The 57671-nt window shown below is 30.8% G+C and carries 62 protein-coding genes, 1 other RNA gene and 1 other annotated feature (1 of these 64 running past the window's edge); of the genes, 16 read left to right on the forward strand and 47 right to left on the reverse strand.

What is annotated here, in order from left to right; genetic code table 11:
* Nucleotides 1-179: 179 nt before the first annotated feature.
* From L988_RS02810 to ptsP, 13 genes are all read right to left on the reverse strand, one after another.
* Nucleotides 180-611: a hypothetical protein gene (locus L988_RS02810; protein ID WP_047381377.1), complete on the reverse strand. Its 432-nt coding sequence runs from the start codon at nucleotides 609-611 to the stop codon at nucleotides 180-182.
* A gap of 17 nt (nucleotides 612-628) precedes the next feature.
* Nucleotides 629-1264 (reverse strand): L-threonylcarbamoyladenylate synthase, encoded by a 636-nt coding sequence (locus tag L988_RS02815; RefSeq protein WP_047381379.1) that lies wholly within the window; start codon nucleotides 1262-1264, stop codon nucleotides 629-631.
* A 95-nt stretch (nucleotides 1265-1359) separates the two neighbouring features.
* Entirely contained in the window at nucleotides 1360-2310 is a 951-nt protein-coding gene (locus tag L988_RS02820; protein ID WP_047381381.1) for a ribose-phosphate pyrophosphokinase, read from the reverse strand.
* A gap of 5 nt (nucleotides 2311-2315) precedes the next feature.
* The gene (gene glmU / locus L988_RS02825) at nucleotides 2316-3662 is read right to left on the reverse strand and encodes a bifunctional UDP-N-acetylglucosamine diphosphorylase/glucosamine-1-phosphate N-acetyltransferase GlmU (RefSeq protein ID WP_047381382.1); all 1347 of its coding nucleotides are present in this window, start codon (nucleotides 3660-3662) and stop codon (nucleotides 2316-2318) included.
* A gap of 74 nt (nucleotides 3663-3736) precedes the next feature.
* Entirely contained in the window at nucleotides 3737-4258 is a 522-nt protein-coding gene (locus L988_RS14085) for a J domain-containing protein (protein WP_293720974.1), read from the reverse strand.
* Between the two features lie 63 nt (nucleotides 4259-4321).
* Entirely contained in the window at nucleotides 4322-4885 is a 564-nt protein-coding gene (locus tag L988_RS02835; protein WP_047381387.1) for a tetratricopeptide repeat protein, read from the reverse strand.
* Nucleotides 4886-5011: 126 nt separating this feature from the next.
* Complete coding sequence (gene rplT / locus L988_RS02840) at nucleotides 5012-5362, reverse strand: 50S ribosomal protein L20 (protein ID WP_023050246.1); 351 nt, start codon at nucleotides 5360-5362, stop codon at nucleotides 5012-5014.
* 52 nt (nucleotides 5363-5414) lie between these two features.
* Nucleotides 5415-5621 carry a 50S ribosomal protein L35 gene (rpmI, locus tag L988_RS02845; RefSeq protein ID WP_047381390.1) on the reverse strand — a complete coding sequence of 69 codons (207 nt, stop codon included), beginning with the start codon at nucleotides 5619-5621 and terminating at the stop codon, nucleotides 5415-5417.
* Between the two features lie 27 nt (nucleotides 5622-5648).
* On the reverse strand, nucleotides 5649-6161 hold the full coding sequence (infC, locus tag L988_RS02850; RefSeq protein ID WP_047381392.1) for a translation initiation factor IF-3: 513 nt from the start codon (nucleotides 6159-6161) through the stop codon (nucleotides 5649-5651).
* A 12-nt stretch (nucleotides 6162-6173) separates the two neighbouring features.
* Nucleotides 6174-6310: a sequence feature (ribosomal protein L20 leader region), on the reverse strand.
* A gap of 106 nt (nucleotides 6311-6416) precedes the next feature.
* Complete coding sequence (locus L988_RS02855) at nucleotides 6417-8039, reverse strand: S1 RNA-binding domain-containing protein (RefSeq protein WP_047381394.1); 1623 nt, start codon at nucleotides 8037-8039, stop codon at nucleotides 6417-6419.
* Nucleotides 8032-8898 (reverse strand): 4-hydroxy-3-methylbut-2-enyl diphosphate reductase, encoded by an 867-nt coding sequence (ispH, locus tag L988_RS13790; protein WP_047381397.1) that lies wholly within the window; start codon nucleotides 8896-8898, stop codon nucleotides 8032-8034. The genes L988_RS02855 and ispH overlap by 8 nt, the downstream gene beginning before the upstream one ends.
* Before the next feature lie 5 nt (nucleotides 8899-8903).
* On the reverse strand, nucleotides 8904-9173 hold the full coding sequence (locus tag L988_RS02865) for an HPr family phosphocarrier protein (protein WP_047381399.1): 270 nt from the start codon (nucleotides 9171-9173) through the stop codon (nucleotides 8904-8906).
* Entirely contained in the window at nucleotides 9170-10927 is a 1758-nt protein-coding gene (gene ptsP, locus L988_RS02870) for a phosphoenolpyruvate--protein phosphotransferase (protein WP_047381401.1), read from the reverse strand. The genes L988_RS02865 and ptsP overlap by 4 nt, the downstream gene beginning before the upstream one ends.
* 216 nt (nucleotides 10928-11143) lie before the next feature.
* On the opposite strand from ptsP, the gene hrcA reads away from it, so the two are divergent.
* The 10 genes from hrcA to smpB all read left to right on the forward strand — a co-directional run bounded on the left by hrcA (nucleotide 11144) and on the right by smpB (nucleotide 20989).
* Nucleotides 11144-12139 (forward strand): heat-inducible transcriptional repressor HrcA, encoded by a 996-nt coding sequence (gene hrcA, locus L988_RS02875; protein ID WP_047381403.1) that lies wholly within the window; start codon nucleotides 11144-11146, stop codon nucleotides 12137-12139.
* Nucleotides 12129-12662, forward strand: a complete 534-nt coding sequence (gene grpE / locus L988_RS02880) for a nucleotide exchange factor GrpE (RefSeq protein WP_047381405.1) — start codon at nucleotides 12129-12131, stop codon at nucleotides 12660-12662. The genes hrcA and grpE overlap by 11 nt, the downstream gene beginning before the upstream one ends.
* A 45-nt stretch (nucleotides 12663-12707) precedes the next feature.
* The gene (gene dnaK, locus L988_RS02885; RefSeq protein ID WP_047381406.1) at nucleotides 12708-14519 is read left to right on the forward strand and encodes a molecular chaperone DnaK; all 1812 of its coding nucleotides are present in this window, start codon (nucleotides 12708-12710) and stop codon (nucleotides 14517-14519) included.
* 79 nt (nucleotides 14520-14598) lie between these two features.
* A complete protein-coding gene (gene dnaJ / locus L988_RS02890; protein ID WP_047381409.1) occupies nucleotides 14599-15762 on the forward strand; it encodes a molecular chaperone DnaJ in 1164 nt (387 codons plus the stop codon).
* A 70-nt stretch (nucleotides 15763-15832) separates the two neighbouring features.
* Nucleotides 15833-16105, forward strand: coding sequence for a preprotein translocase subunit YajC (gene yajC / locus L988_RS02895; protein ID WP_047381412.1), 273 nt, complete (start codon nucleotides 15833-15835; stop codon nucleotides 16103-16105).
* A gap of 72 nt (nucleotides 16106-16177) precedes the next feature.
* Nucleotides 16178-17209, forward strand: a complete 1032-nt coding sequence (locus L988_RS02900) for an N-acetylmuramoyl-L-alanine amidase (protein WP_047381415.1) — start codon at nucleotides 16178-16180, stop codon at nucleotides 17207-17209.
* Nucleotides 17210-17218: 9 nt separating this feature from the next.
* A complete protein-coding gene (locus L988_RS02905) occupies nucleotides 17219-17758 on the forward strand; it encodes a GerMN domain-containing protein (protein ID WP_047381417.1) in 540 nt (179 codons plus the stop codon).
* Nucleotides 17759-17814: 56 nt separating this feature from the next.
* Nucleotides 17815-18378, forward strand: a complete 564-nt coding sequence (gene yqeK / locus L988_RS02910) for a bis(5'-nucleosyl)-tetraphosphatase (symmetrical) YqeK (RefSeq protein ID WP_047381419.1) — start codon at nucleotides 17815-17817, stop codon at nucleotides 18376-18378.
* A 17-nt stretch (nucleotides 18379-18395) separates the two neighbouring features.
* On the forward strand, nucleotides 18396-20543 hold the full coding sequence (gene rnr, locus L988_RS02915) for a ribonuclease R (protein WP_047381422.1): 2148 nt from the start codon (nucleotides 18396-18398) through the stop codon (nucleotides 20541-20543).
* A gap of 2 nt (nucleotides 20544-20545) precedes the next feature.
* Complete coding sequence (gene smpB / locus L988_RS02920; RefSeq protein ID WP_047381423.1) at nucleotides 20546-20989, forward strand: SsrA-binding protein SmpB; 444 nt, start codon at nucleotides 20546-20548, stop codon at nucleotides 20987-20989.
* 40 nt (nucleotides 20990-21029) lie between these two features.
* Here the strand turns inward: smpB and L988_RS02925 are convergent, their stop codons facing one another.
* The 26 genes from L988_RS02925 to L988_RS03050 form a co-directional block, all read right to left on the reverse strand.
* Complete coding sequence (locus L988_RS02925) at nucleotides 21030-22331, reverse strand: OmpP1/FadL family transporter (protein WP_047381425.1); 1302 nt, start codon at nucleotides 22329-22331, stop codon at nucleotides 21030-21032.
* Entirely contained in the window at nucleotides 22328-22912 is a 585-nt protein-coding gene (locus tag L988_RS13195; RefSeq protein ID WP_052191655.1) for a TetR/AcrR family transcriptional regulator, read from the reverse strand. Before L988_RS13195 ends, L988_RS02925 begins: the two co-directional genes overlap by 4 nt.
* 213 nt (nucleotides 22913-23125) lie before the next feature.
* A complete protein-coding gene (locus L988_RS02935; protein ID WP_047381427.1) occupies nucleotides 23126-24442 on the reverse strand; it encodes an amidohydrolase in 1317 nt (438 codons plus the stop codon).
* 44 nt (nucleotides 24443-24486) lie between these two features.
* Nucleotides 24487-24954 carry a hypothetical protein gene (locus tag L988_RS02940; protein WP_047381429.1) on the reverse strand — a complete coding sequence of 156 codons (468 nt, stop codon included), beginning with the start codon at nucleotides 24952-24954 and terminating at the stop codon, nucleotides 24487-24489.
* Nucleotides 24947-25756 carry a DUF3100 domain-containing protein gene (locus L988_RS02945; RefSeq protein WP_047381431.1) on the reverse strand — a complete coding sequence of 270 codons (810 nt, stop codon included), beginning with the start codon at nucleotides 25754-25756 and terminating at the stop codon, nucleotides 24947-24949. The genes L988_RS02940 and L988_RS02945 overlap by 8 nt, the downstream gene beginning before the upstream one ends.
* Before the next feature lie 244 nt (nucleotides 25757-26000).
* On the reverse strand, nucleotides 26001-27287 hold the full coding sequence (locus L988_RS02950) for a hypothetical protein (protein ID WP_047381433.1): 1287 nt from the start codon (nucleotides 27285-27287) through the stop codon (nucleotides 26001-26003).
* A 25-nt stretch (nucleotides 27288-27312) separates the two neighbouring features.
* Entirely contained in the window at nucleotides 27313-27732 is a 420-nt protein-coding gene (locus L988_RS02955; RefSeq protein ID WP_047381434.1) for a YchJ family protein, read from the reverse strand.
* Nucleotides 27722-28114: a hypothetical protein gene (locus tag L988_RS02960; protein WP_047381436.1), complete on the reverse strand. Its 393-nt coding sequence runs from the start codon at nucleotides 28112-28114 to the stop codon at nucleotides 27722-27724. The genes L988_RS02955 and L988_RS02960 overlap by 11 nt, the downstream gene beginning before the upstream one ends.
* Before the next feature lie 17 nt (nucleotides 28115-28131).
* The gene (locus L988_RS02965) at nucleotides 28132-28956 is read right to left on the reverse strand and encodes an NAD+ synthase (protein WP_047381438.1); all 825 of its coding nucleotides are present in this window, start codon (nucleotides 28954-28956) and stop codon (nucleotides 28132-28134) included.
* A gap of 9 nt (nucleotides 28957-28965) precedes the next feature.
* Nucleotides 28966-29862 (reverse strand): ribosome biogenesis GTPase YlqF, encoded by an 897-nt coding sequence (ylqF, locus tag L988_RS02970; protein ID WP_047381440.1) that lies wholly within the window; start codon nucleotides 29860-29862, stop codon nucleotides 28966-28968.
* Between the two features lie 12 nt (nucleotides 29863-29874).
* Entirely contained in the window at nucleotides 29875-30540 is a 666-nt protein-coding gene (gene rsmI, locus L988_RS02975; RefSeq protein ID WP_047381443.1) for a 16S rRNA (cytidine(1402)-2'-O)-methyltransferase, read from the reverse strand.
* A gap of 18 nt (nucleotides 30541-30558) precedes the next feature.
* Nucleotides 30559-31833, reverse strand: a complete 1275-nt coding sequence (locus tag L988_RS02980) for a S41 family peptidase (protein WP_047381445.1) — start codon at nucleotides 31831-31833, stop codon at nucleotides 30559-30561.
* Nucleotides 31830-32636, reverse strand: a complete 807-nt coding sequence (locus L988_RS02985; protein WP_047381447.1) for a TlyA family RNA methyltransferase — start codon at nucleotides 32634-32636, stop codon at nucleotides 31830-31832. Before L988_RS02985 ends, L988_RS02980 begins: the two co-directional genes overlap by 4 nt.
* Complete coding sequence (locus L988_RS02990; RefSeq protein WP_047381450.1) at nucleotides 32636-33466, reverse strand: HD domain-containing protein; 831 nt, start codon at nucleotides 33464-33466, stop codon at nucleotides 32636-32638. Before L988_RS02990 ends, L988_RS02985 begins: the two co-directional genes overlap by 1 nt.
* Nucleotides 33453-35276 carry a 1-deoxy-D-xylulose-5-phosphate synthase gene (dxs, locus tag L988_RS02995; protein ID WP_047381452.1) on the reverse strand — a complete coding sequence of 608 codons (1824 nt, stop codon included), beginning with the start codon at nucleotides 35274-35276 and terminating at the stop codon, nucleotides 33453-33455. Before dxs ends, L988_RS02990 begins: the two co-directional genes overlap by 14 nt.
* Before the next feature lie 11 nt (nucleotides 35277-35287).
* On the reverse strand, nucleotides 35288-35749 hold the full coding sequence (locus L988_RS03000; RefSeq protein WP_047381454.1) for a divergent PAP2 family protein: 462 nt from the start codon (nucleotides 35747-35749) through the stop codon (nucleotides 35288-35290).
* A 22-nt stretch (nucleotides 35750-35771) separates the two neighbouring features.
* Nucleotides 35772-36080, reverse strand: coding sequence for a ribosome assembly RNA-binding protein YhbY (gene yhbY, locus L988_RS03005; RefSeq protein ID WP_047381456.1), 309 nt, complete (start codon nucleotides 36078-36080; stop codon nucleotides 35772-35774).
* A 37-nt stretch (nucleotides 36081-36117) separates the two neighbouring features.
* Nucleotides 36118-38064, reverse strand: a complete 1947-nt coding sequence (locus L988_RS03010; protein WP_047381458.1) for a ribonuclease J — start codon at nucleotides 38062-38064, stop codon at nucleotides 36118-36120.
* 1 nt (nucleotide 38065) lies between these two features.
* The gene (gene mrdA, locus L988_RS03015) at nucleotides 38066-39856 is read right to left on the reverse strand and encodes a penicillin-binding protein 2 (RefSeq protein ID WP_047381460.1); all 1791 of its coding nucleotides are present in this window, start codon (nucleotides 39854-39856) and stop codon (nucleotides 38066-38068) included.
* Nucleotides 39853-40248: a hypothetical protein gene (locus L988_RS03020; RefSeq protein ID WP_047381462.1), complete on the reverse strand. Its 396-nt coding sequence runs from the start codon at nucleotides 40246-40248 to the stop codon at nucleotides 39853-39855. The genes mrdA and L988_RS03020 overlap by 4 nt, the downstream gene beginning before the upstream one ends.
* A gap of 18 nt (nucleotides 40249-40266) precedes the next feature.
* The gene (locus L988_RS03025; RefSeq protein WP_047381464.1) at nucleotides 40267-41268 is read right to left on the reverse strand and encodes a hypothetical protein; all 1002 of its coding nucleotides are present in this window, start codon (nucleotides 41266-41268) and stop codon (nucleotides 40267-40269) included.
* Nucleotides 41246-42565 (reverse strand): tRNA (N(6)-L-threonylcarbamoyladenosine(37)-C(2))-methylthiotransferase MtaB, encoded by a 1320-nt coding sequence (gene mtaB / locus L988_RS03030; RefSeq protein ID WP_047381466.1) that lies wholly within the window; start codon nucleotides 42563-42565, stop codon nucleotides 41246-41248. Before mtaB ends, L988_RS03025 begins: the two co-directional genes overlap by 23 nt.
* The gene (locus L988_RS03035; RefSeq protein ID WP_047381468.1) at nucleotides 42555-43265 is read right to left on the reverse strand and encodes a 16S rRNA (uracil(1498)-N(3))-methyltransferase; all 711 of its coding nucleotides are present in this window, start codon (nucleotides 43263-43265) and stop codon (nucleotides 42555-42557) included. Before L988_RS03035 ends, mtaB begins: the two co-directional genes overlap by 11 nt.
* Nucleotides 43266-43274: 9 nt before the next feature.
* A complete protein-coding gene (locus L988_RS03040; protein ID WP_047381470.1) occupies nucleotides 43275-43700 on the reverse strand; it encodes an Rrf2 family transcriptional regulator in 426 nt (141 codons plus the stop codon).
* Nucleotides 43701-43705: 5 nt separating this feature from the next.
* Complete coding sequence (ruvB, locus tag L988_RS03045) at nucleotides 43706-44695, reverse strand: Holliday junction branch migration DNA helicase RuvB (protein WP_047381472.1); 990 nt, start codon at nucleotides 44693-44695, stop codon at nucleotides 43706-43708.
* Nucleotides 44696-44704: 9 nt separating this feature from the next.
* A complete protein-coding gene (locus tag L988_RS03050) occupies nucleotides 44705-45307 on the reverse strand; it encodes a DUF445 domain-containing protein (protein WP_047381473.1) in 603 nt (200 codons plus the stop codon).
* A 393-nt stretch (nucleotides 45308-45700) separates the two neighbouring features.
* Between L988_RS03050 and L988_RS03055 the strand changes: the two genes are divergently transcribed.
* Nucleotides 45701-47041, forward strand: a complete 1341-nt coding sequence (locus L988_RS03055; RefSeq protein WP_047381474.1) for a sodium:alanine symporter family protein — start codon at nucleotides 45701-45703, stop codon at nucleotides 47039-47041.
* 27 nt (nucleotides 47042-47068) lie between these two features.
* Here L988_RS03055 and L988_RS03060 read toward each other — a convergent pair whose 3' ends face one another.
* The 7 genes from L988_RS03060 to obgE all read right to left on the reverse strand — a co-directional run bounded on the left by L988_RS03060 (nucleotide 47069) and on the right by obgE (nucleotide 53417).
* A complete protein-coding gene (locus tag L988_RS03060) occupies nucleotides 47069-48274 on the reverse strand; it encodes a diguanylate cyclase (RefSeq protein WP_047381476.1) in 1206 nt (401 codons plus the stop codon).
* A gap of 59 nt (nucleotides 48275-48333) precedes the next feature.
* Nucleotides 48334-49899 carry a ribonuclease Y gene (rny, locus tag L988_RS03065; protein WP_047381478.1) on the reverse strand — a complete coding sequence of 522 codons (1566 nt, stop codon included), beginning with the start codon at nucleotides 49897-49899 and terminating at the stop codon, nucleotides 48334-48336.
* A gap of 24 nt (nucleotides 49900-49923) precedes the next feature.
* Complete coding sequence (locus tag L988_RS03070; RefSeq protein WP_047381480.1) at nucleotides 49924-50271, reverse strand: STAS domain-containing protein; 348 nt, start codon at nucleotides 50269-50271, stop codon at nucleotides 49924-49926.
* A gap of 1 nt (nucleotide 50272) precedes the next feature.
* On the reverse strand, nucleotides 50273-50665 hold the full coding sequence (locus L988_RS03075) for an ATP-binding protein (RefSeq protein ID WP_047381482.1): 393 nt from the start codon (nucleotides 50663-50665) through the stop codon (nucleotides 50273-50275).
* Between the two features lie 4 nt (nucleotides 50666-50669).
* Entirely contained in the window at nucleotides 50670-51056 is a 387-nt protein-coding gene (locus tag L988_RS03080; protein WP_047381483.1) for a hypothetical protein, read from the reverse strand.
* A 107-nt stretch (nucleotides 51057-51163) separates the two neighbouring features.
* Nucleotides 51164-52060: a tRNA (adenosine(37)-N6)-dimethylallyltransferase MiaA gene (gene miaA, locus L988_RS03085; protein WP_197053932.1), complete on the reverse strand. Its 897-nt coding sequence runs from the start codon at nucleotides 52058-52060 to the stop codon at nucleotides 51164-51166.
* A 70-nt stretch (nucleotides 52061-52130) separates the two neighbouring features.
* Nucleotides 52131-53417, reverse strand: coding sequence for a GTPase ObgE (gene obgE, locus L988_RS03090; RefSeq protein ID WP_047381487.1), 1287 nt, complete (start codon nucleotides 53415-53417; stop codon nucleotides 52131-52133).
* A gap of 187 nt (nucleotides 53418-53604) precedes the next feature.
* Between obgE and L988_RS03095 the strand changes: the two genes are divergently transcribed.
* The 5 genes from L988_RS03095 to ssrA all read left to right on the forward strand — a co-directional run bounded on the left by L988_RS03095 (nucleotide 53605) and on the right by ssrA (nucleotide 57504).
* Nucleotides 53605-54597, forward strand: a complete 993-nt coding sequence (locus tag L988_RS03095; RefSeq protein ID WP_047381489.1) for a chorismate synthase — start codon at nucleotides 53605-53607, stop codon at nucleotides 54595-54597.
* A gap of 22 nt (nucleotides 54598-54619) precedes the next feature.
* Entirely contained in the window at nucleotides 54620-55111 is a 492-nt protein-coding gene (locus tag L988_RS03100) for a cytidine/deoxycytidylate deaminase family protein (RefSeq protein WP_047381491.1), read from the forward strand.
* An 11-nt stretch (nucleotides 55112-55122) separates the two neighbouring features.
* A complete protein-coding gene (locus L988_RS03105; RefSeq protein ID WP_047381493.1) occupies nucleotides 55123-55752 on the forward strand; it encodes a hemolysin III family protein in 630 nt (209 codons plus the stop codon).
* A 21-nt stretch (nucleotides 55753-55773) separates the two neighbouring features.
* Nucleotides 55774-57111: an MATE family efflux transporter gene (locus tag L988_RS03110; RefSeq protein WP_047381494.1), complete on the forward strand. Its 1338-nt coding sequence runs from the start codon at nucleotides 55774-55776 to the stop codon at nucleotides 57109-57111.
* Nucleotides 57112-57156: 45 nt separating this feature from the next.
* Nucleotides 57157-57504: a transfer-messenger RNA gene (ssrA, locus tag L988_RS13385) on the forward strand.
* 78 nt (nucleotides 57505-57582) lie between these two features.
* On the opposite strand, the gene L988_RS13200 is transcribed toward ssrA, so the two are convergent.
* Nucleotides 57583-57671: the end of a hypothetical protein gene (locus L988_RS13200; protein ID WP_052191657.1), read on the reverse strand. The gene runs 454 nt beyond the window's last position; only the last 89 of its 543 coding nucleotides appear in the window; its start codon lies beyond the right edge, outside the window — the gene reads right to left on this strand; it ends in the stop codon at nucleotides 57583-57585.

A 57671-nucleotide genomic window follows, 5' to 3' on the forward strand; every position in this document is an offset into this window, starting at 1 on the left:
AGTCGAACCAATTACCTACTGATTACAAGTCAGTTGCTCTACCAGGTGAGCTAAAGCGGCATCCCTTAGACATTTATAATTATACCCTATGATATATAAAAAGTCAACATTTTTTTTAAAAAAAAGAAGTAGAATATTTCTCTACTTCTGACTTCCTTTGATTTTACTAGGTTTTTCAATTATTTTTTTAATTGAATTAATAACTCTCTATATTGTTTTATCATAACTTTCGTCATTGACTTCTTTATTAATTGATACCATTTAAATTGAACTGACTCCATTCCTCTAACAGCATCTGCAACCATTCTTGTTAGAAACTCTTGCTCTTCATATGAAAGTTTTAGCTCCATTCTATCTTTAGAATCTGCTATAGATTTTACATAATCTAAAAATTGTCCTACATTTTGCATTCCACTATTTACATCAAACTGCTTTTTTATTTCTTCTATAAATTTAGATAAGAATTTTTTTGTACCTTTATCTAAAGTTACAGAATATTTTCTCTTTCCTTTTCCAATTTTTTGAATTGAATTCATCATTCCCATCATAGATGACATTGAATTCATTTGCATAGGATTCATGTTATTTGGGTTTAATTTTTGTGCCTTCATCAGTTTCCTCCAAAATTTTATATTTTTCCAATAAGTTTCTCTATTGCTTCTTTTTTTATAGCTCCCTCTCGAAGTATTTTGGGAACATCTTTTGTTAAATCTATTATTGTTGACTCTACACCTAAAGGAGATTTTCCTCCATCTATAATTATATCTACTCTTTCCTTAAAGATTTCATTTAACTCTTCATAACTTCTAGGAGTAGACTCTCCAGATATATTTGCACTTGTTGTTGGAAGAACTCCACCTACAGACTCTATTATATCCTGTGCTAATTTTAAAGCTGGTATTCTTACTCCAACAGTTTGTCCTCCTGAAACCATTATATCTGGTACACTATTTCTTTTATTTAAAATTATTGTCAATGCTCCTGGCCAAAATTTTTCTGCCAACTTTACGACAATCTCTTTTTTCTCTTCATCTACTATTGCTACTTTTTCTACATACTCAACTTTACTTAAAAGTGCTATCAATGGTGAATTAAAGGCTCGTTCTTTAGCCTTATAAATTTTTTCAATTCCTTCTAGTGATTTCAAACTTGCCCCAACACCATAAACAGTATCTGTTGGATATATTATTATTCCATTTTCATCTAAGATTTTTTTTATAAATTTTAAATCAATGTTGTCTTCTTTATATACAATTCTTTTCATAATAAATCCTTTTCCTTAATATTTATTTATTATAAAATAATTCTAACATATAAAAATAAAAAAAGCTAGTATAATACTAGCTTTTCTATATGCTTTTACTTTTCAAATAACTCAGATACAGATTCGTTATTAACGATTCTTCTAACTGCCTCTGCAAGAATTTCATCTACAGATACAACTTTTATCTTATCTATTTTCTTAGATTCTGGAAGTGCTATTGAATCTGTTATAATAACCTCTTTTAAACAAGAAGCTTGTAATCTTTCAATAGCTGGATCAGAAAATACTCCATGAGTACAACAAGCATAAGCTTCTACAGCGCCTCTTGCCATTATAGCTTCAGCTCCATTTGTTATTGTTCCTGCAGTATCAATCATATCATCAATAAATATTGCAACCTTACCTTCAACCTCTCCAATTAAGTTCATTACTTCTGACATATTTGGTTTTGGTCTTCTCTTATCAATAATTGCTATTTTACAATCTAGCCATTCTGCTAATTTTCTAGCTCTTTTTACTCCACCGATATCTGGAGATACTACTACCACTTTTTCTCCTGATAATCCTCTAGCTATAAATGACTTAGCTAGTAAAGGTAATGCTTGCATATGATCCACTGGAATATCGAAGAATCCTTGGATTTGATCAGCATGTAAATCCATAGTTACGATTCTTGTCGCTCCTGCTGTTGTTAATAAATTTGCCACTAATTTAGACGTGATCGGCTCTCTAGGTCTTGATTTTCTATCTTGTCTAGCGTATCCGTAGTAAGGAATGATAACGTTTATCGATTTAGCTGATGCTCTTTTTAAAGCATCAATAAATATTAATAACTCCATTATATTCTCGTTTACTGGCTCAGATGTAGATTGAACAACAAATATATCTCTACCTCTTACCGTTTCTCCTACACAAACATAAACCTCTCCATCTTTAAATCTAACAATCTCAACATCTCCTACTGAAGTCCCATATTTCTCAGCTATTTTTTTAGCTAACTCCACGTTTGATGTTCCGGCAAAAATTTTTACCCCAGGTCTTTCCATTTTTTCTATTTCCTCCAATCAAATTTTATAACTTGTTTACTTCTTGATACCGCTAACGCATTTTCTGGAACATCTTTTGTTATTACAGAACCTGCTCCAACCAACGCATTTTCTCCTATATTTAAAGGAGCCACCAACATGGTATCACTTCCTATAAAAGCATTTTTTCCAATTGTGGTTTTGAATTTATTTTTACCATCATAGTTACAAGTTATTGTACCTGCACCTATATTAGTTTTTTCTCCGACTGTAGCATCTCCAAGATATGTTAAATGTCCTGCTTTAACACCCTTTTCTAATACTGATTTTTTTATTTCTACGAAGTTTCCAATATGAACTTCCTCTTTCAGATGTGATTTAGGTCTCAAGTGTGCAAAAGGACCTATTGTCACTCTATCCTCTACAACACTTTCTTCTAACACTGAACTTTCAACTCTTACATTATTTCCAATGTTACAGTCAATCACTCTTGTATTCCCTAAGATCTCACAATTTTGACCTATTACTGTATCACCTTGCAATAAAGCTCCTGGATAAATTATTGTATCTTGACCTATTTCAACACTTTCCTCTATGTAAACACTATTTTTGTCAATGAATATTACTCCATTTTCCATATGTTTTTCATTTATTCTATTTTTCATTATACAGTTTGCTTTTTCTAACTCTATTTTAGAATTTATACCTAAAATTTCATCATTATCCTCTAATAAAAAGGCCTCTACTTTTTTTCCATCCCTAACATTTATTGCAATTACATCTGTTAAGTAGTATTCTCCTTTTTCATTTTTATTATCAATTCTATCTAAAGCTGATAATAAGTCTTTTGATTCAAAACAGTAAACACCCGCATTTACCTCTTTTATAGCTCTAATCTCTTCAGATGCTTCTTTTTCTTCAACAATTCCTATAACCGTTTCATTTTCTTTAACAATTCTACCATATCCAAATGGATTTTCATATATAGAAGTTAATATAGTTGTTATAGCTCCTGTTTGTTTATGATAGTTATATAACTCTTTTAAAGTTTCCTCTCTTAACAAAGGAGTGTCTCCACAAAGTATCATTACTGTCCCATCAAAATCTTTCAACTTATCTTTAGCTTGAATCACTGCATGGCCTGTTCCTAATTGCTCCTCTTGAACTACATACTGCATATTTGGAAGTACTTTCAATACCTCTTCTTTTTTATGCCCCAATATAAGTATATTTTCAATAGAACCAATTTTACTGCATGTATTAACGATTTTTTGTACCATCGGTACTCCACAAACTTTATGTAAAACTTTTGGCAGCTCAGATTTCATTCTTGTTCCTTTTCCTGCTGCTAAAATCAGTGTCTTTAAACTCATCATACCCTCCATTTTATTCAACTTTTACATTGTACCACAAGATTTAACATTTTTGCAAAAAAAAATATTTATAATTATTGAAGTTTTTCATAAGCTTCATTTATCTCTTTAAATTTTCTTTCGTGCATCTCTCTAATTTCGGCATCTGCATTTGCATATCTATCTGGATGATGTTTTTTTGCTAACTCTCTATACGCTTTTTTTATCTCTTCAGGTGTAGACCCTTCCTTTACTCCAAGAATCGCATAGTATTTACTTTTGTCTTCAAATGTTCCAAACGGATTGTTTTGGTAACCACCTTGATAACTTCCACCATACTGATTTCCTTGATTTCTAAACATATCCTCGAAATCTTTTTGAGTATAAGATTGATAATAAAAAGTTTTTTTTCTTGGATTTTTTTTATTTATAAAATATCTAATAATTAAAAACACAAGAATTATTGGGAAAAATTGAATTACTATAAATCCAAAAAAAGAAATTAGTAACATTATAAAAAATAGTGCTGGCAATGCTGAGATTGCTCTATTCATCCCAAACAATATTGCTATTACTAAAAAAATAGCCGCTGTTAAAACTAATGCTATTGATATCATTATTTTCTCCTTGATTTTTTACTATATTATAAAATAAGGGAATAGATTTTCTATCCCCTATTTTTATTTACCCTTAATTTTATCTTTTAAATACTCTATCTTTTCTTTAATCTCTTTATCTCTTGGGTCAATTTCATAGGCTGCAATATATTCATTTAAAGCCTTTTTATATCTTCCTAAAAACTCATACTCTTTAGCAAAATCAAGATGTGCACTATAAATATCTAAATCTAAAAATATTGCAAAATCATAACTATTTATAGCCTCTATTATTTTTCCTGCTCTAGAATACGCATTACCTAATAAGAAGTATACAAAAGCATCCCCAGGCTTTTTATCTAAAAATATATTAAAATATTTTATACTTCTTGTATAGTTCCCCAACTCATAATTTAAATATCCAATAAACCCAATTGTTTCGCTATCTTTTTTTCCTAAAGCTCTTAATTTTTCATAGATTTCTAAAGCTCCATCACAATCTCTTTTATAAAAAAGAATTGTTCCTAACTTTTCTAAGTTTTCAATATCATTAGGTTTTGTTAAAAGCTCAAATCTAATCTCTTGTTCCTGATCTAATAACTCTTCTTTACTTATATCTATTCTCTTTAGTATTTTTTTTCTTAGCATTTTAATCCCCCTTAGGTTTTTTAAAACTACTCTCCTGAAAAATTATATCATATTTTTGCTTTTTATTTAAGAGATTTTAAAATAGTTTTAAATAAAAAAAAGAGCCTAAGCTCTTTTTTAACTATCTTATAATGCTGCTTTTGCAGTTTCTGCTAATTTAGCGAACTCAGCTGCATTGTTTAAAGCGATATCTGCTAATACTTTTCTATCTAACTCGATTCCTGCTCTCTTTAATCCGTTCATTAAAGTTGAGTAAGTTAATCCGTTGATTCTTGCAGCAGCGTTGATTCTGATGATCCATAATTGTCTCATCTTTCTCTTTCTAACTTTTCTATCTCTTGTAGAGAAAGCTTCCGCTCTCATTACTGCTTGTTTAGCTTGCTTGAAAACGTCACCTGACGCTCCTCTAAATCCTTTAGCAGCTTTTAAAACTTTTTTATGTCTTCTTCTTCTAACTATTCCAGTCTTAACTCTCATTTACTTATCCTCCTAAAATTGGTTCTTTAACAATAATATTCCTAAAGAATTATTATCTTCCTACTCCGTATGGTAATAATCCTTTTAAGTGTTTCTCTAATGTAGAAGTGATTACTGTATCCTTCTTTAATCTGTTCTTTCTTTTTCTTGTTTTCTTAGTTAAGATATGGCTCTTTCCTGGCTTCTTAACAACGAACTTTCCTGTTCCAGTTACTTTAATTCTCTTTCTAGCACCTCTATGAGTTTTCATTTTTGGCATTGTAATGTTCCTCCTCTCAAATCTTCACTATTTTTTTGGTGATAAGATCAAATATTTTTGCTTATCATTATATTTTTTATCAACATCTGCGATTTCAACGAATCTTTCAGATATTTGATCTAACATTTCAATTCCTTGATCAGCGTACATTCTTTCTCTTCCGTACTGAACAAGAGTTATTTTAACCTTGTTGTCCTTCTCTAAGAACTTTGTAACATGAGCTATTTTTGTATCCATATCGTGCTGATCTATTCTAGCTCTAAACTTAACCTCTTTAACAATAACTTGCTTTTGGTTTTTCTTAGCTTCTTTAGCTTTTCTAGTTTGCTCGTATTTATACTTTCCATAATCCATTATTTTACATACTGGTGGCGCAGCATTTGGAGATATTTCAACTAGATCTAATTCCTTTTGCATTGCTAATTCTAAAGCTTCTACAGCCGACATGATTCCTAATTGTTCACCAGTTTCAGAGATAATTCTTAACTCTCTACCTCTTATTTTTTCGTTGATTCTAACTTTGTCCGAAATAATAGACACCTCCTATTAACTATCAAATAAAAAAAACAGGATATAAAATTCCTGTTAAACTCAAATAATTATTAAGGCTAGCCCTAAACAAAAATTTAAATACCTTTATGTAGGTCATGCCCCACAAGGTGAGAAACAGGAAGTTTCTTCTTGATAAATCTTATTAATTGTCTTTAATAATTATAACACAATTATACAAAAAGTCAACTTTATTTTTTATTGATTTTATTGAGGTCCTCTTTATTTTGAGGACCTCTAATTATATTACTCTTCGCTTGAAGAAGTTCCATACTTTTCTATAAGTTCTTTATTCTCATTTTTTTCTTTTTCTAATTGTACTTTTTTTATAGAAAGTTTTATTCTTTTCTTTTCAGAGTCAATCTCAACTATTTCAGCTAAAACATTATCTCCTACATTGAATACATCTTTTAAATTTTTGATGAAATCTCTAGATGCTAACTGAGTTGGAATAAATCCATCTACTCCCTCTCCTAATTTAACAAACATTCCGAAGTCCTGAATATTTTTTATCTCTTTTTCTATTCTATCTCCAACTTTATAATTTTCTAAAGCAGTTTCCCAAGGATTTTTTGTTAAATCTTTGATGCTTCCTTTTATTTTTTGTCCTTCTAAATTTAATTCAGTTACTTTAAACTCAACTTTATCTCCTTTAGAATATCTTTTATTTCCTGACCATGCAAAATCAGAGTTATGAATAAATCCATCTACTCCTTCTTCAACTTCAACAAAAATACCAAATGGCTTTACTTCCACTACAGTTCCTGTTAAAGTAGATCCTACTGCATACTTTTCAGCTGCATCTTTCCATGGATTTGCACTTAATTGCTTTATTCCTAATTTTAACTTTCTTTCAGTTGGATTTAATTCAGTTATAACAACTTTTACTTCATCTCCAACCTTAACAAAAGCATTAACGTTTACTTTTTTATTTGCCCAAGAAAAATCAGATGTGTGGATTAGCCCTTCTACACCTGGTAGCAGCTCAACAAAAGCACCATAATTAACTACTCTCGTTACTTTTCCTAAAACTTCAGAACCAACAGTATTTTTTTCTGTTAGTATGTCCCATGGATTTCTCTTCAATGCCTTTAGTGATAATCTTACATTTCTTTTTTCTTTTTCAATTTCTATAATTTTAGCTTCAATTACATCACCAGTTTTATATAACTTTTGTAAATCCACTGTTTTTTTCCAATCTATTTCTGATATATGTATAAACCCTCTTACTCCATCTAACTTTACTGTTAGTCCAAAATCTAAAACCTCTAAAACTGTAGCTTTAACAACACTGTCTAAAACTAACTTATCTATCGCCTCTAACTCTTTAGCTGCAACAATTTCTCTTCTAGATAAAAGAATCTTTTTACCTTTTTTATCCTCTTTTACATCCTTTATTACAACAGAAACCTCTTGTCCTAAGAAAGAATCTCCTTGGTCAAACGGAATCTCTGATAATGAATTAGGTAAGAATCCTTGTTGGAAGAATAGCTCAACAACATATCCACCTTTTACTCTTTTTAAAATTTTTCCTGTTACAATCTCTGCGTTATTGTAAGCTGCATTTAATTTTTCAGAACCGATTTCCATATCGATTCTTCTTTTTGATGCAATTAAAACCAGAGAGTCATCCTCTTCTAATTGTGAAACTATTAGAACTTCAACTTCGTCTCCTACAGAATATCCTGCTAATTCCTCTGTTCTTACTCTTACAGCTTTCGGTTCTCCGGCTACCTCTAAATATGTGAAGTTTCTGTCTGTATTTACAATTGTTCCAGTTACTTTTCTTTTTAGCTCCTCATCCTCTTTTATTGGCATATACTCATTTAGTAATGCTTCAAAATCTTCATAGTAATCAAAGTTAGACATTAAAGTTCCCCCTTATTTTATTTTCTATTTTTTTTATGATATCTTCTGGAGTTGATGCTCCCGCTGTTATCCCTACTTTCATATTTTCTGAAAATAAAGTTAAATCTAATTCCTTTTCATTTTGAACTAAATAACTATTTGTATTCTCAGCTAAAGCCACCTCTAGAAGTTTTTTACTGTTCGAGCTTTTCAAATCTCCTATTACAATAACTATATCACATGTTCTAGATAACTTTCTAGTTGCTTCTTGTCTTTCGCTTGTCGCTCCACATATCCTATCAAATATCTGAGCATTTGAATAGTATTTTTCTAAATATTCTTTCATCTCTTGAAACTTTTCTTTGTTTAAAGTTGTTTGAGTTAAAACTGTATATCTTTTACTTCTATCCAAAGAACTTTCTTTCAATTCATCTATATTTTTTAAAACATGTATCTTTTCTCCAAACGAAATAATACCTTTTACTTCAGGATGGTCTTTATCACCAATAAATATAATCTCGTCTCCTTCATGTTCTCTTTCTATTAGAATCTCTTTTATTTTATCTACAAAAATACACGTAGCGTCCTTTATTTCAACTTCTTTTCTCTTTAATTTCTCCATTATTTTAGAAGTTGTTCCATGAGCTCTTATTATCACTACGTCTCCTTTTTTTAACGGATCTTTATCTTCTAAAATATCTTCTTCATCTAAAGTTATAAAACCAATATTTTCCATCTCTCTAACTACATCTTTATTATGTACAACCATACCTAAAATATATTTATTCACATTTTTTCTTTTAGCTATTTCATAACAAGTTTCTACTGCTTTTTTTACGCCAAAGCAAAATCCCATTTTTTCAGCTCTTATTATTTCCACTGATTTTACTCCTCATTAAACTTTTTTACTTCAATTAAGTCTATTAGTTCCGCGATCATTTCATCCTCATCGCTACCATCACACTCTAAAGTTAAAACTCTTCCTTGCTCTGCTGCAAGAAGCATCAACCCCATAATACTTTTTCCATTTATAACTTCATCTTCAAAGATAACATTTATATCTGCATCATATTTACTTGCTGTTTGAACAAATAAAGAAGACGGTCTAGCATGTAATCCTGCTTTATTTTTTATTGTTACTTCTACTTTTTTCATACTATATTTCTCCCTTCTATTTTATTTAAATATTCATTTAGTATTTCTTTTATCTCTTCTGAATCTTTTGCTTTCAACATCGCAAATTTTACATCTTCTAATTCAGAAACTCTAATTTTCCTAACCAGATTTCTAATTTTAGGAATGTATGCTGGTGCCATACTCAAATCTCTTACTCCTAAACTCATCAAAGCTATTACAGCCTGATCTTCTCCAGCCATTTCACCACATACAGATATTTTTTTATTTTTTTTCAAAGCAGCAATCGTAACCATCTCAATAGCTCTTATAACAGCAGGATCATAGCAATCGTACAGCTTCTCTGCAATCGGACTATATCTATCTGTAGCTAAAATATACTGTGTTAAATCATTCGTTCCTATCGAAAAGAAATCTACATAATCTGCAAATATATCTGCAAGCATTACGTTTGACGGTACCTCTACCATCATTCCAATCTCTATATCATCTTTAAAACTCTTACCCTCATTTAAAAGTTCTTCTTTACACTCTTTAACTAAATCCTTTGCCTCATTTATCTCTTTCAAATTAGTTATCATTGGATACATCATTTTTATATTATGATGCTCTGCCGCTCTTAAGATTCCTTTTATCTGATTTTTAAACAACTCTTTATTAGATAGAGTTAATCTCATACCTCTACATCCTAAAGATGGATTTTCCTCATCTACCATTTTATAATATGATAACTTTTTATCTGCACCAATATCTAAAGTTCTAATAATTATTGGTTTATTAGGCTGGCTCTCTTCAAATTCATGAGCTATATTTTCATATATCTTACGCTGCTTTTCTTCGTCAGGAAACTCCTCTGCATCCATATATATCAACTCTGTTCTTAACAAACCTATTCCATCAGGTTTTTTTCTACAAACTTGAGCTATATCTAAACGTCCCCCTATATTTAAATGTAAATAGACTCTTTCTCCATCAAGAGTTATACTTTCTTTATCTATTGATTCTTCGATTTCTTTAATTTTATTTCTATATCTATTTTTATCCTCTTCACATCTATTTAGTGTTTTTATATCAGGGTTCGTTATTACTTTTCCTTCTAAAGATGTGGTATCTAATATAATTTGATCTCCCCAATCAACTGAAAATATATCATTTCCACCCATCAAAGTTGGAATCTCTAACGCTTTTGTTAATATTGCTGTATGAGATGTCTCTCCCATATATTCCATTATTATTCCATTTAATTTTATACCACTATAATAAATTTTTAAAAGTTCTGACGGAAGTAACTCTCTCAAAACAAGAATTTTACCATCTAAATTAGAATCAACACTGTCTTCTGATGTCAAATTCATTATAATTCTCTCACTGATATCTTTTATGTCTAAAGCTCTTTGCTTATATATAGGGTCTGCTATTTTTTCAAACATCTCTATATATTTATTAGAAACTTTTTTCACTACAGACTCAGAGTTATTTCCCTCTTTTTTTATTCCTTTTTTTATATCTGTTATAAACTGTGGATCATCTAACATCATTATATGAACTGTTAATATTTGCAAATCCTCTTTACTTATTTTTCCTTCTAAATTACTTTTAATTTGTTTAATATCATTTTTTGCTTTCTGAACTGCACCTAAAAATCTTTCAATCTCTTCATCAATTTTATCTGACGAAATTTTATAATTTTCAATATCTATCTTTTTTTTTCTCTCTATATAGGGTTGTCCTATAACTATTCCAGGGAAAATACTTTTACCTACGATAACTCCCATTTTACTCACCCCTTGACTATTAATTCTCTAAAAAAATTATACCGTATTTCTCTTTTTTTTTAAACTATTATTTATTCTTAATTTTTTATTTTATAATTCTTTTTTTATTTTTTTTTTAAAAAGTTATTGACTTTTATTTTATTTTGTATTATATTAATTTCAAGTTTAGCACTCCACAACAACGAGTGCTAATAAAAAATTAAAAAGGGTGATTCTATGGTTGTCAGTGATAGAGAAAAGCTTGTTCTTAGTGCCATTATAGATTTCTATTTACTTTCTGGAGAAACAATTGGTTCTAGAGCACTCGTAAAAAAATACAATATCGATCTATCCTCTGCAACAATAAGAAATGTGATGTCTGATTTAGAGGACATGGGATTTATCGTGAAAACCCACACTTCTTCAGGTAGAATTCCCACTGATAGAGGATATAAATTTTATCTAGAAGAACTCTTAAAAATTGAAAAACTTTCAAGAGAAGAACAAGCTAGAATAAATTCTGTTTATGAAATCAAAATGAGAGAACTTGATTCAGTTTTGAAAAAAACTTCAACTCTTCTTTCAAAGTTAACTAACTATGTCGGAATAGTAATCGAGCCTACTCATAAAAAAGAAAAGATAAAAAAAGTTGAACTTGTACATATCGATGATTATATGGCTATGGCTGTTATTGTTATGGAGAACAAAAGTGTTCGTACAAAAAAAATCTTTTTTGACGAAATGTGCAGTCAAGATGAACTTGCTAAGCTTTCTCAAAGAATTAATAATGAAATTAAAAACCATCTTATCGAATCTCATGAAATCGAAAAAATTATAGATTTTGTATATAGTGAGGTAGAAGGAAAACTTTTCTTAGAAAATTCATCTGAGATTTTCAAAGATAAGCAAGTCAATGAAATTAGTGATGTTCTCGACATTTTTTCAAAACGTGAAAAAATCAAAGAACTTTTCGAAGAAGCAATAAGTTTAAAACCATTTAAAGAAGGAGAAGTCAATGTCATCTTCGGTGAAGAACTCGCTGTAAAAGGTTTAGAAGATTATAGCTTTGTTTATTCAGTTTATAATATGGATAACTCTCCTGGAGTTATTGGAGTTATGGGCCCTAAACGTATGTCTTACTCAAAAACAATGGGACTTATTCAACATGTCACTAAAGAAGTTAACAAAGTTATCAAAGAAATAAGTAACGAAGGAGATTATAATGACAGATAAAGATATAAAAGATGAAATAATTGAAGAAACAGTAGAAACAGCTGAAAACACAACTGAATCTACTTCTCAAAACACTGAAATGGAAACATTAAAAACAGAACTTGAAGATTGGAAAAACTCTTACTTAAGAAAACAAGCTGAATTCCAAAACTTCACAAAAAGAAAAGAAAAAGAGTTTGAAGATTTAAAAGCTTTTGCTTCTGAAAAGATTGTTGTAAAAGTTTTAGATATAGTTGATAACTTAGAAAGAGCTATTGCAGCTTCTTCTGAATCAAAAGATTTCGATTCATTAGTTAAAGGAGTTGAATTAACTCTTTCTCAAATGAAAAGTACTGTTGCTAGTGAAGGTGTAGAAGCAATCGAAACTGATAAAGCATCTTTCGATCCTCATCTACACATGGCAGTAGCTGTAGAAGATTCGGCGGATCATGCTAACGATGAAATAATCGCCGAATTCCAAAAAGGTTATAAAATGAAGGGTAAAGTTATCAGACCCTCAATGGTTAAAGTTTGTAAAAAATAAATTGAAAAAATTAAAAAAATTCAGATATATTAGGAGGTTTTTTAAATGGCAAAAATTATAGGAATTGACTTAGGAACTACTAACTCGTGTGTATCAATAATGGAAGGGGGATCTACTACAGTAATCTCTAACGCTGAAGGAGCTAGAACAACTCCATCAGTTGTAAGTATAAAAGAAAACGGAGAGATTATCGTTGGAGAGATTGCAAAAAGACAAGCAATAACTAACCCTACATCAACAATCTTATCTATCAAAACTCATATGGGAAGCGACTACAAAGTTGATATCCACGGAAAAAACTACACTCCACAAGAGATTTCTGCAATGATTTTAAAGAAATTAAAATCAGATGCTGAAGCTTACTTAGGAGAAACTGTAACTGAGGCTGTTATCACTGTTCCAGCTTACTTTACAGATGCTCAAAGACAAGCTACAAAAGATGCTGGAGTTATCGCTGGTTTAGATGTAAAAAGAATTATCAACGAACCTACTGCTGCTGCACTAGCTTACGGATTAGAAAAAGCTGGAAAAGAAGAAAGAGTATTAGTATTTGACCTTGGTGGAGGAACATTCGACGTTTCAATCCTTGAAATCGCAGACGGTGTAATTGAAGTTATTTCAACTTCAGGAAACAACCATCTTGGTGGAGACAACTTCGATGATGCTGTAATCAAGTATTTAGTTGAAGAGTTCAAAAAAGAAAATGGAATCGATTTAGGTAATGATAAAATGGCTTACCAAAGACTTAAGGATGCTGCTGAGAAAGCTAAAAAAGAACTTTCTACATTAATGGAAGCTCATATCTCTTTACCATTCATAACTATGGATGCTACTGGACCTAAACATTTAGATATAAAATTAACTAGAGCTAAGTTCAACGACTTAACTAGAGATTTAGTTGAAGCTACTCAAGTTCCTACAAAGGATGCTTTAAAGGCTGCTGGATTAAATCCATCTGATATCGATGAGATATTATTAGTTGGAGGATCAACAAGAATTCCTGCTGTTCAAGAGTGGGTAGAATCATACTTCGGTAAGAAACCAAACAAAGGAATCAACCCTGATGAGGTTGTTGCTGAAGGAGCAGCTATTCAAGGTGGAGTTTTAATGGGAGACGTTAAAGATGTATTACTTCTTGATGTTACTCCATTATCTTTAGGAATTGAAACTTTAGGAGGAGTATTTACTAAGATTATCGAAAGAAATACCACTATCCCTGTAAAAAAATCACAAGTATTCTCAACTGCTGTTGATAACCAACCAGCTGTTACAATCAACGTTTTACAAGGAGAAAGAGCAAAAGCTGCTGATAACCATAAGTTAGGAGAATTCAATCTTGAAGGAATCCCAGCTGCACCTAGAGGAGTTCCTCAAATCGAAGTTACTTTCGATATCGATGCTAACGGAATTGTTCATGTTTCTGCTAAAGATTTAGGAACAGGAAAAATCAGTAACGTTACAATCTCTGGTTCTACAAACTTATCTGCTGATGAGATTGAAAGAATGAAAAAAGATGCTGAAGCTAACGAAGCTGAGGATAAAAAATTCAAAGAGTTAGTTGAAACTAGAAATAAAGCTGATATGTTAATCGCTTCAACTGAAAAATCAGTAAAAGATTACGCTGAAAAAGTAACTGAAGATGAGAAAAAAGCTATTGAAGAAGCTATCGAAGAACTTAAAAAAGTAAAAGATGGAGAAGATAAAGACGCTATTGACGCTGCTATCGAAAAATTATCTACAGCTGCTCACAAATTAGCTGAAGAAATCTATAAAGATGCTCAAGCTAACCAACAAGGTGGAGCTAATGCAGGAAATAACGCTCAAGATGACGTTGCAGATGCTGAGATAGTTGACTAATATTACTAATTAATATATACTTTACTTAAGGGATAGAGCTACTCTATCCCTTATTTTAAGAAACGGAGGATTTTTTTAAATGGCTAAAAGAGACTTTTATGAAGTTTTAGGAGCTACCAAAGGTGCTTCTGATGTAGAGATAAAAAAAGCTTATAGAAAAGCTGCTATGAAATATCACCCTGATAAATTTAGTGGAGCTAGTGAAGCTGAAAAAAAAGAAGCTGAAGATAAATTCAAAGAGATTAACGAAGCATATCAAGTGCTTTCAGACGAAAATAAGAGAGCTCAATATGATAGATTTGGACATGCTGCTTTTGAAAATGGTGGAGGCGGTGCTGGAGCTGGTGGATTTGGCGGTTTCGGTGGCGGATTTGAAGATTTAGGAGATATTTTCGGTTCATTCTTCGGTGGTGGAGGTGGATTTGGCGGTTTCGGTGGATCTCGTCAAAGAGGACCTGAGCCTGGAGAAGATTTAAGATACAATCTTGAATTAACTTTAGAAGAAGCTGCTAAAGGTGTAGAAAAAACATTAAAATATAAGAGAACTGGTTCTTGTGGAACTTGTCATGGTACAGGAGCTGAAAAAGGTTCTAAGATGAATAAATGTTCTAAGTGTAACGGTACAGGAACTATTCATGTTACTCAAAGAACTGTTTTTGGAAATTTCCAAACAACTCAAGAATGTGATGCTTGCCACGGTAAGGGAGAAGTTCCTGAGAAGAAATGTAAAAAATGTCATGGTACTGGTATCGATACTGAAGTCGTAGAAAAAACTATCAAGATTCCTGCTGGAATTGACGATGGACAAAAATTAAGACTTTCTGGAATGGGTAACGCAAGTACAGAGGGTGGACCTAATGGAGATCTATATGTTTACATCTCTGTTAAACAGCATCCATTCTTTGAAAGAAATGGAGTAGACATTATATGTGATGTTCCCGTAACATTTGCTAAAGCTACTCTTGGTGGAGAAATCGAAATACCTACATTAAACGGTAGAAAAACTATTAAGATTCCTGCTGGAACTCAAAATGATAAACTGTTTAAAATGAAAGGGGAGGGAATTAAAAATCCTAGAAGCCCTTATACAGGTGACCAAATAGTTAGAATTAAAATTGAAGTTCCTGTTAACTTAAATTCTGAGCAAGAAGATTTATTAAGAAAATTTGATGAAAGTTTAAAAGATAAAAATCATAAAGATAATAAAAACTTCTTCGATAAACTAAAGAACTTCTTCTCTTAAATTTTATTGAAAAGAGAATAACCTTATGGTATACTTGTCTTAGAAAAATATTATTTAAGGGGGCTATAATATGAACGAATTATTTGCTAAGTACGGTGGTATGATTCTTACATTTGCTATTTGGGCAGCTGTATTCTACTTCTTACTTATCTTACCAAACAAGAAAAAGCAAAAGAAACACCAAGAGATGTTAGACTCATTAAAAGAGGGAGTTGACGTTATAACTTCAGGAGGAATAAAAGGTACTATTACTAATATCGGTCCTGAATTCTTAACTATTAGAGTTGATAAAGGTGTTAACATCCAAGTGCTTAAGAATTCTATAACAAGAGTTTTAAAATAAAAATATTTACAAAAGGATGGGATGGATAACTTTCCATCCTATTTTATTATTCTAAATCGATGGAGAGCAATTATGAAAAAATACCTTATATTTCTTATGGTTTGTTTATTTCCTCTAACTATTTTTGCTAACGGTACTATTCAAAGAGTTAGAATGAACAACAACCCTGCGCAGTTAGTTTTTGATATTTCAAGTCAAGTTAAACCTAAGTTTAATAGCAACTACGACGAATATAATCGTCTACTTTTTTTAGAAATTGAAAAAGTTAAAATGAATACCAAGTTTAATCCTTCAAGCTATATTGGAAAAAGTATTGAAAAAATAGATTTAATTGACTATGGTACAAATGTCGGATTCTTTATTAAATTAAAAAAAGGAGCTGGTCACAAAGTTTACTCTTTAGCTAACCCTCACAGAATTGTTGTAGATTTAAGACCTACAACCTCTTCTAAAAAAGAGTTTACAATAGCCATTGATGCTGGACATGGTGGAAAAGATCCCGGAGCAATCGGTTTCAAAAAATATAAAGAAAAGGATATTGCCTTAGCTGTAGCTAAAAAATTACAAACTAGATTATCAAAGGATTTCAACGTTATTATGACAAGAAATACTGATGTATACCTTACTCTTTCTGAAAGAAGTCGAATAGCCAACAGAGCTAAAGCAGATCTATTTGTAAGTTTACATCTGAATGCATCTAATAATGCTTCTGCACAAGGAGCTGAAATCTTCTATTTTTCAAAAAAATCCTCACCGTATGCTGAGAAAATAGCAGCCTATGAAAATAGTTTCGGTGAAAAATATGGAGAAAAAACTGGAAGTATTGCTCAAATTATGGGAGAATTAGCTTATAACAAAAATATGGAAAAATCTATTAATATTGCAAAACCATTAAACTCCTCTTTAGCTAAAAGATTGAATTTGAGAGATCGAGGTATTTACGGAGCTAACTTTGCTGTTCTTAGAGGATTTAATGGACCCGGAATTTTAGTAGAATTAGGTTTTATCACAAATAAAGATGATGTCACAAAATTATCAAAAGATGCGAATCAAAATGTTATGGCTGATGAATTAGCAAATAAAATTAGATCATTTTTCTATTAGGAGGAATCTATGTCGAATAAACTAAAAATTTTTTTAGTGGTTTTAGCATCTATTACTATTGCAACTGGAATATATTCAAATCAATTAAATAAAAAAAGTGAAATAGTTACTCCTATTTCTACTCCAGCTAGAGAGGCTATTAGACAAACTGAAGTCACTACCCCTATTTTCTATCCTGATTTAAAAGCTGGTAAACTTTCTTCTCAAGATATTATTTTGGATTCTAACTTAAAATACAAAGAAAATATTTTAAAAAATATCATTGAGCAGCTTACTTTAAAATTAGAAGAAATTAATATTTTAAAAAAAGAAAGCTTTAAATACGAAGTATATGTAAAAAATAGAATTATTTACTTAGATTTAGATTCTAAAATTTTATCCTCAGCAAAAAATCCACAAGAGGAACTACTTATAATCTACTCTTTTGTAAATAGTCTATTAACTCCTGGAGGAGCTGATACAGTTGTTCTTCTTATAAATGGAGTTCCTACAGATAAAGTTAACTTTATCAACATTAATAAAAGTTATAAATTAAACAGTAATATATAATTTTTTTAGGAGTTTCATTTTACTGAAACTCCTTTTTCAAAATTTGGAGGACGTTTATGAATATAGATTTTTTCAAAGAAGAAACTAAAATTATTCTTTCTAAAAAAAGATATGAACACTCTCTTAGAGTTTTAGACACTGCTCTTGCTTTAGGAAAAATTTACAACGTTGATTTAAATAAACTTGCTATAGCCTCTATTCTTCACGACTATGCTAAAGAATTTAAAAGAGAAGATCTTATAAATATTTCTAAAGAATACTTTCTAGATGAAGTAGAAGATTATCTTTCAAATGCTGAAATTCTACACAGCTATGTCGGGGCATATATTGCAAATGAAAAATTTAAAATCACAGATTCTGAGATTTTAAACGCTATTAAATATCACACAACCGGACGTAAAGATATGAGTATAATCGAAAAAATTGTTTATTTGGCTGATGCCATTGAACCTAAAAGAGATTACCCATATGTTGAAAAAATTAGAGATTTATCTTTAATAAATCTGGATAAAGCTATCTTATTAGAGGTAAATAAAAAAATTGAGTATCTTTTAAAAGAGAATCATGTTATTCATGTAAACTCTATAGAGATGCGTAATTGGCTCTTAAATATGAGCTAATAGGAGGAATTAAAATTATGAAACAAACAAAATTAGATAAACAACTTGAACAATTAAAAAAAGTTTTAAAGGGTAGTAAAGCCCTAACTTTAGATGAAATTACAAAGGCTTTAGGGTGGTCACCTAAATATAAAAAAGATAATAGAGAGATTCTTGAACACTGGTTAGAAACTGGTGAAATCATGAAGAATAAAAGAAATAAATACAACATTCCTGAAAATTTAGGTTTTGTTAAAGGTAAATTTTCAAATATCAAAGGGAAATTTGGATTTGTTGATACTGATACAGAAGGATACTTTATTCCTAGAAGTAAATTTGGAACAGCGTTAGACGGAGATACTGTTTTAATAAATGTTACTTCGCCTGAAGGAAAAGGTAAAAAAGAGGGAGAGATTGTAAATGTTCTAGTTAGAGAAAAAAATACAATCATTGGAATATTTGAAAAGAAAGAAAACTTTGGTTTTGTTAGACCTACACAATCTTTTGGTAGAGATATCTATATTCCTAAAAATTTCTTTAATAAAGCTAAAGATGGAGAACTTGTAGTTGTTGAAATGACTTTCTGGGGAAGTGATGAAAAAAAACCAGAGGGTAAAATAGTTGAGAAAATTGGAAATCCATTTGATACTGATAATATGATAAAAGCTCTAATTTTAAGAGAAGGTTTATCTGAAGAGTTCCCTGATGATGTTTTAGCTGAAGCTCGTCAAATTCCAATTACTATATCTCCAGAAGAGATTAAAAAGAGAAAAGATTTAAGACATCTTCCAATCATAACAATTGATGGTGATGATGCAAAAGATTTAGACGACGCTGTTTATGTTGAAAAATTAGATAACGGTTACTACAAACTTATCGTTGCAATAGCTGATGTTTCTCACTATATTCCAACAGGTTCTAAATTAGATAAAGAAGCTGAAAAAAGAGGAAACTCAGTGTACATGGTTGATAGAGTTCTTCCTATGTTCCCTAAAGAGATTTCAAATGGAATCTGTTCTTTAAATCCACATGAAGATAAACTGACTTTCTCTGTTGAACTTTTAATTGATTCACACGGAAGAGCAATCGATGTACAAACTTACAAATCAGTAATCAACACAGCTCATAGAATGACTTATACTAATGTAAATAAAATTATTGCTAAAGATCCTGAGATGACAGAAAAATACTCTGATATTGTTGATATGCTGTTTACAATGTTAGAACTTTCTAAAATTATAAGAGCTATAAAATATAATAGAGGTTCAATTGATTTTGACCTACCTGAAGTTAAAGCTGTTTTAGATGAGAATAAAAAAGTTAAATATTTAAAAAATATTGAAAGAGGAGAGTCTGAAAGAATAATCGAAGATTTCATGATTATGGCCAACGAAGCTGTAGCAGAAAAACTTTTCTGGTTAGAGATGCCATCTGTTTACAGAGTTCATGAAACTCCTGACCCTGAAAGAGTTAAAAATCTAAGTGATACTCTTTCTAAATTTGGATATAAAATTCACTCTTTTGAAGATCTGCATCCAAAAAAATTCCAATCTATAATAGAAGATTCTGAAGCTAGAGGAATAAATATGATTGTACATAAGATGATTTTAATGTCACTTAAACAAGCTAGATACGGAGTTGAAAACTTAGGTCACTTCGGATTGTCATCTAATTACTATACACACTTTACATCACCAATTAGAAGATATGCTGATTTACTAATTCATAGAATTCTAAATATTGCTTTAAATGGATACCCTACTAAAAAACAATATGGTACTTTAATAAATTATCTTCCTGAGGTTACTACTCATATATCTCAAACAGAAAGAAAAGCTATGAAAATAGAGGATGAAAGTGTTAAAATAAAAGTGGTTGAGTATATGCTTGATAAAATCGGAGATGAGTTTAAAGCAACTATCGTTGGATTCAACAATAAAAAGATATTCTTTGAAACAGAGGAGCACGTAGAATGTTTCTGGGATGTAACTACTGCTCAAAACTTCTATGAATTTAATGAAAACGACTATGTGATGAAGGATTTAGATACTGGTAGAGAGTTCCATTTAGGAGATAAAATGGAGATTTTAACTGTTAGAGCAGATTTACAAATGCTTGAAATTGAAGTTATTCCTACTGAGTTTCATCAAGAGTATACAGGGAGAAGAAAAGAAAGGAGATTTTAATTATGATATTAGCTAATAATAAAAAAGCATTTTTTGATTATTTTATTGAAGATAAGTTCGAAGCTGGTATTGAACTTGTTGGAAGTGAAGTTAAATCTATCAAAGCTGGAAAAACAAGTATAAAAGAGGCTTTTATTAGAATAATCAACGGAGAGATTTTTATAATGGGAATGACTGTAGTTCCTTGGTCTTTTGGTAGTGTTTATAATCCCGAAGAAAGAAGAGTTAGAAAACTTCTTCTGCATAAAGGAGAAATAAAAAAACTGCATGAGAAAGTTACACAAAAAGGTTATACAATAGTTCCTTTAAATATACACCTTTCAAAAGGATATGTTAAAGTTGAAATTGCCTTAGCTAGAGGTAAAAAGAATTATGATAAACGTGACTCTTTAGCTAAAAAAGATCAGCAAAGAACAATTGAAAGAGCTGTTAAAGATAGAGATTAAAATTATAAAAGCAGATGATTTACGTCATCTGCTTTTTTTATTAGAATTTATATATCGCTGCTAATCCAATTGCACTAACACGCTTTTTATATGTTATATCTTTTAAATTCTTATCAGTTTTGTATTGAACAAATGAGTAAGTTCCCATTATATCAAGCTGAGAATTATACTTGTACTTAGCTCCCATCGAATACATATCAGCATCTAAAACATAATCTGTATCTGTGTAAGTTTTCTCATTTGCTCCAGTATTTGTATACTGATATCCTGTCATAAGAGTCCACTTCTCATTTAGTTCATAGTCTACTCCTACCGCCACTTCATAACCATTATCGTAGTGATCAAAGTTTCCTAAATCATCTCCAGCTTCTTTTATAAAGTAGTAGTTACCTGAAGCTAATAAAGTAGTTTTTTCTGTTACTTTATAAGAGGCTCCTAAAGCTGCTACTGCCGGTAAATTTCTTCTTCCACTTCCCTCTGACATCCACTGCTTTATAGCTGGATCTTTTCCAATTATATCATAAAACTTATCTCCCAATACCCCTACAGAATCCTTAAAACCTTTTCTTAATTTAGATTCTTTATTATCAAAATCTAACTTTGTTTCTGTTTCATATCTCATAGCTAGATTAAATTTGTCATTTGGATGATAGTTTAATCCAAATATTCCAGAAGCTCCAAAAGCTGTTCTTTCTGAATCTATATCAAACTTAGGATTTACTTTTAAGTTTGGAATATCCTTGTATGCAATTTCAAAGTTTCCTTCACCTTTAAACTTTCTTTCTGCATCAATCAATCTCAATCCAACTGCTCCACTCCAAGTTTCGTTAAACTTTCTTGCTATTCCCCCTTGAAAAGCAACATAATATGATTGTCCATGAATTGTGGAACCTGATAAAAATTTTGCTTCGAATTTTTCACCTAACATTCCTTCAAATTTATCTGCTATCTCAGGAAAAGTAGCTATTCCTCCACCATAAGCAACACTACCTCCACCAGCTATCGCTCCTGCATGGAAAAAGTATGCTGTATCTCCAGCTTTTTTTACAATTTGTACACTTGGAACAGCTGGTGATGCTTTATCACTTTTAAACTTTTCTCCATTATACTCCATACTATAGTCTTTCAAATGTGTTTGATTGTTAACTTGAATATACGTTCCATCTTCTAACCAAACTAGTCCCGCTGGATTATAATAAGCTCCTGATACTCCAATTTTACCTACCATAGCTGGATGTGCTAAATACTCTGCATCTTGTTGTGAAAGATAATCTATACTTCCTGCAAAACTATTTACTGATAGTATTACTCCTAATATCATTAATTGTTGTTTAAATTTCATTCTCTCTCCTTCGTCATTTCTAAAGCTTTATTTATTAGTAGGTTTCCCATTTCTATAACCTCTGTTTTAAATGTTTCAAATTCTATTTCTGGATAAAAACCTGTACAAATTAAAGTTGCATATCCATGTGAAAAATACCAACCTTTTTTTATAACCCATTCAATTATATCTACAGGAAATTGATTATACTCTTTATTGTTATTAAATCCATTGTAAATAAGATTTCTAAAGTCATCCATAATCTCATCCATAAACTCTCTAGGTAATCCTTCTCTTAAAAAAATAGTTCTAAATAGTGCTTTCTCCTCTTTTGCAAAAAGACATATCCCTATCCCTATGTTTAAAAGAGATAAATCTGTATAATCACGTTTTGTATATTCAAAAAGTTTTGTTTTTGCTTTTTTTGAAAGTTCATTCTTTAATTCATCCATAGATTTAAATGCTGAATAAATTGCGATTGTAGAAACTCCCAATTTTTTTGCTACATTTCTTGCTGTAACCTCTTTTAAGTTCTCATTATTTAAAATTTCATATGCACTCTCTAATATTTCATCCCTACTAAAATTAGGTTTTCTTCCCATAATAATTCTCCTATATGTTATGTTATTTTTAAACACATCCTATATTATATCTCATAAAACAAACAAATACAAACACTTTATTATATATCACTGTTATGAAATTGTTTGCCATTTTACAAAACAGTGTTATGAAATTGTTTGAATATAACAAAAAGAGGCTAGTTTTCTAGCCTCTTCCATATGAGAAATTATTAAAATAAGTTACTATTTTTATTAAGCTTTTATAACTTTATCATTTGATTGCATGAATTCTAAGTATTGCTCTTTTGTCATAACTGGTTTAAAGTTATCTAAAATTTCTTTTGCTTTTTTACCTTCCGCAAATAATAGATCTACAACTGTTAAAGCTAAAGCCTTAGCTGGCATTAAAATTGCAATTTCATCATCAACAGTTTTAAACTCTCTTGTATGAAGAGCTCCATTAATTCCACCGAACATAGGATGTAACGTTGGCATTATGTGTGATACATCTCCAAAATCAAATGACCCTGTAAAGTCTCCACCTTTTATCATATCATCTTTCAATCCTAAATACTCTAAGTTACCCTCTAAAACATCTTCCATTGAATCATGCTTTAATATTGGTAAATATCCTGGAAGCTCAGTTATTTCTATCTCTGCACCTACAGCATATGCTCCTGCTGTTAATCCTCTATTTACTTTTTTATTAGCATCAATCATTCCTTCGATTGTTCTAGCTCTTACATATGCTTCCATTCTTACATCAGCTGGTACAGAGTTAACTATATCTCCACCTTTTGTTATAATAGGATGGAATCTAACTCTATCGCTATCTTTAAACGTTTCTCTTTGAGCGTGTACATTATTAATTCCTAACATCGCTGCATTTAAAGCATTTATCCCTTCGTGAGGAGCTGATCCTGCATGAGATTCTTTTCCTATAAATTTAACAGTTTTTCCTATAAATCCATTACTCACTGGTCCTGTTAAAACTTTTTTATCTCCTAAATCTAAAGCGTGGAACATTACAGCCATATCAACATCATCAAATGAACCGTTATATATCATCTCTTGCTTTCCACCGAAGTATTTTATCTTTCCTTCTTCTCTTAATTTAGTTCTATACCCTAACTCTACGAACTCTTCTGCTGGAGTTGCCATAAAATCTACTTTTCCACCTAGCTCTGCTAAAATACCAGATTTTACAAGTCCTGTTGCTGCACCTAACATTCCAGCAATTTGGATATGATGACCACAAGCGTGAACTGCTCCTAACTCATTAGAATCAGCATGATCACTACATGATATTGCATCTAGTTCTCCTAGAATAGCAACTTTAGGACCCTCTATATCTTTATTAGATCTTGCTCTACATCCTGTGTATGCAATCCCTTCTTCAACTTCTAACCCTAACTCATTTTTAAAGTAGTTTGAAACTATCTCTGTTCCTTTAAACTCTTTATATCCAAATTCTGGATTATCATACATAGCCTTTCCAGCTTGTAAAATAACTTCTCTATTTTCATCAATAGCTTTTATTACTCTCTCTTTAATTTCATTTAAGTTCATAGTTTTCTCCTTAACCCTAAGTAAATCTTAATCGATTTTTATAATTAAATTGCTCCTTGTAACTTTAATACCGTTTGAGCTATTAAAGCACATGCGAAGAATATTGTAGTAAATACTACTACTGCGATTATTACAATCTTCCAAGACATCGCTTTCAGTTGCTCTATTTTATCTCCCACAGATATTCCTGCAAAAGCTAATAGAGGTGTACAAAGTGGCATAAATTCAACTGTTCCTATTTGTGGTGCAAAGAATTTTGCAATTGGTAACGCTGGAATACTTACAATCATTCCAACTATTGTTGATAATGCATATGCTGGTAGTGGAAACTTTGGAAAAGCATCCTTTACAGCAAAACATAGTAATGCTAAAGCAATGATTAAAAACATTCCTGGTATTGCACCTATAAACTGTTTTTGTAATCCTATAGCTTGCCCTGCTAATACGATAACTCCTGTTATCGACATAAGTATAAAGTATAATATATATTTTTTAAGATCTAAACTACGCATTTTGTTTCACTTCCTTTTTTGCAAACTTTGGAGATAGTTTTTTATAATACCACTCTGTGAATGGTAATGATATAAATACAAGGATATTAACTCCTGTTAATCCTGATAACATATTACTTGTTGATGCGTATGCAAATACCTGTTCTGCATACTCTGGTCCAACAACCTCAGCTAACGATGAAGCTGCTGCTGTCATCATACTTCCACTTCCTACCCCACAAGCCATTCCTAAAGCTAACGGATGTAACCCTGAGTAAATAGATAATGATCCTAAGATTCCAAAGTATATTGTTCCTACAATTGTTCCTGCTAAGTATACTCCTAAAACTCCACTTCCTTCTGGTGAGGCTATTCCATATTTTTCTCCAATTACTCCAAGTGAAGCTTCTCTACTAATACTTGATCCAGCTCCTATTGCTTCTCTATTTAATCCTAATTTTAAAGCCAATGGAACTGCTACTAATGGAGCTAAAACATGTCCAAACTCTTGAGCTAAAAATGCTGGTCCAGCTTGGATAATTTTATCTAAATTAGGACCTACGAAAGTTCCTAACTTTATCCCTAACATTAAAAGAATCAACATAACCATATCACTAGCTATCTTCATCTCTTTCTCTCCAATAATCTCTCTCAATTTTGCTACTTTTTTTCCTAATAAATCTGGTGTTAATGCCATTCCAATAATAACCGCAAATAACATTGGGAATAACGCTACTTTTCCCAATTGAATTTTTCCAATTTTCTCACAAACTAGTGAAATAATTGTTACAACTAAAAAAACATTAATTGTGTTCTTGTTCATAGTACTCACTCTTCCTTAATTTAATTTTTTCCCTATAAGACTTTGTCTTTAATAGGCCCTTAATTTCAACAATGAAATAATACTATTTTTTTGATATTATGTCAAGGTTTTTTTCGAATTTTTTATTTTAAAACAAATTTTATTGTTCCATTTCAGAACTTTAAGTGTTTGTAAACTTAAAAATAAAGGAATAAAAAAAGGATTTGGTCCTTTAATATCCCAAATCCTTTCTATATAACTTATGTTAAAATTTAAATTTTATAACTCTTCTAGGACGCCCAGCTTTAGAGCATACTTCATACTCAAAAATCTCTGCAAATCCATTATCAATTATTGGTTTTACAATTCTATTTACACTTCTTTCTGTTATTTCTAAAAGTTCTGCCAACTCTTTACTTGTAAACTCTTTCTTTCTAAAACTTTCTTGTAACGCTCTTATCTTAGAAAGATATTTTGCTGTTATTCCAATTTTTTTCGCTTCTTTTTCTATACTATCACTTATTTTTGTGACATAGTCATATCTATTTTTTTTATAAAGAGGGCCTCTTATTTTATTATCAGAAAAAAGATAAACTTCACCTTTTTCATTCATCAAACTTATATTTAAGGCTTTTTTTGCATTAACAGATGCTTCTTGAATACTCTCAGCATAGCCTACTCCTACAGATATTTTCCCACCTAAAATAGAAACTTCATTCAATAATTTTAAAAAGCTCATCTCACTATCTTTAGTTTCTAAAATTCTCTGAGTTGTAAAAAATATGTATTCATCTTCTAGTAATTCTTGAAAACTCCCATGTAACTCTTTAGAATATTTTAAAAATATTTGATTTAACTTCATTCTAAATGCACTTTTGTCATAATAGTTCTCATCTTTTCTAAGTTTTTTTGCAACTTTTAAAATTTTAACTCCAATTCTGTTTTTAGAATTTTCATTTATTTTTATATCTTTCAATAAAACTTCCATCTGATTTACTATCTCATTTTTAGTAGCTTGCAATCTATAAACTGGTTTATTCTTTTTTTTGAAATAATCATAAACATAACCAAATGCTGTTAATACAAATTGCACTTCTCCTCTAACAAAATTTTTGATATGCTCATCTAAAAAATCAGACTCTGTTTTATCAACTTCATACTCCTGAACATTTATACTTTTCAAAGATATCCCAAACTCTTCTAAAGTATCTAATAAAACGTCTCTCTCTACTATATCAAAACCTATTTTCAAATTACTAATTTCTGAATAATCTTCTCTCAATTCCCAAAGAGCCTTCAAAACACTCCCTGCTTCTCTATTTGAATAAACCATTGGAACATCTATATTTAACTTGCTCACAATCTCTGAATGAACTCCTATTCCTGTAGAAAAAATACCTTGAACTCTTCCCTTAAGTTCCTTTAAATTTTCTACGAAACTACCTAGTTGTTCTATCTCGTATGCTATAAACTGTATCTGAGGATATTGAGGTTCCAAAGTTTTTAAAATCTTTTTTACGGAATCAGGGTAACCCACAATAGCAATTCTCATTTACTACTCTCCCTAAATAAAAGTTTTACTTTCCACAACACTTTTTAAATTTCTTCCCAGAACCACAAAGGCAAGGGTCATTTCTTCCTATTTTTTCCTCTTTAACAATAGTTCCTTGAAGTGGTAACCACCCAAAATACATCCATTGTCCATCAACTTTTAAAAATTGACTTTTTTCATGATGAACAACATCTTGTCCATTCTCTTTATAAAAAGCTTTAAACTCTACAATACCTTCTGAGTCCTCTTCTTTTCCACCTTCTGTTGAAACTATCTCTAATCCTAACCACTCAGAATTTAAAGCCCATTTTTTTGTTTCTTCAACATCCATATCAGACTTACTATCTGGATGATGAGTATCCACTATAAACTCTATATTTCCAGTTTCAAAAGCATTATATCTTGCTCTCATTAGCTCTTCAGCGGTTTTAAAATTATTTACCATCTTGATTTGGCTCCTCTACTTTTTTTAATGTGTCTAATTCTTTTTCAATTTTTTTAACCTTTTTATAAATCTCATTTATTCTGAACTCTAAAGAGTTTAATATCCAAAATTGGAAATGACTAGCTCTTTGTGACTCATAAAACATCCAAATTAGTTTTATAACACTAAATAAAATCGCAACTTGAACTGCTAATGTTGGAGTAATTCTATTAAAAATACCTCCTAAAACTAACAATGCAACTATTATAGCAATCAATAAACTATTAACTATCTTATTTTGTTTACTACTTGAACCGCCTATTTGACCAACAATATTTCTAATTCTTTCCTTTTCTTTTTGGAACTCCTGTAACTCTTCCCTTAATTGCTCTTCCCCTCTCAAATTTAGTCCTCCTTATTTTATACTCCCCAATCTCTAGGATATCTAAACTCTCTTCCTATAGTTCTAGTCGATACCTTTGCTATTAGAGGTAGTTTTCTTTTGTACTGTGACATCTTAATCTTCCAAATGATTTTGTTTACAATCTCTTCAGAATACCCAGCTTCAATTATATCCTCTTTTTTTTCTCTCTCGTCTATTAAAGAATATAAAATTTCATCAGCTAAAGCATATGAAAATCCTAATTCACTCTCATCAGTTTGCCCTTCCCATAGGTCCGCACTCGGTTTTTTATCAATAAGTGCTTCTGGTACTCCCATATGTCTTGAAAGTTCCCAAACTTGTGTTTTATAGAGATCTCCTATAGCATTTATAGCTGATGCGGCATCTCCAAACTGTGTACTATATCCTAATAACATCTCTGTTTTATTTGATGTCCCTAAAACTAAAGCTCTCTCTTTTGCTGAGTAGTCAAATAAAATACACATTCTTTCCCTTGCCATTCTATTACCTTTTCTCAGTCCATCCATATCTGGATTCATATCAAAATATGGTTCAACCATTGGAGTTATCTCGATTAATTTTGATTGTATTCCTAAATCTTCTACTACTAGTTTTGCGTGTTCTACACTTTCTTTACTAGAAGTTTTATAAGGCATTAGTATCCCTAAAACATTTTCAGGCCCAAAAGCTTTGGCTGCTAAATAGGCAACTAATGCTGAATCTATTCCTCCTGATAATCCTAATACCACTTTAGAAAATCCAACTTTATTAGCTTCCTCCTTTAAGAAATTAACTAATATATTTTCAACTAAACTTAAATCTAAATCCAATTTATGACTCATTTTTATCTCCTACTTATATAAGTTTTTAATCTGCTCTGCTATATCCATATCTAAACCAAACTTACCTAACTTTGAAGCTCTATAGTCTCTAAGTACTGTATATGTCGCTTGTTGTACATTAGGATTTCCACCTTTTTGTAACATATTCATTCTTACTGCTATTGATTCTATTATTGCTCCTGTTACTTGTTCAAAGTCTTCGTCTAAAAGTTTATATTTATCTTTTAAAACATTCTTTTTACCCATTTTTAGCATCTTTTCAATTAAAAGACATGCCACTTCATCGATTGGAAGAATCTCATCTCTTATTGCTCCCGTTATAGCTAAGTTATATCCAACCTCTTGATTTTCAAATTTAGGCCATAAAATTCCAGGAGTATCTAATAATTCTAGTCCCTCTTTTATTCTTATCCATTGTTTTCCTCTAGTAAATCCTGGTTTATTTCCTACTCCAGCACTATTCTTACCAACAATTCTATTTATAAGTCTAGATTTACCAACGTTTGGTATCCCAGCAATCATTAATCTCGTGTTAACTTTTCTTAATCCCTTTTTAAGCATCTTATCTTTTTTCTCTTTAGATACTTTATCAATAATTGTATATAGAGTTTTTATATTAAATCCTGTCTCTGCTGAAAGTTCTAAAACTTCATCTGCAAAGTTATTTTCTTTAAAGAACTTTTTCCAGAAATTTAACTCCTCTTTCGTTACTAAATCAGCTTTATTTATAACAATTACTCTTTTTTTATTTTTAGCAAATCCAGCTATATCAGGATTCTTACTTGATAAAGGAATTCTTGCATCCACAACTTCAAGAACGATATCAATTAAAGGCATATTTTCCTTTATTAAGTCCTTTGTTTTTTTCATATGTCCTGGATACCAGTTAATTTTTGTCATTGACATTTTTTCTCACCTCTATTTTTCATTACCCTTTATTAAAAGAACTATCTCTCCCTTTATAGGATTTTGAGATAACTTTTCTATTAACTCTGTAGTTGTCCCTCTTAAAATTTCTTCATATATCTTAGTAATCTCTCTTACTATTACAACCTCTCTCACACCAATAAAAGTCTCTATATCTCTTAGTGTTTTTTCTATTCTGTGCGGAGATTCAAAAATAACTATTGTTCTCTCTTCTGTAGCTAATGATTTTAAAAGTGTTTGCCTACCTTTTTTCTTTGGTAAGAACCCTTCAAAACAAAATCTTCTTGTTGAAATTCCAGCTACTGAAGCTGCTGCTGTCATTGCACTTGGTCCAGGAATTGGAATTACCTTTATTCCTCTTTTTAAAGCCTCATCAACAACTTCAAATCCAGGATCCGATATACAAGGTGTTCCTGCATCTGTTACTAATGCTATTTTATTTCCATTCTCTAACATATTTGCTATATTAGAAACTTGGTGCATCTTCGTATGCTCATCATATCTATATACGATCTTCTCTATTCCTAAATGATTTAATAACTTTTTTGTAACTCTTGTATCCTCTGCAAAAACAAAGTCTACCTCTTCAAATGTTTTTATCGCTCTTAAAGTTATATCATCTAAATTCCCTATAGGCGTGGCTACTATGTAAAGCATTTTTTACCTCATTTCCTCTTATTTTTTTAAAAGCTTATCCATCTCTTCAACAGCTTTATCTAATTGGATATCACCTTTTGAAATAATCTTTTTAGCTTCCTCTTCTCCCTTTACTTCTTTTATAATCTCATTTCTATTCTCTTTAGTCTCATCTTCATTTATGTTTGTTACAAACCCATTGAAGAATAGGAAATCATCTTTTTCCTCAACTAAAATATCTGGTTCGATTCCTGTTCCATGAATAGAAACTCCACTTGGAGTATAGTACTTAGCTATTGTTAATTTTATTCCATCTCCATCCGGTAATGGTAAAAGTGTTTGAACACTACCTTTTCCAAATGTTTTCTCTCCAATTAAAAGACCTCTTTTATAATCTTTTACTGCTCCTGAAACTATCTCAGATGCCGAAGCACTTCCTTCATTTATTAATACAATCAGTGGGAAGTCTCCAAAATATTTACCTTCTCTGTAAGCTACCTCTTCATCTCCTGTTTTACCTTTAGTACTTACAATTCTTCCTTCTGGTATGAACATAGATGAAATTTTTACAGCTTGACCTAAAGATCCTCCAGGATTACTTCTTAAATCAAAGATTATTCCTTTTGCACCTTTTTTAATTAATCCTTCTAATTCCTTACGAAGATCTTTATAAACATCTTCTCCAAATTGAGTCAATCTTAAATATCCAATGTCTTTTCCAATCATCTTGCTTTTAACATATTTTAATTGAATAATAGATCTTTTTAATTCGACCTCTTTAGTCTCCTTAGCTTCCTCTCTATAAACTGTAAGCTTTACTGAAGTTCCTGGTTCACCTTTTAATTTTTTTACACTTTGTTCACTCGTTAATTTATAAGTACTCTCTCCATCAATAGCTATAATTTTATCTTTAGCTCTTATCCCTGCCAAATACGCAGGTGTATCTTCTATTGGAGAAACAACTAGTAAAGGTTCATCTGCTTTTTTCTGTATTACCATACCTACTCCAGCATATTTACCCTCAATATCCTCTTTAAAACTTTCTAGTTCCTCTTTTGTAAAATAATTAGAATGTGGATCATCTAAAGATTCCATCATTCCTTTTAAAGCTCCTTGCATCAAAGTTGTATTTGTAGGATCTTTTTCAGCTCCTACATGATTTTCTTTTATTATGTTCATAATATCAGAAAGTTCTTTTAACTCTTTTATATTTGCAATAAATCCATTATCTACAGAATATGATGGCACTGTATTTGCAATCATGATTCCTGATAAAAGTAGTGCTACTCCAGTATTTCTTAACAGTTTTATCATAAGGCTCCTCCCAAGTTCTTTCCTAGCTTTACAACTGACTCTATGTTAATATGAGATTCTTCATCCCCTATCTCAAATAAAGAGATATATTCAACATTTCCTTTTGTTCCTGTTATTGGTGAGAAATCTAAAGCTTTTAATCTTAATCCTGATTTTTTAGCTTCCTCTATTACCATCTCTATTGCCATTATATGTTTTTTGCTATCTTTTACTATTCCACCTTTTTCAATATTTTCTTTTCCTACTTCAAATTGTGGTTTTATTAAAGCCATTAATTTTGTTTCGTCTTTAAAGAATTTTATTAGGTGTTCGATAACTTTTGTAATCGATATGAACGATACATCCATAACTATATAGTCCACTTTTTCATTATCCAACTCATCTAAAGTTAAATCTTTTATATGAGTATTTTCTAAAGATTTTACTCTTTCATCATTTCTCAATTTCCAATCTAACTGATTTGTTCCAACGTCTACAGCATAAACAAAAGATGCTCCATTTTGTAAAGAACAATCTGTAAATCCACCAGTTGATGAACCTACATCTAACACTTTTTTTCCTTGTAAATCTAAATTGAAAACAGTGATGGCTTTTTCTAATTTCATTCCACCACGACTAACATATTTACAAGCGTCACCTTTAACTCTAATTACTGGTTCCTCATCTATTTTTATAGATGTTCCAGGTTTATCTATTTTTTTATCGTTTATTATAACTAAACCAGCCATAATAGCTCTCTTTGCTTTTTCTCTAGTTTCATAGAATCCCTTTTCAACTAGTAGAACATCTACTCTTTCTTTCATTACTGCACTTCCTTCTCAAAAATCTTGTCATCCTCTAAATAATTTAATAGCGGATTCTCTAAAATAAGATTTTCAAATCCTAATCTATCAACTGCTTTTATTAGTTTTTCAGTTTCTCTAACTCTTTTCGTAAAGAAATCATCACCGATAGGAATTTTTTTCTTACTTTTATAGTATCCCAATAGCTGTTTTGTATTTTTTAATCTTAACTCATGCTTGGCTCTTTTTAAACGATCTTTTATAACGCCTGTTGTGCAATTAAATTTTTTAGCTACATCGTCTATATTCATTCCATCATTCATAAGTCTTAATATCTTATCAGCTCCGATAGGATTTATTCTATGATATTTTGCAGAATACATATCCGCTCTATGAACTATATGAGCTTCCTTTGTATTTGGTTGTATCTTACCCCATTTTCCATGATGAGATATAACTATGTGAGTTATATTCTTTTTTATCTTATCGACAATCTTTAAATTTAAAGATTCCTCTATTTCAGATAAAACTTTCTCAGCTTCTTTTATGATATATTCAGGTTTTTTTATCATCATTTGCGAATGAGATAGTTTCTCATCAGCTTTTCTAATGCTTCCCTTACTCAAATCATGTATTATAACTCCAACTACAATTGAGAAAAATTCTACTTTTTCTCTTGCTTCTCTTAAATCTCTGTAATCTCTTCTTATCTCTTCAAAAGATATTTTTAAAACGTCGTACGTATGCGTAGTTACTTTAACTCCTTGATCATCATGGTGGTCTAAATCTAAGACCATCTCATGGTTTAATAGAAGTTTTATAAACTTCAGTGCATTACTATTTTTCGCCATTAATGCTACCCTCAATTCTCTCTATTAGTTTTTTACCTCTTAGACCATAATCCTCTAACAGTATGTTTCTTGACCCATGAGGTATTGCTACACTATTCAATGCTATTTTATTTATATTAATTTTTATTTTTTTCTCATTTAAAAATCTTAATATTTCATCACCAAATCCACCTCTTTCATAACCATCCTCAAAGGTGAATATATTCTCATACTTTGAAAACTCATCTAAAATAAAGTTTTCATCTAGAGGTCTTATAGATGAACAGCTAACAATAGTTCCTCCTAAACCTCTTTCTAAAAGTTCTTTTTCTATACTTAAAATCTGTTCTAACATTGCTCCTGTTGTTAAATAAAGATTTTTTTCTCCTCTTTTTACTTCTTGCCATTTTCCAATTTCAAATTCAAAATCAGCCATTCCTTCTAACTCAAAAGCATTTCCTCTAGGGAACCTTATTGCTAAAGGTGATTCTTCAAAATTTTTGGAAAACTCTAAAATACTTTTCAGCTCTTTTCCTGTTGTTGGAGCTAAAACTTTATAGTTTGGCATAGTTAAAAACATATTGATATCATGAATTCCTTGATGTGTTTTCCCATCTTCTCCTACAATTCCAGCACGATCAACTATGAATCTCACTGGTAGATTTTGTAATCCAACATCATGTATCAATTGATCGATAGCTCTTTGGAAAAATGTCGAATATATTGCTACATATGGCTTTTTTCCTGATATAGCTAATCCTGCCGAAAATGTCACACCGTGACCCTCTGCTATACCTACATCAATACATCTTTCTTCAAATCTATTTTGAAACTCACCTAATCCTGTTCCTTTTACCATTGCTGCTGAAATGGCATATATATTTTGATCCTTTTCAGCCAACTCTACTAATTTTGATCCAAAAATATTAGAATATGTTTCGCCACCTGATTTAACCTCACCTGTTTCTGGATTGAATGGCGATATCCCGTGAAACTTTTCTTTGTTTTCCTCTGCTAATTGGAACCCTTTTCCTTTTTCTGTTTTTACATGAATAAAAACTGGTCCCTCCATCTCCTTAGCTCTGATTAAATTCTTTATCAACTCTTCTAAATTATGTCCATCAATCACGCCTAAAAATTGATAACCTAATACTTCCGATATACTCGAAGGCAAGAAAAACTGCTTTACTGAATGTTCAATTCTTTCTAAAACACTTTTCACTTGGTTCCCAACTTTTCCTTTGCTCATAACACTTCTGACATCTTTTCTTATATTCATATAAGCGTTACTTATCATCAATTTACCGAAAAAATTAGAAAGTGATCCTACATTTTTTCCAATAGACATCTCATTATCATTTAGTATAACTATTAAGTTTTTTAAATTTTCACCAATATTATTTAAAGCTTCCAAAGAGTGTCCATTAGCAATCGATGCATCACCTATAACAACTATAACTTTTTGATTTGGATTTGCTTTCGCTATTCCAGCTCCTGCAGATAAAGCACTTCCTGCATGTCCAGCTATAAAGAAGTCGTATTCACTCTCTTTAGGATCAGAGAATGGACCAATTCCACCTTTTGTTCTTAATGTTTTAAATCTCTCTTTTCTACCTGTTAATAATTTATAAACATACGACTGATGCCCTACATCAAACAATAATTTATCTTGAGGAAGATTAAAAACTTCCATAATTGCTTGTGTCAGCTCTACTACACCTAAATTTGGTGCCAAATGCCCACCATTTTTACTTGTTATTTCTACCAATATATCTCTTATCTCTTGGCTTTCATTTTGTAACTTACTAATATATTGTCTGTCTACCTTCATTTTTTCCATCCTTAAGCTTGTATATAACCCTTAAATACAAAGGCTACTACTACTCCTAATATAGCCCCCACTAATACTTCTAATGGACTGTGCCCTAAAAGTTCCTTTAGTTTTTCATCATGTAATCTCTCTCCAACTTTTGCCGCAAATCTATCCAGCAAAGTGTTTAAAAGTCCAGCATGTTTTCCAGCTGCTCTTCTTATCCCAGCTGCATCATACATAACTACCCCTGCCAAAACAAACGAAATAGCAAATATTGTACTCTGTGTTCCATGAGCTAATGCTACCGCTGTACTTAATGATGACATAGTTGAAGAGTGGGAACTTGGCATTCCTCCAGTTTCAAAAATTCTCTTTATATTTAATTTTTTATCAATAAATATTGTAGTTATAACCTTATAAAACTGGGCAATGAACCAAGCTATAAACACTACGTCTAGAATTCTATTTCCTAAAATTATTCCTTTTTCCATAGTTTCCCCACTCTCTTCTTTTTTATTTTACTGCTTTTAATTCTAGTGATATTGTCGGTTTATCTTGATTTTCTTTATAGAATATTATAGTTCTTCCTATTATTCCTACAACTTCTGCACCAATCATATCTGCTATTTGATAAGCTACTTCATTCTTATCAGCTTCTGAATTTTGAAGTATTTTTACTTTTATTAACTCTCTAGGAATTAGTGCATCTAAAACACCTTGTGCTAAAGTTTCAGAGAATCCCTCTTTCCCTATTCTGAATATTGGCTCTAAATTGTGAGCTCTCTTTCTTAAAAATGCTCTTTTTTTGCTTGTTAAACTCATTTTCTCTCCTCTTAATCTCTCTTAAATTTAATTATATTTATACATCCATAATTATAGGTAAAATAACTGGTGTTCTTTTTATTCTATTATAGAAGAACTTACTTGCTAGGTCTCTTACACTATTTTTTATAACTGTCCAATCTTTTATTGCTCCATCTTCAAACTCTTTTAATTTAACTCTAATTTGTTCATTAGCTTCATTTAAAATCTCATCTGAATCTCTTGAGTAAACGAATCCTCTCGTTACTATGTCAGGTCCACTTAATACTTTTCCTGTTTCTTTATCTAGAGCAAACACCACAATAACTACTCCATCTTGAGATAATTGTTGTCTATCTTTTAAAACGATATGTCCTATATCTCCTACACCAAGTCCATCAACTAAAGTTGCTCCTGCATTTACTTTTCCTTTAATTTTAGCACTTGATTTAGTTACTTCAACTTTACTTCCATTTGTTGCTATCACAACATTATTTTTTGGAACTCCAGTTTCAATCGCTGTCTCTTTATGAGCTTTTAGCATTTTAAACTCTCCGTGAACTGGCATAAAATGCTTTGGCTTAATAAGGTTAAGCATAAGTCTTTGCTCTTCTTTACTCGCATGACCAGAAACATGGATTCCTGCTATTTTCTTAAATACAACTTCAGCGTCATATTTTAAAAGATTATTTATATTGTTTGATACAGCTCTTTCGTTTCCTGGAATAGGAGTAGCCGATATAATTACTGTATCTCCCTCTTTAACTTTAGTATGCTTATGCATATTTTTGGCGATTCTTGAAAGAGCAGCCATAGGCTCTCCTTGTGTTCCTGTACAAAGAATAACAACTTTATTGTCTCTCATTTTATCAACATCAGATAAATTTATCATTATATTTTCAGGAAGTTTTAAATATCCTAAAGATGATGCTATATCAAATACTTTTATTAAACTTCTTCCATCGATTGCAATTTTTCTTCCATGCTCGTTTGCTATGTTTACTATCTGTTGTAATCTATGTACATGAGAAGCAAATGCAGCTATGATTATTCTTCCTTTAGCTTTTGCGAATTCAACTTTAAAGGCCTCTCCAACACTTCTTTCTGATGGTGTAAAGCCATCTATCTCAGAATTTGTTGAATCTGAAAGTAATAAATCTACTCCCTCTTCTCCAATTTGAGCCAGTCTTAAGAAATCTACTCCGTCTCCTCCTACAGGAGTTAAATCTATTTTGAAATCTCCAGTATACATAACCCTTCCAGCTGGAGTTGTAACAACTACTGCGTAAGCATCAGCTATTGAGTGAGTAACACTTATAAACTCAACTTCAAAGTATTTACCTACTTTAATTTTATCTCTACCTTTTACTTCTCTCATTTTAGGAAGAATTTTTGAAACCTCTCCACTTTCAAATTTAGATTTAATTAAAGCCAGAGTTAATTTCCCTCCATGAACAGGAACGTTTCTATCTATCTTTTGATATAGATATGGAACCGAACCTATATGATCCTCATGACCATGAGTTATAAATAGACCCTTTATCTTATCTTTGTTACTTTCAATATAGCTAAAATCTGGTATTACTAAATCAATACCCAACAATCCGTCATCAGGGAAAGTTACTCCTGAGTCAATTATTATTATCTCATCTCTATACTGAACTAAAGTCATATTTTTTCCAACCTCATCTAGTCCACCAAGAGGAATAACATACATTTTCTCTTCTTTCTCAGTTTTAACCACCGGTTTTTTTACCTCTTCCTGTACTTCAGCTTTTTTTGGAGCTCTTCTTCTTGGAGGTTCCGGTTTTTGCTCTTGAACTTTTTTAGTTTCTTGAGTTGTTACTATTTTCGCTTCTACTTGCTTCTTTGTTTCAGTTACAACATTTTCTGTCTGAGCTACTTGAGTTTTATCAGTTTGCTTAGGCTTGTTGTAATATTTTCTACGTCTTGGTTTTTTCTTTGCTACTTCTTTCTCCTTTTCAACAATGTTCTCTAAATTCATTTTATTTTATCTCCTCATTGTAATATTCCAAATATTTATCTACAAATTTTTTAGCAACTCCTCCAGCAACACTTCCTCCTCCTCCTGCTCCTTCTAAAAGAACAGTAAAAACTATTTCAGGTTGTTTATCTGCTGGGAAATATCCTGCAACAAGAGCATGTGTTTCATCAAATCTTGAGTTTTGTGCTGATCCACTTTTTGCTCCTACAACTAATCCTTTTGTTCTTAATGCTTTTGTCGTACCATTATTTTTTTCAACAGTGTTTATCAAAGCTTGATTTAAGGCATCATAATACCAACTAGGATAGTTTGTTTCATATAAAACCTTTGGTTTTATATCTATCTTCTCTTTTCCATTTTCCATGTAATCTACAACATGAGGAACATATGCTTTTCCACGATTTGCAAGTCCCATATACGATACAGCTACCTGCATAGGTGTTGCTAATAAGTATCCTTGACCTATAGATAAAATTATAGTATCCCCTTTAAACCACGATTGTTTAAATCTAGATCTTTTCCATTTTTCACTTGGAAGTATTCCTGATCTTTCACCAAAAACATCTATCTGTGAAAGTTTTCCATAACCAAAGCTACCTGCAACTTCAATTATAGGTTCATGTCCAAACTGATCTGCATATCTATAATAATATGGATTAACTGATTCAACTATCGATTTATCAAAGTCAACTGTTCCATGTCCACCTTTTTTCCAAGCTCTCCAGCTCCACTTTCCAATACTATAAACTCCATTGTCATAGATTTTAGTTTTAGGGTCTAGTCCATTGTTAAAAAATGCAAAAGCTGAGAATGGTTTAAAAACAGATCCTGGTGGATATTCTCCTGAAATACTTTTATTTGTTAAAGGTTTTCTCGAATCATTTGTTATCTCATCCCATTCCTCTTGAGAAATTTTAGAGCTAAATGTTGTTAAAGAGTAAGTTGGATAGCTTACCATAGTAAGAACTTTTCCTGTCTGAGCCTCTAACGCTATTATAGATCCTGATAGATTTTCCTCTTCAAATATTTTTTCCATATACTCTTGTAGTCTCATATCTAAAGATAGATGTAGATTATATCCTGGTGTTGGATCTTTACTTTTTTCTATCTTTTGGGCTCTATTTAAAGCATTTACCTCGATATAATCGTATCCTGGTTTTCCTTTCATTTGTAAATCATAAACTTTTTCAATCCCTGTTTTCCCTACGATATCCCGTGGCGAATATCCTTGTTCTTTAAGTGTTTCATACTCTTTTTCTGTAATTTTTTTTACATACCCAATTGTATGTGCTGCTAATGAGTCATATATATATTTTCTCTTAGAATAACTTTGAACTTCTAAATATGGATAGTCTCCGATTTTTTCCATTAACTTATGAGCTAGCTGTAAATCCAAATCATCGATCAAAATATTTTCTTTTGTGTACGGAACAATCTCTCCATATTTTATTCTTCTTTGTAAATACTCTGGAGCATACCCTGTAGCTTCAGCCATCTCTTTTAATTGCTCTTCATTTACAGTTCTTTGGTTTAAATATACCAATCTATACCCTAAAGTATTTGTTACAACAAGTTCTCCATTTGAATCGTATATATTTCCTCTTTCAGCGTCAATTTTTCTTAATTTAACTCTATTTTTTTGAGCTAAATAGTTGTACTTATCTTTTTTTATAATTTGTAAATACGCCATTCTACTCCCTAGTAAAATAAAAACTAGAAAAACGAACACCTTATATATTTCTCCTCTAAATTCAAAGCTTTTCCCTAACTTTATTCCAAGATCTTTTTTCACTTAGTTGCTCTCCTCATATATAACAAATTAATTATAAAATAAAATATTGAAAGAAACAGTATGTCAACTACAACAAAAGGTATATCCACATAAAATTTCCAAGTTACAATCTGTAAAAGAGAAAGTACATAGACGTTTCCTATGTTATAATCAAAATTTATAAAGTATAGGTGATAAAAAACTATATTCAATCCTACAAATAAAAATGCATATGCAGGCTCTCTTGAATGTAGAGCTAATATAACTGCTAATATGGGAAATAAAAATGCTATTTTTTTATCTTTTCTATACGATAAATAAGCCAAATAAGGCATTATTAAAAAACCTTTTGATGTTGTTTGAGGAATGTTATCCAATATAAAAATAAATAAAATTGAGATAAAATCTAGCATTTTCACTCCTTATGATTCTTAGTCTATTAAAATATTTATTCTATTATTTAAAGTATTGTTCTCTAACATATTTGTTATGTTTAATCTTTTTGCAATTTTTAGTGCTGTATAGTAATCCTCTTTGTTATATTCAATAACTGACTTATCTAAGTTTTTAGTTTCTTCTTTCAATGAAAGATTTTTATATCCCGAAGCTTCTAAATCTTTCAGCGCTGACTTAGCTTCTGCTGAAGTTCCTTTGATATCTATTTTAAAATCTATATCTTTCTCTCTACCAAGAACTAGAACAACACTTGCTAAAGTTGGCATTCCTGTATCCTCTTTAATCTTGAAATATTTTTCATTTATATTTGCCAAAACATTTTCAATATTCTCTTTACTGATTTCATTAATTTCAATTAGACTATACTCTGTGTTTTTTTCATAGTTTGCTGCAGTATATGTTAGAGATAGTTTATTTTTTAAATTCTCACCTGTTTTTCTAGCATACCCACCAACACCATTTGCATTTAATATATCTACAACTAAATTTGTAGAACCTTTTAAATTTCCACCATATAAATCAGCAAATAAAGATTGTGTTCCTGATGTTAAAATATACTTTTTATTATCTATTACCATCTCAGGAATATTTCTAGCGTTTTTTACATTTAAAGCTACTTCGCTATATCTTACAACCTTATAGTTTTCAACTTTTTCAGGTAAAAAATTATTTATAGAATCTATTACCATTTTATAGTTCTTAGAATCCACCAATTTTTTTATTGTTGTCTCTTTATCTATTTGTACATCAAATGGTATTTTAACTGCTAATTTATCCTCATAGACAACAATTATATTATTTTTTCCTATGATTGCATATCTATCCCAGTCCTCTAAATTTTTTCCACTTCTATTTAAATTATATGTCAAAAATGCTCCTAACATACCAATCACTATAAGGGCTAATAAAAGCCCTCCTAGTGTTTTTCCTGTTTTTGTTTTTTTCTTTTGTCTATTAAGCCCTTTTTCCCTTCTCATCTGCGATTAGTAACTCCTTTTCTAAATTTGAAATCTCTACTTTTACTAATTCATTTACATTTGATGTTGCATTTGACGTTTTCACTCTCAAATAATTTTGGCTATATCCATATGAACATCCATCATCTTTTATCTCTTCTACTAAAACTTCTAATTCCTGTCCTAAGTACTTTTCTCTTCTCTCTTTAGACATCTCTTTTCTTAAAGTTTCCAAAATCTCTGCTCTTTTTTTCTTTACATTTCCATCTATTTTATCAGTGAATGTATTTGCTAAAGTTTTTTCTCTATCTGAGTATTGGAAAACATGTAAATCTGAGAACCCTATACTTTTAATTACTTCATAAGTATTGTTAAACATTTGGTCTGTTTCACCTGGGAATCCAACAATAACATCAGCTGTATATTCCATATTCTCAACATTTTCTCTTAATTTAAGTAATCTCTCTTGAATAAGATCTGCACCATAATTTCTTCTCATTCTCTCTAAAACTGTATCATCACAAGATTGTAGAGATATATGTAGATGCGGCATCAATTTTTTATTCTCTCTCATTATCTCTATAAATCTATCAGAGATTTTATCCGGATACATCGACCCTATTCTAACTCTTTCAACACCCTCTTGCTTTACTACTGTTTCTAATAAAGTTTCTAAATTTACATCTGAATCTAAATCTTCTCCATAAGCACCTAAATTAATCCCTATTATTATAAACTCTTTAAATCCTTCTTTTGTTAAAACTTCAATCTCTTTACATATGCTTTCTAAAGAACGAGATCTACTCTTTCCTCTTCCAAAAGGTATTTTACAATAAGAACAGAAATTATTACATCCATCTTGAATTTTTATGTACGCTCTAGACATCTCTCTTAACGTTGCAAATTCATACTCTTCATATTTTCTCTCTTCAAATATATTCTCAGTTAAAACTTTTGATTTCTTGTTCTCAATATCTTGAATAAAATCTACAAGACCGCTTTTATTACTATTTCCTACAACAAAATCTATCTCTTCGATTTCTAATAACTCTTTTGAATTTGTTTGAGCGTAGCACCCTGTTACTATTACAATAGAATCCGGATTCATTTTCTTTGCTCTTCTTAAAACATTTCTTGTCTTTTTATCAGCTACACTAGTTACCGTACAAGAGTTTACGATATAAATATCCGATTTATTTTCAAACTCTTCCTCTTCATACCCTACTTTCATTAACTGATTTTTTATACTTTCGCTTTCATATTGGTTAACTTTACATCCTAATGTGTAAAATGCAACTTTTTTTGTATCAATACTCATTTACTAATATTCCTCCTACTATAATTGAGGCAGTCTCAGCTCTTAATATTCTCTTCCCCAGAGACACAGGTGTAACACCCTTTTCTTTTAAAAACTCAATCTCCTCTTTTTCAAATCCCCCCTCTGGACCAACTATATATAAAACCTTTTTAGGTTTATTTTCAATTTTATTCAATATATTCCTTAAAGAGTTCTCCTCTTCACACTCATAAGGAACAACAGCTAAATCATAACTATCTATATTCAACTCTGATAATTTTTTAGGTTCTTGAATCTCTACTAACTTTACTGCTTGGCACTGCTTTGTTGCTTCTTTTACAATTAAGTCCCATTTATCTTTTTTTTCTGTTATTTTAGCTACACCTCTTTTTGTTAAAAGCGGTATTATTCTAGTTACTCCAATCTCTGTTAACTTTTGAATTGTTAAATCCATTTTGTCATTCTTCAAAATACCTATTGCTGCATCTATCTCTACTGCAGATGAGAATCTGTCCTCATTTTTCTCTATAATTTTTGCTTCGATAACTTTTTTTTCAATTGATAAAACCTCACAGATGTACTCATACTCACCATCTACGGCTCTTATTACCTCACCTATTTTTATTCTAAATGCATTTTTTAGATGATTAATATCATTTTTATCAACAATCTCTATTATTTCATTTGCTATATTTTCATTAGATATTATAACACTTATCATTATAAACTCCTATATCATATCCTTATTTTTTATCAGCTCTGCTAAAGTTGTTCCTTCTAAAATTTTTGTCATAGCTATATCTAGCTTACTCCAAATACAAGACGTTGAACATTCATCATCTATACAAGAACAATTTTTACTTTTATTATTTTCATTACAATCAATAACTTTAACTTCCTCATCTAAAATTTTATAAAGTTCGTGTAAAGTTATATCTTCTGGTTCCATAGAAAGTTTATATCCTCCATTTGGTCCCCTTTTCCCTTGAATTATATTCTCATTTTTCAATTTAAATAAAATCTGCTCTAAATATTGAACCGAAATATCTTCTGATTCAGAAATCTCTTTTATACGAGCTAAATTTCCTTTTTGAGAAGCCTCTGCAATATATACTAATGCTTTTACACCATATCTAACCTTTGTACTTATTTTCATCCTCATTACTCCTTTATCTCAAAATGATTATAAGCTTTCTCTGTAACCATTCTACCACGACTAGTTCTTTTTATATAACCAATTTTAACTAAATAAGGCTCATAAACCTCTTCAATTGTCCTTCTGTCTTCTCCTAACATTAAAGCTAGGGTTTCAATTCCTACAGGACCACCACCATAATTTTCAATTATAGATTTTATTATATCTCTATCGAGCTCATCTAATCCTTGTTTATCAACGCCTAAAATATTCAATGCTTTAACAGTACTATTAAAATCTACAACACCATTTCCTTTTATTTCACAATAATCCCTTACTCTTTTTAAAAGTCTATTTGCTATTCTTGGAGTTCCTCTGCTTCTTAAAGCAATCTCCTTCGCACCATCCTCTTCGACTTTCACTCCTAAAAGAGCTCCACCTCTTTTTACAATTCCTTGAAGCTCCTCTTCTTTGTAGTAATCCATTCTATGAACTACTCCAAATCTATCTCTCAGCGGAGAACTTAAAAGACCAGCTCTTGTTGTTGCTCCTATAAGCGTAAATGGTGGCAGCTCTATTCTTATAGATCTTGCTGAAGGACCTTTTCCTATTATTATATCCAACTCTCCATCCTCCATAGCTGGATATAATATCTCTTCAACCGATGTATTCAATCTATGAATCTCATCTATAAATAAAATATCATTCTCTTCTAAAGATGTTAAAATAGCTGCTAAATCCCCTGCTTTATCAAGTATTGGTCCTGAAGTTATTTTTAAGTTAACTCCCATTTCGGTTGCAATTACTCCAGCTAATGTAGTTTTTCCAAGCCCAGGAGGTCCATATAAAAGAACGTGATCTATACATCCACCTCTTCTTTTAGCTGCTTCTATAAAAATTTCCATTTTTTCCTTTAAAGATTCTTGACCAATATATTCAATTAAACGTTTTGGTCTTAAACTCTTTTGAACTTCACCTTCATGATCTAACTCTTCATTAGAAACTACTCTATCCATTTTTTCTCCTTAAATAAACACTGTTATAACAAATTGTGCAACCCCTATAAGTCCACCTAAAATTGCTCCAACTATCTCTATATGTTTCAACTCTTTTTTAGCTAAAGAGAACGTTATTCTTTCTAACTCTTCTAAAGAGAATGCGTCAACTTTTTCAACTATAATCTCTTTAAAATCTACATTTTTTTCTAAAGTTTCAAATAACATTCCTATTATTTGATCTTTATTTTCCATAATAGAATTTTTTATTATCTCTTTTATTTTATTTAAAGTTGATTCATTCAAAAACATAGCCAACATAGGGAATTTCGTTGTTATCTCTGTCGCAAGTTTTCTTTCTAAAATATCATCTATAACTTTTTCCATTTGAACTTCTATATTTGCATTACTCAATCTTTCTGTTATATCCGCCATTGAAATCAATTCATTTTGAATAGTATCCGCTAAGCTTACACCTATCTCATGTCTTCTTTTAGGAATCAGACCTTGAATTTTAAAAATTCCTAAATTTATTTCCTTATATGGTCTAAATAACATTTTTATCGCAATATAGTTTGTAATCCATCCAATCATAGATCCAATAACAATTAAAAGTACCGCTTTTACTAACATTTCCTCACCTTTTCAATTCCTTATCAGTTTTATAAATTATTATTTATTATACCATTTTATATTTATATATCCAATACATTTTTTGCCCTTTTCCCCCTCCAAAATTAATACTTTTTTATTTTTTTCTTGTATTATTTTTCATTTATGCTATAATGATTCAAAATAATTAATTGAGGAGGAAGAAGTGAAACAAAAAATAGTTTTTAATACAAATGCATATTACTACTATTATTTAACCTAGGATTGGTATTTTGTTTCATGAAAAATACGAATCCATTTTGTGTTACTTTAATAGTAGTGAGTGGATTTGTTACATAGACCTGTTTATTTCAGCCTGTGGTAAATCCACAGGCTTTTTTGTTTTTTATATTAAAATTTTAGGAGGAGATTATTATGTCTATTTTAGAAAGTGTTGTTAATTTTTTAAATTCTATCCTTTGGGGAAAGAATCTACTTGTTGTTTTGCTTATTTTTTCAGGAGTATTTTTTACAATTAAAACAAATTTTGTTCAATTACGTTTTTTAAATCATATGGTTGAACTACTAACTTCAAAATCAAATAATAATTCAGAGAATTTATCACCTTTCCAAGCTTTCTGTATAAGTACAGCTACTAGAGTTGGAGCTGGAAATTTAGCGGGTGTTGTTAGTGCTATCTCAATCGGAGGAGCTGGAGCAATATTTTGGATGTGGGTTGTTGCATTTTTAGGTGCTGCTACAGCATTTATCGAAACTACTTTAGCTATGATTTTTAGAGAAAAAGACAAAAATGGACAATTTTTTGGTGGACCTTGCTTTTTCTTAAAAAATGGTTTAGGTAAAAAATCATGGGGTGTCGCTTTTGTTATAACCGGAATTATTTGTTGGGCTGGTGTATTACAGGTCGTTTCAAACTCTGTTACTGAATCTTTCAATGTAGCTTTCAGTTTAAATCCATTTGTTGTTTCTATCGTTTTAACATTAATGGCAGCTCTTGTTATTTTTGGAAAAACAGATAAAACTGCAAAAGTTTTAGACAAGGTTGTTCCTATAATGGCTGTTCTATACCTTGCAATTGTGTTTTTTATAATAGTTAAAAATATCGGACTTATCCCTAATGTTTTATCACAAATATTCTCTGAAGCTTTTGGTATCAGACAAGGAATCGGGGGAACAATTGGAGCCGTTATAATGCAAGGGGTAAAAAGAGGATTATTCTCTAATGAAGCAGGAACTGGAAGTGCACCTTGTGCTGCCGCTAGTGCCGATGTTGCTCATCCTGTACAGCAAGGTCTTATTCAAAGTTTAGGTGTTTTCGTTGATACTTTTGTTATATGTACAGCTACAGCTTTTGTAATGCTTCTAACGAAATCATCAGTTATCGAAGGACTTGGAGGAATGGAACTTCTACAAAAATCTTTCAATTACCATTTAGGTTCTGTTTTTGGTGAGATTTTTGTTGCAGTTATTCTTTTCCTTTTCTGCTTCTCTACACTTTTAGGAATCTGTTTCTACGGAAAAGTGAATGTGAGATTTCTAACTGAAAAAGAGTGGGGACAAACAACATTCAAAATTTTTGCACTTAGCATGATTTTTATTGGTGGAATTCAACAAAATATCTTTATGTGGAATCTCGCTGATTTAGGTTTAGCTCTTATGACTATCATCAATCTTTCAGGAGTTTTCCCTCTTTCTAAGATTGCCTTTGACTCTTTAAAGGAATACGAAGCTAAATTTAAAATAATAAAAGCTTAACAAAAAAAGATAGAGATTGACTTATCTCTATCTTTTTTTTATTGTAATCTTTCCTCGTCCTGATCTTTTCGATTCGTAAAGAGCCTCATCCGCACAGTTAAAATTATTAATTATGCCTTCATCATATTTCAGATTAATTACTCCGATGCTCGATGATAAAGGTATATCTCCTATTTTTACACTTTTTATCTCTCTATTTATACTTTGGCAAACCTCAAAGGCATCAACTCCATCCTCTATTAAGAATGCAAATTCATCTCCACCAATTCTATAAATATATTTTAGTCCTGAATTTTTGATAGCTTTTGCAGCAACCTTCAATGCAAAATCACCTTGATTATGACCTTGTTGATTATTTATCTCTCTCAAGAAATCTAAATCTAAAAGAGCTATACTATATTTTTTCTCTTTATCTTCAAAAACACCTCTAATTTTTTTATCATAAGCATGTCTATTTCCAACGCCCGTCAAACTATCTTGATAAGCTTTTTTCATCTCTTTTCTTTCATATGTTATATCTCTTATAACACAAACTAATATAGCCTGTTCCTCTGTATCTAACCTTTGCTTAGTTACTCTAAAATATCTACCATTTATCTTCTCTTCTAATGTGAACTTCCCTTCTTTCCAAGCTTTTTTGTCCCCTTTTTCCCACTCTCTTACTAGAACTTTTGAAAATAATTCACTGTCAGTTTTTCCTATCAAATCAATCTTCTTAACTCCTATATATTCACAAAAAGATTTATTTCCATAGATATATTGACCAGAGAAATCTTTATAAAAAATAAAGTCACCTAAATTATCTAACATTTCGTCTAACAATCTTTTATTAGATATCAAAACCTCGTCTAAAGTTTTTAATTTAAAAAACTCTATCGTTATATAATTTTCATTTTCATGTTGTAGATTTTTTATCTCAATACTCATTGAAATTTTTTCAATCTTATCATTTATTAAAGCTTCGTACTCTATATTTTCTATATAGATATTTTTTATCTCTCCATCTAAAACTTTTTTTATATTATTTTTTATATTACATTTTTCACACTTTTGAGTCTCTAAACATCTCTTTTTTTCTAAATTTTGATGAATACACTCAAAAAACTCACCACATCTTTTCCCAGGGGTGTGATTAAAAATCTTTTGTAATATCTTGTTTGTATAGCAAACTTCGAACTTTTTATTAAGAACCATAACTCCATTTTTATGCTCATCTAAAATCTTTTTAAACACTATCTTCCCACCTCTCAAAAAAATAAGGAGAAAAACTCTGTTTTTCTCCTTAATCAATTTTACTTTGCGTACTCAACAGCTCTAGTTTCTCTTAAAATAGTAACTTTTATCTGTCCAGGGTATTGCATTGTTTCTTCGATTCTTTTTGCTATATCTCTAGCCATTTTAGTTGCTGCATCATCAGATACAACTTCTGGATTTATGATTATTCTAATCTCTCTTCCGGCTTGAATTGCATATGAAGACTCTACTCCTTCAAATGAAGTTGCAATCTCTTCTAATCCTTCTAATCTCTTTAAGTATGTTGATAGTGTTTCTCTTCTAGCTCCTGGTCTAGACGCTGATATTGCATCCGATGCTTGAACTAGTATAGCCTCTACAGTTTCAAATTCAACTTCATTGTGGTGAGCCATAACAGCATTTACAACTGCTGGTTTCTCTCCAAACTTCTTTAAGAACTCTCCACCAATTATTGCATGTGAAGCCTCTATATCATGATCTAAAACTTTTCCTACATCATGTAAAAGTCCCGCTCTTTTTGCTAATTTTGTATCCGCTCCTAACTCTGCAGCTAGATTAGCAGCTAATTTAGCAACCTCTATTGAGTGTGTTAAAACGTTTTGTCCATAACTTGTTCTATACTTTAACTTTCCTAAAGTTTTTATTATTTCCATGTGCATTCCAGGAATTCCTAACTCTAATAAAGCTTGTTCTCCCGCTTCAACGATATCCTTATCAATCTCTTTTCTCGATTTATTTACAACCTCTTCAATTTTACCAGGATGTATTCTTCCATCGTTTATTAATTTTTCAATTGCTCTTCTTGCAACCTCTCTTTTCACACCATCAAAACTTGATAAAACTACAGCTTCTGGAGTGTCATCAATTATGATATCTACTCCTGTTAGAGCTTCTATCGTTCTTATATTTCTTCCTTCTCTTCCGATTATTCTACCCTTCATTTCATCGTTCGGTAAGTTTACAACAGATACTGTCGCATCTGCAACGAACTCAGATGAAGCTTTTCCAATAGCTGTCGATAAAACTCTCTTTGAAAGTCTATCTTTTTCATCTTCTAATTTATTTTCGAACTCTCTTATAGCTAAAGCCGTCTCATGAACTAAATCATCCTTTAATTTAGAAATCAACATATCTTTCGCTTCATTTTTTGTCATTTCAGATATTTTTTCTAAAGTTTCCTCTTGAACTTTTTTCAAATCCTCTATTTCGCCTCTTTTATTTTCTAAAGCAGCATTAACTTCTTCTAACTCTAAAGCTCTACTTTCAACTTTTTCTATTTTAGCTTCTAAAGTTTCCTCTTTTTTAGCTAATCTAGATTCTTTTTGTAGTAACTCATTCTTTGCAATTTTTATATCTTTTTCAGCTTCCTCTTTCATTTGGTAAGCTGTTTCTTTCGCTTTTATCTCTATCTCTTTACTCTTAGCTAAAGATTCCTTTTCGGCTCTTTCTAAGATGTCTTTTGCTTTTATTTTAGCTTTTAACTTTTCATCCTCTAAGTTATTAAGCTCCTCTATTTTTTTATCTATAGTAGATTTTTTATACATAACACTGAATATTATTGCAAACCCAACTATAGCTAATCCAACTCCTAATATTAAGTTCATTAGTCTCTCCTTTTTTTGTAAATATTATCTATAACTAGCTATTGCTTCCTCTTCAGTTGCATAAATATCAAATAATTCATCTAATCCTATCATTTCAAATATAGTTTTTATATGATCGTTTAATCCAACTAACTTTATATCTCCACCTAAGTCTCTTACAACTCTTAATTTCCCTCTTAAAATTCCCATTGCTAAACTGTTAATATGAACTAAATCAGCAAAATCTATAACAAACTTATTTATATCAAGCTCTATTTGCTTAGCTATTCTTTCTTTTAATTTTGGAGCAACTAACGCATCTAACTCTCCGCAAACCTTTATCACTCTTATATCTTCCACTGTTTTCTCAATTATTTCAAAATTTGTAGTCATGTTAAATCTCCTCCTTAACTCTCTTCTCAACTTTTATTTTTGTTCCATTGATTTTTTTCTCAACTTTAAAATTATCTGCCATAGCTTTCGCTAAGAAAAGTCCCATTCCGCCTTCATCTTTACTAATTTTAGATTCGTCAAATCCAACTCCGTTGTCCTCTACTACTAAATGGATAACATCATTATTCTTTTGAAGTTCTATAATTATATCACCAGATTTATACTCATAGCCATGCTCTATTACATTTGTAGCTAGTTCATCAACAATAGATAATATTTTCATAACATCTTTTTGTTCTACTTTTTGATGCTCTAAATATGTCTTAGTCATTGCTCTAATGATAGAAAGATTCTTTAAAGAGGATGGAACATACAGCTTTATTTCATTCTGCATTTTTTCACCTTCTCTCTGTAAATTTGGTTATTCTCCAATCACCATTTAAATATTTATACTCTACATTAAAATAAAAGATCTCTTCACCAAACCTTAAACCTATTGTATTTTCACCTTGGTTTTTTATAATTTCTGGTTTTGTGAAGTAGAACTTAACTTGCGACAAGTCATATTCTGACAACTTATTTATTGCATATCTCTCTTTTAGTGAGACATCTAAGCTTTCTTTTAGGCTCGTCGAATTGTTTAACTGTAAATCTTTTTGAATAAGCTCTAACTTTGATATTAACTTATCTTCAACATTTAAAAAATTTTCATCTTTTGTCTTGTCTAAATTTGAACAAGAAGCAGTCAAAATAATTAAAAATACAACATAAATTTTCTTTATCATTCAACACTTCCTTTTAAAGCTTTTCTGTACAATGATACCATACGAATACTTTTTTATCAAGACTATTATTTTGGTTATTTTTACCTATTTACAGGCGCATTAAGGGTTTATAAGGCATTAAATTTTTGTAAAATATCTGAAAAAATTTCATCTTCGGACATTTTATCCAGATCATACCAAATATAGTCATGATCATTTTTAAACCATGTGAACTGTCTCTTTGCATAATTCCTTGAATTTTTCTTAATTAACTCTATTGCTTCTTCTAAACTTATCTCATCATTCAAATAAGAAATTATCTCTGAATAGCCTATTATATTTATTTTTTTTAAATTATCTCCATACTTTTCATAAAGTGATTTGACCTCTTCTAAAAGACCGTTTTTCATCATTATCTCTACTCTTAAATTTATTCTTTCATAAAGATAATCTCTATCTCTTTCTAAGGCAACTTTTAAAAACTTACAATTGTTTCCTTTTATATTTCTTTTAGATAATACTGAAAATTTTTCACCTGTTTGATAAAAAACTTCAACCGCTCTTTCTACTCTTCTTTTATTATTTGGATGAATACTTTCTGCACTCTCTGGATCAATCTCTTTTAAAATTTCAAATAGTTTTTCTCCATCCTCATTCATAAGTTTCTCTCTTATAACAGAATCGCTTTCTGGAAGTGCAGACAATCCCCTTACAACAGAGTCTATATAAAGTCCCGTTCCTCCTACTAAAAGTACATTTTTATCACCTAAAGAATTTAGAACTTCATCACCTTTTCTTTGATAATCACCAACACTATATTTTTTTATAGGTTCAACAACATCCAACATGTGATGAATAACTCCATCCATCTCATTCACAGAAATTTTTGCAGTTCCAACATCCATACCTTTATATACTTGAGCTGAATCAGCAGAAAGAACATCTGCATTTAAAGCTTTAGCTAACTTTATTGATAAATCCGTTTTTCCAACTCCTGTAGGCCCGGCTATAACTATTCCTTTCATAATTTCTCACCTCTTATTTTTTTTTAATAAAAAAGCTGAACCTAGTGGCTCAGCTCAAATAAATAACTCATTACTCAACAAATTCAAACTCTGTATCAGCAATTCTTACTGTATCTCCGTCTTCTACGCCAGCATCTCTTAAAGCTTCTTCTAATCCTAAAGTTCTAAGCATATGTAAGAATGTAACTACTGATTCATCATCATGAGTTATGATATACTTAGCTAATACTCCATCAACTATTGATCCATCAACAACGAATACTCCATCCTCGTCTTGAACAACAGTAAATGGTTCTTTTCTTACTCTATTAGCTTTTAATACATCAACAAGATCAGCTTCCTCTTCTAGTTCTTCTCTCGGTGTTTCTTGTAAAACATGCCAAGTTTTATTTAGAACCTCTTTTAATCCATCACCTAAAATAACAGATACAGGGAACACTTCGTTTCCATGAGACTCTACATATTTTTTAAACTCTTCATATTTTTCCATATCCCAGATTAAATCCATTTTATTAGCTAAGATAATTTGTTTCTTAGTAGCTAATTTCTCACTAAACTTTGTTAACTCATTATTTATTCTATCATAATCTTCAATAGGGTCTCTTCCTTCTATTCCTGCAACATCTACTATATGGTATATTATTTTACATCTTTCGATATGTTTTAAGAATTTATCTCCTAACCCAACTCCTTCGTGAGCTCCCTCTATTAATCCTGGGATATCCGCCACAACGAACGATCTTTCCTCTCCAAGTCTTACTACTCCTAACTTTGGTTCTAACGTAGTGAAATGATAATTTCCTACTTTAGATTTAGCCGCAGATATCTTGTTAATTAAACTTGATTTTCCTACTGAAGGGTATCCTACTAAAGCAACATCTGCTAAAAGTTTTAATTCTAACTTAACTCTTAACTCTACTCCCTCTTTACCTTTTCCAGCCATCGTTGGTGTTCTTCTTACAGAGTTTTTGAAGTTTGTATTACCTAAACCTCCTCTTCCTCCTCTTAAAAGAACTCTTTCCTCTCCTGGAGTACTCATATCTAAAAGTAATTTTCCTGTTTCCATATCTCTAACTTGAGTACCGATTGGAACTTTTATAACTAAGTCTTCTCCAAACTTTCCAAACATATTTTTCTTTCCACCGTTTTCACCGTTTCCTGCTTGGAATAACTTTTTGTATTTGAAGTCTATTAAGGTATTGATATTAGAATCCGCAAGGAAAACTAAATCTCCTCCTCTTCCTCCATCTCCACCGTCTGGACCTCCAAACTGAATACATTTTTCTCTTCTAAAAGTAGCGGCTCCATCTCCACCGTTACCAGCTTTTACCGTTATTATTACCTCATCTATAAACACAGTTTATCTCCTCCAAATATATTTCATATCTATAATATAAATTCTAATTCATTTCAAGTCGTTAATTCTTATATTCTACACCTTTTTCTAATATTTTGCAATTAATTTTACCATGTTTTTGTCACTTAATATTTTTGATGTTTTATGTTAAAATTAGGTTATATATTTTTTATTTGGGAGGATTTTTATGAATAGTTTTGGTACTCTTTTTAGGGTTCATATTTACGGGGAATCTCATGGCTCTGGAGTTGGAGTTTTAGTAGATGGTATCCCTGCTGGTATAAAACTTTCTACAGATGATTTTATTACAGATCTTTCCAAAAGAAAATCTGGTAAAATCGGAACAACACCTAGAAAAGAAACAGATATACCAAATTTAATCTCTGGAGTTTTTAACGGCTTTACAACTGGAGCTCCAATAAATATTTTCTTTGAAAATAGTAATACAGATTCAAAAGTTTATTCTGATTTCAAATCTCATCCTAGACCGGGGCATGCTGATTTTGCTGCGACTCAAAAATATTCAGGATTTAATGATATCAGAGGTGGAGGCCATTTTTCAGGTAGATTGACTCTTGGACTTGTTGCCGCTGGAGTAATTGCAAAAAAAATATTAAGTGAAAGTTCATTTGAAACAGATATTGAAACTGTTGGAACTTTATATAAAAATGAGTTTGAAGAGAAGTTAGAAAGTTATCTTATTGAAACTGGATCATCTGGAGATTCTTTGGGTGGAACAATCTCTTTAGCTGTAAAAAATCTTCCCATCGGTCTTGGAGAACCTTTCTTCGGGTCGGTTGAATCAGTTTTGGCCTCTATGATTTTCTCTATTCCTGGTGTAAAAGGATTAGAGTTTGGTGCTGGATTCAAAGGATGTGAATTATTGGGTAGTCAATTTAATGACAATTTTATAAACTCTACTGGAAAAACTGAGTCTAATAATAATGGTGGAATCAATGGTGGAATTACAAATGGAAATGATCTTCTTTTAAAGATTGCTGTAAAACCTACATCTAGTATTTTTAAAATTCAAGATACATTTAACTTTAAAGAGAACTCTATTCTTCCACTAAAAATAAATGGAAGGCATGATGTTGCATTTCTTTTAAGAGTTCCTATAGTTTTAGAAAATGCTGCGGCTATCGCATTGGCGGATTTATATTTGCAACACAAAAAATAATTTTTAACGAGGAGGATTTTTAATGTCAAAAAGAGTTGATTATATCGATTGGGATGAATATTTTATGGGAGTAGCTATTCTTTCAGCAAAGCGTAGCAAAGATCCTGGAACACAAGTTGGAGCTTGTATTGTAACTCCAGATAAAAGAATAGTTGGTGTTGGATACAACGGATTCCCAGCTGGATGTTCTGATGATGAGTTTCCTTGGGATAGAGATGGGGACTTTTTAAATAGCAAATACGCTTATGTTTGTCATGCTGAGCTTAATGCGATTTTAAATAGTACTAAAACTTTAAAAGGGTGTACTATCTATGTTGATCTATTCCCTTGTAACGAGTGTGCTAAAAGTATAATACAAAGCGGAATAGCTGAAATTGTATACCTTTCTGACAAATACAATAATACAGATTCAAATCTCGCTTCAAAGAAACTTTTAAATGCTGCTAATGTTAAACTTAGACAGTTAGAACCTAAGTTTGATGAACTTGTTTTAAATTTCAAAACAAATGATTAGGAGGTAAAAAAATGGCGACTGCTTTAACTAGATTAGAAGAGTGGATCAATTCAATGACTCACTATTTTGGAGCTATTTTAGCTCTGATTGGAACTGGTGCTCTATTGGTTCACTCTCTTAAAAGTGGAAATGTTGGATATGTTGTTGGTTCTATGGTATTTTGTTTCTCACTAGTTTTACTTTACACTATGTCTGGAACATATCATATTCTTTACGTTGGAAATCTAAAAAAATTCTTTAAAATACTAGATCACTCTGCTATATATATTTTAATCTCTGGTTCATATACACCGTACCTTTTAGGTGTTTTTGATGGTAGAACCAAATGGACACTTTTCTTTATTCAATGGGGAATGACTTTAGCAGGAATAATTTTTAAAGTATTTTTTGTAGGTAGATTTAAAGTTATCTCTACTTTAATCTATTTATTCATGGGTTGGATGGTAATGTTTGTATTTAAAGATTTAAAAGCTTTAGTTACACCACTTTCTTTAAATCTTTTAATTTGGGGCGGAATCAGTTACTCAGTTGGAACTATTTTTTATCTTATGAAAAATAAAAAATTTACTCACGGAGTTTGGCATCTTTTTGTTTTAGCAGGAAGTGTTTTCAACTACTTCTCTGTTTATTTTTTAATATAATATTTTACAGGGGGATAAACTTTGCAAGATTTAAGTTCAAAATTTGAAAAACAAAGTACCTTGATGACTATTTTAAAATTTAGTATTCCTTCATCTTTAGGAGCTATCATAGGAATGCTTTGTGTTTTAACAGATAGATATTTCATCGGTCAAGTAGCAGGAAGAGAGGGCATGGCAGCAGTTGCCCTCGTTTTCCCTTATGCTATGATTATCAATAGTTTTAATTTTGCTTTTTCTGGAATTGCCATAATAGTTGGTGTAAAGCTTGGAGCACAGGATAAAGATGGTGCTGAAAAAGTTTTATGCACAGGATTTTTATGGATATTTATAATCGGAATTTTTTTAAGTATATTTCTTTTTACTTTCAACAATCCTATTTTAAAAATTTTAGGTGCTAGTCAAACTAATATGTCATCAGCTATTCAATATACAAATTTCTTAATTCCTATAGCTACTTTCCAAATTCTTTTAGGACAAAGTACTTTAATTAGAGGAATTGGAGATTCTGTTACAGCGATGGGAGTAAATATTTTTACTGGTCTTTTTAATGTTGTTTTAGATTATATTTTTATTATCAAACTTGATATGGGAATTGGAGGAGCTGCTCTTGCAACCCTTATAGCAACAGCACTAAGTGCAGCATACGTTATTGTATATTTCATGAGATCGAATGTTGTTTCATTCAAAAGAAAAAATATTTCTTTAAATCCTAAGATATTGATGGAGATTTTTAAAATTGGAAGTCCTAGATTTTTCAATCAACTTTTACAATCTTCGGTTATTACTGTAACTAATAGAGAGGCAGGTATATATGGCGGTGATATTGCCACTGCTGCTATTGGAATAATCTCTATCTGTAGAAGTGTTATAAATACTAGCTTACAAGGATTTAATCAAGGAACAGCTGCCATAATTTCATATACATTCGGATCTGGAAATTATAAAAGAGTCAGAGAAGTTCTAAAAATTCAACTTTTAACAGTTTTAAGTGTATCTACTTTACTAATTCTACTAATGATGATTTACACTGAAAATGTTGTTAAATTCTTTATAAAAAATGACCCAACTCTTGTTCAGTTTACTATATCTGCAATGAGAATAAATCTATTTTTGATGCCATTTACAGCACTATTTTTAGCTTGTAATAATTTCTTCCAATCTATAAAAGAAAGTGCTCTTGCAACAAGATTTTTCTTGATTAGAATTCTTATTTTAAATATTCCACTAGTTTATATCTTAGGATATTTCTTCAAAGAGGTTGGGGTTTGGTTAGCTTTCCCAATAGCTGATACATCTGTTGCTATTGGAATGTTTTATCTAACTATAAAAAAAATGAGAAAGATGAACAATGAGAATTGAGTTTAAGAAAGATTTATGGTATAATAATCCTACAATTGAATAAATGGGGATGCAAAGGTTTCGACAGGGTTGTGAGGTTATAGGTAGCAGGCCAGGTTGACCGCTGTGAGAGGTCAACTCATCGTTTAGATGGAAACAATAATTACGCTTTAGCTGCATAATGTCAGCTCACCTCTGAACATTCTCTTCTGTAGGAGCGTTCAATCAAGGTGTCACTTAAATACAGATTACCCTAAGTAATTTCTCTAAGCTATAGGGGACATTTTAGAGGATAGCTTTAGTTAGCCCTGTTTGCGGGAGTAACTATTGCGAATCTAAATAGCAAACTAAGCTTGTAGAAGCTTATGGCGCTTGCAATTTTGGACACGGGTTCGATTCCCGTCATCTCCACCAATGAATATATCAGCTAAGATTTAGTTGTTGAGATAAAAAAGACCACATTAAGTAAAAACTTAAAGTGGTCTTTTTATTTTACTCTAAAGGGATACCTTTATTTTCTTCGTAACTATCTGTTAAAATTTTTACTCCTTTTATCTTACTCTCATCAGATATAAGTGGTA

The organism is Cetobacterium sp. ZWU0022 (assembly GCF_000800875.1).
In the GTDB taxonomy this organism is placed as follows: domain Bacteria; phylum Fusobacteriota; class Fusobacteriia; order Fusobacteriales; family Fusobacteriaceae; genus Cetobacterium_A.

Excerpts from the sequence above, each read along its gene's own strand:
- L988_RS02810 (WP_047381377.1), bottom strand. The coding sequence starts at position 611 with ATGAAGGCACAAAAATTAAACCCAAATAACATGAATCCTATGCAAATG.
- L988_RS02815 (WP_047381379.1), bottom strand. The coding sequence starts at position 1,264 with ATGAAAAGAATTGTATATAAAGAAGACAACATTGATTTAAAATTTATA.
- L988_RS02820 (WP_047381381.1), bottom strand. The coding sequence starts at position 2,310 with ATGGAAAGACCTGGGGTAAAAATTTTTGCCGGAACATCAAACGTGGAG.
- glmU (WP_047381382.1), bottom strand. The coding sequence starts at position 3,662 with ATGAGTTTAAAGACACTGATTTTAGCAGCAGGAAAAGGAACAAGAATG.
- L988_RS14085 (WP_293720974.1), bottom strand. The coding sequence starts at position 4,258 with ATGATATCAATAGCATTAGTTTTAACAGCGGCTATTTTTTTAGTAATA.
- L988_RS02835 (WP_047381387.1), bottom strand. The coding sequence starts at position 4,885 with ATGCTAAGAAAAAAAATACTAAAGAGAATAGATATAAGTAAAGAAGAG.
- rplT (WP_023050246.1), bottom strand. The coding sequence starts at position 5,362 with ATGAGAGTTAAGACTGGAATAGTTAGAAGAAGAAGACATAAAAAAGTT.
- rpmI (WP_047381390.1), bottom strand. The coding sequence starts at position 5,621 with ATGCCAAAAATGAAAACTCATAGAGGTGCTAGAAAGAGAATTAAAGTA.
- L988_RS02855 (WP_047381394.1), bottom strand. The coding sequence starts at position 8,039 with ATGTCTAACTTTGATTACTATGAAGATTTTGAAGCATTACTAAATGAG.
- L988_RS02865 (WP_047381399.1), bottom strand. The coding sequence starts at position 9,173 with ATGAAAAAAGTAGAAGTAACAATAAAAAATAAAGCAGGATTACATGCT.
- ptsP (WP_047381401.1), bottom strand. The coding sequence starts at position 10,927 with ATGGGAGTTATCGTAGGTAAAAGTATTTTCCCTGGAATAGTTATAGGA.
- hrcA (WP_047381403.1), top strand. The coding sequence starts at position 11,144 with ATGGTTGTCAGTGATAGAGAAAAGCTTGTTCTTAGTGCCATTATAGAT.
- grpE (WP_047381405.1), top strand. The coding sequence starts at position 12,129 with ATGACAGATAAAGATATAAAAGATGAAATAATTGAAGAAACAGTAGAA.
- dnaK (WP_047381406.1), top strand. The coding sequence starts at position 12,708 with ATGGCAAAAATTATAGGAATTGACTTAGGAACTACTAACTCGTGTGTA.
- dnaJ (WP_047381409.1), top strand. The coding sequence starts at position 14,599 with ATGGCTAAAAGAGACTTTTATGAAGTTTTAGGAGCTACCAAAGGTGCT.
- yajC (WP_047381412.1), top strand. The coding sequence starts at position 15,833 with ATGAACGAATTATTTGCTAAGTACGGTGGTATGATTCTTACATTTGCT.
- L988_RS02900 (WP_047381415.1), top strand. The coding sequence starts at position 16,178 with ATGAAAAAATACCTTATATTTCTTATGGTTTGTTTATTTCCTCTAACT.
- L988_RS02905 (WP_047381417.1), top strand. The coding sequence starts at position 17,219 with ATGTCGAATAAACTAAAAATTTTTTTAGTGGTTTTAGCATCTATTACT.
- yqeK (WP_047381419.1), top strand. The coding sequence starts at position 17,815 with ATGAATATAGATTTTTTCAAAGAAGAAACTAAAATTATTCTTTCTAAA.
- rnr (WP_047381422.1), top strand. The coding sequence starts at position 18,396 with ATGAAACAAACAAAATTAGATAAACAACTTGAACAATTAAAAAAAGTT.
- smpB (WP_047381423.1), top strand. The coding sequence starts at position 20,546 with ATGATATTAGCTAATAATAAAAAAGCATTTTTTGATTATTTTATTGAA.
- L988_RS02925 (WP_047381425.1), bottom strand. The coding sequence starts at position 22,331 with ATGAAATTTAAACAACAATTAATGATATTAGGAGTAATACTATCAGTA.
- L988_RS13195 (WP_052191655.1), bottom strand. The coding sequence starts at position 22,912 with ATGGGAAGAAAACCTAATTTTAGTAGGGATGAAATATTAGAGAGTGCA.
- L988_RS02935 (WP_047381427.1), bottom strand. The coding sequence starts at position 24,442 with ATGAACTTAAATGAAATTAAAGAGAGAGTAATAAAAGCTATTGATGAA.
- L988_RS02940 (WP_047381429.1), bottom strand. The coding sequence starts at position 24,954 with ATGCGTAGTTTAGATCTTAAAAAATATATATTATACTTTATACTTATG.
- L988_RS02945 (WP_047381431.1), bottom strand. The coding sequence starts at position 25,756 with ATGAACAAGAACACAATTAATGTTTTTTTAGTTGTAACAATTATTTCA.
- L988_RS02950 (WP_047381433.1), bottom strand. The coding sequence starts at position 27,287 with ATGAGAATTGCTATTGTGGGTTACCCTGATTCCGTAAAAAAGATTTTA.
- L988_RS02955 (WP_047381434.1), bottom strand. The coding sequence starts at position 27,732 with ATGGTAAATAATTTTAAAACCGCTGAAGAGCTAATGAGAGCAAGATAT.
- L988_RS02965 (WP_047381438.1), bottom strand. The coding sequence starts at position 28,956 with ATGAGTCATAAATTGGATTTAGATTTAAGTTTAGTTGAAAATATATTA.
- ylqF (WP_047381440.1), bottom strand. The coding sequence starts at position 29,862 with ATGTCAATGACAAAAATTAACTGGTATCCAGGACATATGAAAAAAACA.
- rsmI (WP_047381443.1), bottom strand. The coding sequence starts at position 30,540 with ATGCTTTACATAGTAGCCACGCCTATAGGGAATTTAGATGATATAACT.
- L988_RS02980 (WP_047381445.1), bottom strand. The coding sequence starts at position 31,833 with ATGATAAAACTGTTAAGAAATACTGGAGTAGCACTACTTTTATCAGGA.
- L988_RS02985 (WP_047381447.1), bottom strand. The coding sequence starts at position 32,636 with ATGAAAGAAAGAGTAGATGTTCTACTAGTTGAAAAGGGATTCTATGAA.
- L988_RS02990 (WP_047381450.1), bottom strand. The coding sequence starts at position 33,466 with ATGGCGAAAAATAGTAATGCACTGAAGTTTATAAAACTTCTATTAAAC.
- dxs (WP_047381452.1), bottom strand. The coding sequence starts at position 35,276 with ATGAAGGTAGACAGACAATATATTAGTAAGTTACAAAATGAAAGCCAA.
- L988_RS03000 (WP_047381454.1), bottom strand. The coding sequence starts at position 35,749 with ATGGAAAAAGGAATAATTTTAGGAAATAGAATTCTAGACGTAGTGTTT.
- yhbY (WP_047381456.1), bottom strand. The coding sequence starts at position 36,080 with ATGAGTTTAACAAGCAAAAAAAGAGCATTTTTAAGAAAGAGAGCTCAC.
- L988_RS03010 (WP_047381458.1), bottom strand. The coding sequence starts at position 38,064 with ATGAATTTAGAGAACATTGTTGAAAAGGAGAAAGAAGTAGCAAAGAAA.
- L988_RS03020 (WP_047381462.1), bottom strand. The coding sequence starts at position 40,248 with ATGCTAGATTTTATCTCAATTTTATTTATTTTTATATTGGATAACATT.
- L988_RS03025 (WP_047381464.1), bottom strand. The coding sequence starts at position 41,268 with ATGAGAAGGGAAAAAGGGCTTAATAGACAAAAGAAAAAAACAAAAACA.
- mtaB (WP_047381466.1), bottom strand. The coding sequence starts at position 42,565 with ATGAGTATTGATACAAAAAAAGTTGCATTTTACACATTAGGATGTAAA.
- L988_RS03035 (WP_047381468.1), bottom strand. The coding sequence starts at position 43,265 with ATGATAAGTGTTATAATATCTAATGAAAATATAGCAAATGAAATAATA.
- L988_RS03040 (WP_047381470.1), bottom strand. The coding sequence starts at position 43,700 with ATGAAAATAAGTACAAAGGTTAGATATGGTGTAAAAGCATTAGTATAT.
- ruvB (WP_047381472.1), bottom strand. The coding sequence starts at position 44,695 with ATGGATAGAGTAGTTTCTAATGAAGAGTTAGATCATGAAGGTGAAGTT.
- L988_RS03050 (WP_047381473.1), bottom strand. The coding sequence starts at position 45,307 with ATGTTAGTAAAAGCGGTACTTTTAATTGTTATTGGATCTATGATTGGA.
- L988_RS03055 (WP_047381474.1), top strand. The coding sequence starts at position 45,701 with ATGTCTATTTTAGAAAGTGTTGTTAATTTTTTAAATTCTATCCTTTGG.
- rny (WP_047381478.1), bottom strand. The coding sequence starts at position 49,899 with ATGAACTTAATATTAGGAGTTGGATTAGCTATAGTTGGGTTTGCAATA.
- L988_RS03070 (WP_047381480.1), bottom strand. The coding sequence starts at position 50,271 with ATGACTACAAATTTTGAAATAATTGAGAAAACAGTGGAAGATATAAGA.
- L988_RS03075 (WP_047381482.1), bottom strand. The coding sequence starts at position 50,665 with ATGCAGAATGAAATAAAGCTGTATGTTCCATCCTCTTTAAAGAATCTT.
- L988_RS03080 (WP_047381483.1), bottom strand. The coding sequence starts at position 51,056 with ATGATAAAGAAAATTTATGTTGTATTTTTAATTATTTTGACTGCTTCT.
- miaA (WP_197053932.1), bottom strand. The coding sequence starts at position 52,060 with ATGAAAGGAATAGTTATAGCCGGGCCTACAGGAGTTGGAAAAACGGAT.
- L988_RS03095 (WP_047381489.1), top strand. The coding sequence starts at position 53,605 with ATGAATAGTTTTGGTACTCTTTTTAGGGTTCATATTTACGGGGAATCT.
- L988_RS03100 (WP_047381491.1), top strand. The coding sequence starts at position 54,620 with ATGTCAAAAAGAGTTGATTATATCGATTGGGATGAATATTTTATGGGA.
- L988_RS03105 (WP_047381493.1), top strand. The coding sequence starts at position 55,123 with ATGGCGACTGCTTTAACTAGATTAGAAGAGTGGATCAATTCAATGACT.